Below are 57671 nucleotides of genomic sequence, written 5' to 3'. Positions count from 1 at the left end.
CTATTTATATCAGATACGGTCATTAATGTTTCTGAAGCAGTATATGTTTGTCCGTTATAAATAACTTCAAGACTATAAGTATCTCCTGCTATAGGAACAAAGGTTGTCGTAGTATAAGTTCCGTCGTTTTCATCAGTAAAATTAAATATTTCGCTTGTATTTTCATTAACTACAGTTACTGATGCTCCCGTAACTTCTGTACTGGATACATTGCCAAAGTATGGTGTTGATGTGCTTAATTTTATTTGCTGTTCGTTTCCTGCTGTTCCTTTTTCCCAATCTAAAGAAGCCTCGATAACGAGACGTGTTTGGCCTGTGGGAACTTCAATATCTACAACATCTTCACAGGATATTATTGTTATAGTAAAAAGAAATATTAATGATTTTATATATGTTTTCATGATGCTAAAATTTAAAGTTGTAAGTAACAGATGGTATAATTCCAAAAATAGAGAGTCTTGTCGCTTCGTTTAACCCTGTTTGGTTATTTTGATTGAACGTTATTGCTGCTGCATTTTTTCTGTTATATAAATTATAAATACCAAATACCCATTCGCCTTTCCAGCGTTTATCTGGCTTATTGTTTGGTTTATAAATTGCCGAAACATCTAATCTGTGGTATGCCGGTAATCTATCTTCATTTCTATTAGAATAGGTTGCAATAGAAAGTCCTTCGTAAGTATATTGCCCATTAGGATATGTTACAGGACGACCTGTTTGAAAAACAAGATTTGAACTAAAGCTCCATTTGTCATTTAGCTTATATGTTGCTGTAGCTGAAACATCATGGGATCTATCGTAAGGTGTTTTATACCAATCACCATTATTTATTCCTGGACCTCCAGCAAGACCTCCAAGAGTGCGCTGTTCTGATCTAGACAAGGTATAAGCTAGCCATCCTGTAAGACGCCCTTTGTTTTTTCTAAATAAAATTTCTAATCCGTAAGCTCTTGCTTCGCCGTTTAATATTTCTGTTTCTATGGTATTATTTCCTATTAAATCAGAGCCGTCTATGTAATCTATACGGTTATCTATTGTTTTATAGTAGGTTTCTAATTCTAATGAAAATAGGTTGTCTTTAAAACTACGGTAATACCCTAAAGCATATTGATTTGATTTTTGTGGTTTGATGTATTTTCCGCTTGGTGTCCAAACATCTATCGGAGTAACTGAAGACGTATTAGACAGTAAATGTAAATACTGTGTAGACTTTGTGTAGCTAGCCTTAATAGAAGATGCATCGTTTATTTGATAAGCCATACCTAAACGAGGCTCAAAATTATCAAATGTTTCAATGCTTTCGTTTTTTTCGTAATAGGTTTCAAAAGCTTCTTCTCCTCGCTCATAAATTCCTAATTCACTATTATAAACTACCGGCTGATTGTTTACATAACTAGTCATGCTTTGACCGCCAAGTCTGAAAAAATTACTGTATCGTAGTCCATATTGTGCTGTTAATTTATCTGTTATTTTATGCTCCGCACTTATGTAAGCACCTCCTTCAAAAGCTCTTTTTTCGTCTAACTTTAAATAATTTACTGGCGATGTTGGTGAAGAAGGTTTTACTTCTCCTGGATTTAAATTATAAGTTATTCCACTAACACCAAAGTCTAACTTTATTTTATCGTTTAAATAGTATTTAAAATCATATTTTAAGTTGTAGTTTTTTATATCTGCAACCCAATCTAACTCAATAAAATCTAATATAATTTGGTAATCATATTTACTGTATATAAGTGATAAATTAGAAAACAATTTATCATTAAAAATGTGGTTCCATCTTATATTTCCTGTAATGTTTCCATAATTATTTTCTATAACCTTATCAAAATTGAAAACGTCTCTACCATAGTATCCTGACAGGTAAATTTTATTGTTATGGTTTATTTCGTAGTTAGTTTTAAAGTTTAAGTCATAGAATGATATTTTATCATCTTTAAAATCTTCGGTCATTTTTAAAAAAAGATGCGCATAAGATGTTCTACCCGCTAGTAAAAAAGAGCCTTTTTCTTTAAAAACCGGACCTTCTACGGTTAGTCTACTAGAAATTAAACCTAAACCACCAGTAACATCATAGTTTTTACTGTTTCCATCTTTTTGTCTGACATCTAAAACAGAAGAAATACGACCTCCAAATTTTGCAGGAATATCTCCTTTATACAGTTTTATGTCTTTAATTGCATCTGCATTAAATACAGAGAAAAACCCAAAAAAGTGTGATGTATTGTATATAATGGCTTCGTCTAGCAGCACTAAATTTTGATCGGCTGCTCCACCTCTCACATTAAAACCTGAAGATCCTTCACCATTATTTGTAACACCAGGAAGCATTTGTATAGATTTAATAACATCTACTTCTCCTAACACAGCAGGCATTTTTTTTATGGTGCCTGATTTTAATTTTGAGACACCCATTTGAGGTGTTTTTATATTGAGTTGTTCAGACTCTTCAGCAACTATAACAACTTCTTCTAGCGATGTTGAAGCCTCTGTAAGCTCAAAATTAATTGACATATCTTTTTGAATATCAATATTTTGAGATAAATTTTCATATCCCATATAAGATACTATGAGCGTATATGATCCTTTTGGTGCTTGAAGCGAGAAAAAACCGTATTCGTTGGTAATAGCACCAATGTTAGTATCTTTTAAAAAAACCGTTGCTCCTAATAGTGTTTCACCATTATTAGCGTCTTTTATAGAGCCTCTAATGCTATATGTTTCTTGAGCAAAGGTTAAATAACTAAAAACTAGGCATAGGCCTAAAAAAAAGTGTTTCATTTTGGTTGTTCGTATTTATGATTGATTGTTATGATGACGATTAGCTTTTGCTAATGTTACAGAAGCTTGAACGCAAATTACTTTTAAATATTTAAAATAACTCGTCAAAACATCAGCTTTTGGAGTGAATTAACGGGATTATGGAGTGAATTGATTTATTTCATCTTTAATAGCTTTTAGGTATGATTTAGATATTGGTATTTTAATTTTTGGATCTGTTTCTAAAATCAAAAAATCTTTATTGTTTATTCGTGAAATGTGTTTCACGTTTAGCAAGTTTACAGCAAATGATCTATGGCTTTGCTTTATAGGCATAAACTCATTTTGATTTAAAAAATTCTTTAATCGGTTTCTTAAAATATGCTTTTTCACGCTGCCTGATTTCATATAATGCACTACGACATATTGATTGCTAGATTCTGCAAAGAGAAAATCATTTAATGCTATAGAAAGGTTTAAATTATTGTTTTCGTCTTTAAGGAGTAATTCTGTTTGTTTATCAGAAGTGTTAAAGGTATTGTGATACTTTTTTATTTGCTCTCCAAGCTCATTTACCTCAAGAGTTAAATCTTGTATTAAAGCATAAATAATAGTTCCAAAAAATGGAAATAATAAGATGATAAAGGCTCTAAAATAGTTTTTTACTTGGAAGGCTATATTTAGTTCTTTTTCAAAATCGTTTCCTAAATCGGGTATCAAAAATGAAAAACCAAAATTAACAAGTGTGAGAATTAAAGTTTCTATAAAAAACCAAGTAATATATTTTTTGTTTGTAACCTTTTCAAAACTAAACATTGGTCTAAAAACAAATTGAGATAATGATAAACCTACAAGCGTACTCACTGCAATTGTAAAAAAGAATAAAAACTTGCTAAAATTGGCATTAGCAGGATTATCCATTTCTTCTGAAATACCATAAGGCTGGAAAATAATTAAAAAAAAGTGGGCAAAAAGAGCAGCACTAATTATGTATATCCATTTTCGTTTTGTGCTATTGAAGTAATAAAACGGTTGGTCTAAAAGTTGTTTTACTTTCATTAATTGGTTGGGCGGTTAGTTACTTTGTATAACTTACATTTTGGTTTCTTATTATAAAAAAAGCCAGTTAATTTCTTAACTGGCTTTAAGTTTTTAAAAACTCTTTGCTTTAGCTACTCTTTTTTATAATCTGCATTAAGAGCATCTAGTATGGTTTGTGTTAAATCATTTGCTTCGTTACCGTATAAAACACTTCCACCTTCATTGCTACCTAAAATATAGTCATAACCATTTTTCTTGCCGTAATCTCCAACATAATCTTTTACTTTAGCTATTAAAGAATCTATCTCTGTTTGACTAGCTTGCTGAATTTGTTGTTCTTCAAATTGAACTTTTTGTTGTAGCATTTGTTGTTTTTGGCTTAAAGCTTGGTATTCTTCCTGTGCTTTAGCTTGTGATAATTTTTTAGCTTTTAATTGAAACTCTTGAGCTTCTAATTGAAATGCTTTACCAATACTATCCGTTCGTTTTTGAAAAGCGTCAATTTTAGATTGAAATTTTGCTTCAATGTCTTTTTTCTCTTGATAGTCGTTAATTAATGTTCCGTTGTCAACAAATCCAATTTTTTTTGGTTGTGTACAAGAAGTCACTGCTACTATAGCAAAAGCTATTAAAAATATGTTTTTCATTATTTATGTTATTTATTTAATCGAGACAAATGTAATAAAGTAAATAGTTTGATTTTACACAAAAATCACATCAACACCAAATAATAATAATTTTTTATCGCTAAAATAAAAACAATAATTTACAGTTATTAAAAACCGCCCTAAAAAAGATGATTTAAGGCAGATTCAAAATTAAGCCTTGTGATTTGTTGTTAGAACACAAAAGACGTCTTAAAAGGGCTTAAAATGGATTTTTAGGTGTTTTTTATGATATAAATGTGTGAAGAGTACTCTTTTGATTGTTTTGCTTTAAGATTTGAACGAAAACCAATATAAAATGCCTTTAACGGATTTTTAGAGCCAGACTTATAACCTTCAGAAAGTAAACTCACATAATAAGCATCAAACATCATTGGTAATGTTTTTACAACTTTCATATTGTTTTTTGAAACTAATTTTGAAATTGCAGTTCTAGAAAAATGCCATAAATGTCTTGGTACATCATAAGCAGCCCAAAACTCTTTATAATATGTAGCATCAAAACTTTTGAAGTTTGGAACCGCAATAATAAGTGTACCTTCTTTTTTTAATAAAGATTTGTAAAGCGCTAATTGTTCTTCAAGATTTGGCAAATGTTCTAGCACATGCCAAAGCGTAATTACATCAAAACTTTCTTTTTTAAATTCAGAAATCTTATCAGCATCATAAACGACATTGTTAGTTTTTTTATTCGCAATATCTCTTGCTTGAGGGTTTGGTTCAACACCAGTAACATTCCAATTATTCTTTAATGCTGTTTGTAAAAAATCTCCTGTACCACAACCAACATCTAAAAGTGTTTTTCCAGAAACCGACTGTTTATTTATTAATTTCAATTTTTGTTTTAACGAATAAGAGCGAACCAAATGGTAAACACTTTCAAACAAATTTCGTTTAGCATCGGTATGAGAAATATAATCTTCGCTTTCGTAATAGCTTGGTAAATTTTGTAATGAAGGCTGCGGATATGTCTCTAACATATCTAAAGATTCATTATAGCGTAATTCAAATTTCTCTCCAGAAACCGAATGATCTTTTACTACTAAATGAGGTGTTTTTTTGTGCATTTATTATCGTTAAAAAAATATGTTCCACGTGGAACGATTAAAAACTATCTCCCCATATAAACTAAAAGCACCGAAATATCACTTGGAGAAACACCACTGATTCTTGAAGCTTGTGATATAGTTACAGGTTGAATTTTACTCAACTTTTCTCGTGCTTCAAAACTCATAGATTTTAGTTTTGAGTAATCAAAGTTCTGTGGTATTTTAATATTCTCTAACCTGTTTAATTTATCTGCATTGTTCTTTTCTTTCTCTATATATCCAGAATATTTAACTTGAATTTCTGCTTGCTCTATAACCTCGTTATCTAAATTATGATCTTGAATATATGCTTCAACAGAAGAAACTTTACGCATATCATCAATAGTAATATTAGGTCTAGCAAATATCTTAAACATCTTATCAGATTGTTTCATTAACGAAGAATCTTTAGATTCTAAAACAGGATTAATCTCTTCTGGTTTGACACTTGTGTCTTTGAAAAATGACACAAAATTCTCTGCTTTAGATTGCTTTTCTTCCATGCGTTTTAATCGCTTTTCAGAAGCTAATCCTATATCAAAAGATTTAGGCGTTAATCTAAAATCGGCATTATCTTGTCTTAATAACGTTCTATATTCTGCTCTAGAAGTAAACATTCTATATGGCTCTTCAGTACCTTTGGTGATTAAATCATCAATCAAAACACCTATATAAGCTTCACTTCTACTTAAAATAAACGGGTCTTTTTCTTGAACTTTTAAACTGGCATTTATACCTGCCATTAAACCTTGTGAACCCGCTTCCTCATATCCTGTTGTTCCGTTAATTTGACCAGCAAAATACAAACCATCAACTAGTTTAGTTTCTAAAGTATGCTTAAGCTGTGTTGGCGGAAAATAATCATATTCTATAGCATAACCAGGACGGAAAAACTTAACGTTTTCAAATCCTGCTACTGAACGCAAAGCTTTAAACTGAACATCTTCTGGTAGCGACGTAGAGAAACCATTAATATAATATTCAACCGTATTCCATCCTTCTGGCTCAACAAATAATTGATGCCTATCTTTATCAGCAAAACGGTTAATTTTATCTTCTATAGAAGGACAATAACGCGGACCTAAACTTTTAATTCGACCATTAAACATAGGTGATCTATCAAAACCTTCTCTTAACAAATCATGTACTTCAGGACTTGTATAAGACATGTGACAAGAACGCTGATTTGTTAAAGGCTTCGTTATATCTAGATAAGAAAATTTTTCAGGGTTTTCATCTCCTGGTTGTTCAATCATTTTAGAAAAATCTAATGAACGACCATCTACTCTAGGTGGTGTTCCTGTTTTCATTCTACCAGAATCAAAACCTAATTCTACAAGCTGTTCTGTAATTCCTGTAGCAGCTCTTTCTCCTGCGCGACCACCTCCAAAATTTTTATCACCAATATGAATTAACCCATTAAGAAACGTGCCGTTTGTAAGCACAACGGTTTTTCCTTTTACTTCTACTCCAAGAGATGTTTTTACACCAACTACTTTATGATTTTCTACTAAAAGTCCAGAAACCATCTCTTGATAAAAATCTAAATTTGGTGTGTTTTCAAGCAACATTCTCCAGTCTTCAGCAAATCGCATACGGTCACTTTGAACACGCGGACTCCACATAGCTGGACCTTTTGACTTGTTCAGCATTTTAAATTGAATAGCAGACGTATCAGACACAATACCACTGTAACCACCTAACGCATCAATTTCGCGAACAATTTGACCTTTAGCAATACCTCCCATTGCTGGATTACATGACATTTGCGCAATGTTTTGCAAGTTCATAGTAATCAACAACGTTTTACTTCCCATGTTGGCTGCGGCTGCGGCGGCTTCACTACCTGCGTGTCCAGCTCCAACAACAATAACATCATATTCGGTATTAAACATAGCTTGATATTTGGTTTAAATAAATTGTTCCACGTGAAACAATTTGATGATTTGTAAAAATAAAAGTTTGCAAATATACGATGAATTACTCGATTTGAGCTAATTGCGACAAATAGTAATCTTCTTTAGACCTCATTATTTTGGCTTCATCATCGGTTTTATCTTTATAACCACAGTAATGAAGAATACCATGAACTAAAACTCGTTGAAGTTCATTATCAAAAGAAACCTTAAAATCATTAGCATTATCTTCTACTCTTTCAGTTGAAATATAAATATCGCCTTGTATGATTTTTCCCACAGTATAATCAAAACTAATAATGTCTGTTAACGTATCATGATTAAGAAACTCTACATTGATTTTATGTAAATAATCATCATCACAAAAAATATAGTTAACCTCACCTAGTTTAAATCCTTCAGAGGAAATTACAGTTTGAATCCACTTGCTTAATAGCGACTCATTGCTTAATGAAAATTTGTTTTCGTAATTGAAACTAATCATTTTCTTTTTTGAAATAATCTTGAACTTTCTTTTTGTAAACTGGTTGCAAAGGTAGGGTTTGTCTGTTTAATATTTCAGTGGTATTAAAATATTCTTTAGCTGTAGGAATCTTATTATTTGTGTTATTATTGAAACTGTTTTTATTCGTGTCAGATTTACGTTTAGTATCTTGTCCTTGTTGAAAAGTAGCATTTTCAAGTTTTAATAATTGATGTTGTAACTCCATCATTTTTTGTAAAGTTTGATCCGTAAAACCCTTATTCAAAAGGTCTAATTCAACATCTTCCATAGATTTTACTAAACCGTCACCAACACCTTTATTTCCTTCTTTAGATAACCTTTCTTGTAAAGCTTGTCTAATTTGTTGTTGCTGCTGATAGATTTTAAATAGTTCCCCATTTAAATCTTCTGAAGAACCTTCTCCTTCTCCTTGTTGATTACCGTTATTTCCTTGTTTTCCTTGTCCTTGTTCCTGACCTTCTTTATCACCTTCTTTACCTCCTTCACCATCATTTGGTTTACCGGAATCACTTTTTTTCATTCCTTCCTGCATTTGCTTATTCAACTGCTCTTGGCTCATAATAATATCCGGAAGTCCTTGCTCTGGTTGCCCTTGACCGCCTTGACCTTGACCAGAAGCATTCATTTGCATCTGCATATTATTCATAATATTACTCAAGAAATCTGCAAGATTATTAGCTGAAGTGATTGTGTATTTCTGATTTCCAATTCCTTGATATAATCTGTTTTCTGAAAAATGATCCAGAGATTTATCTATGTTATAAAATACATTAGAGATTTCTTTATTAACCATTTCAGAGAGTTTAGGCTGTCTTAAAGACAAAGCAAACAAGCTATCATCAATGTGAGAGAAATGTTCTTTTAAATCGTTTTGTTTCACTAAATAAGAAGCATACTTATTGTGATTAACTTCGATACTGTTAAATTGATACATTAAAGCTTCTTGATCTAAAGAAAACAAAATAAGATTGTCTAGAATTTGACGGAGCATATCAATATCTTCTTGCATTTGATCGCCACCACTCATTTGCATAGCTTGTTGCATTTGTTGACTCATTTGCATCATCTTTTCAGCAGCTTGCTTTTGTTTTTTTTGAGCGTTTTTTTGATTTTGTTCAGATTGTTGCTCGTTACCGTTTTCTTGATTTTGTTCTTGTTTTTCTAAATTGTCTGTTGCTTCGTGCTGATCTTGCTTAATAGATTCTTCTGCTTTTTTATCTTGAGGCACATCCATAGGATCAATTAAAGATTTATTCTCTTTTTGAAGTTCATCCATTTGCTTTTGAAAATCTTCAAACTTTTTATTGATATCTTCTTGATCTTTTTTGGTGTTGTTTTCTTTAGTTTCCTTTGAAAGCTTTTCTTGTTCTTTAGCTAAATTCTCTAAATCCTTTTGAAGTTTTTCGGCTTTTTTAGAAACATAATAACGTTTTGTTAGTTCTAAAAGCTGTTCTAAACTTCGTTTTTGATTTTTGTTTTGTTTTGAAAGCTTATCTAGTTTATCTGAAAACTCCTCTTTACTAATTTTGTCTTGAAGCTTTTCAAGTTCTTCTAATAATTGTTCATCTTCTTTAAGCTGTTGCTCGTTTTCTTTGAGACGCTCTTGTAAATCTTCCTTAAAAGGGTCTTCTACTTCGTTTTCTTTTTGAAATTCTTTTAAATTATCTTCAAGCTTTTTATTGAAATTTTGCATCATTTCTTTTTGCTGCTTTTGACGCTTTAAGAAGTTTTCAAATTTCTTTTTATCATTAAAATTAAGCTCTGATTTTTCCTTTTGAGTTTTTGAAAACTCTTCTAATTCCTTGTTTTGCTCATCAAACTTATCTAGTGATTTATTAAGATCTTGAATCGTTTCGTTTTGCTGTTGAAGTTGTTTATCTGCTTCTTCTTGTGTTGTTAATTTTCTGAAAGAAAAAACACGGCTTTTTGTGCTTTTAAATTTATTAACTAAATCATTATCAAATACTTGAAAATACAATTCATAACTTACACCTTCTTGTAAATTAAGATTATTGGGAAACACACTTATAAATTCATCTATGTTAGATTTGGATACTGGTAAAGACTGAATTTGAATATCTTGATTATTGTTTGTAGGATAATAAACAAGTTGTAATTTACTTAAACCATAATCATCGCTTACTTGTCCGTGAAAATACATCGTTTGTTGATCTAAACTATCTATTTTCATGTCTAGCTTTAGTTCAGGATATTCATCTCTAATTACATCAATATTAAACGATAATCTGTCGTAATCTTTTAATGCATCGTTGCTTGTGCTTAAACTATACTGAAAGTTATTGTAAAGCGTGTTAGATAGCTCAAAAGTATTGGCTTTTAAAGTCTTAAACTGCATCGTGTCTTTTGCATATAGTAAGACATTTTTTGTTGCTTTTGTATTAAGTCGCCAAGTAATTTGAGTTCCTTGAGGAACAATAGCATTTCCTGTACTTTTTAAAACCTCATCTTGCTTTTTTGTATAAGATGGATAATCTAAAATCATTTCAAAACTTAATAGGCTTGGTACTTGAGTGATTTGTAATGTATATGGTTTTGAGGTAACATCATTTGCTGTAAGCTGAAAAGTGATGTCTCTTTTAGGTTTTTCAAATACATACTCAAAGCTTCCGTTTCCTGTGTTTTGAAGGAAATATGATTCGTCTTCAAAAATGATTTTAGCATTTTCTGGAATTACTGAACCAGCTGTATTAACAACAAGTTTAAAATCTTTGTTTTCAATAGCTTGTAAGTTATCGTTTGTAACAAAAAACTGAAATGGCGCTGGTGGCTCATAAGCTGTTTTATAGTTTACTACACGCTCATAACTATCACTAAACCAATTGAAATGTCCGGTTAAAAATGTTAAAAACAGAATAACTACAGGAATAGCAGCATATTTTAAATACTTTAAGTTAGACTTAAAATTTACAGCCAACTTAAAAGGAATTGGATGTAGTTGCGCTGATTTTTGCTCAATACTAGCTAAAAGCAATTCAGATTCTGTTTGGTTAGCTTTTAGTTGTAAAATATTAAGAAGCTTATCGTTGACTTCAGGAAAATGGTTTCCTATAATTTTAGAAGCATCTTCATAGTTAATGCCTTTTTGTAGCTTAAATAATTTAGCCAAAGGCATGACAATAAACCTAGCAAACAAGCCAACCTCAACAACTACAAACACCCAAAATAAAATAGTACGTGCTGTAGTATTAAGCCATAATACATATTCAACAAAAAGGGTGAACAAAAAATACAACAACCCAATAGCAAAAAACAAAATAATACCCTTAAGCAATTCATTGGTGTAAAAACGCCTAATAAATTGCTCTAATTTGGATTGTATTTCTTGAAAATGACTTGCCATATAACTTAAATAACCCACTAATATAAAATTTATTTCTGTCTGTAATTACTTTAGCTTGGTAAGATTCTGTTAATTTCGAGAAGATGTCTTAAATTTAAGACCACGTTTTGTTCTTAATTATGAAAGATTTAAAATATTTAGCTGCTTTTTCAATTCCTATAGTTGCATGTATTAGCATCTATTTTAAAGGCTATTTTGCTTACCTCACGCCTATTTTTGCTTTTGTAATAATTCCTATTTTAGAACTAATTTTTCCCATTAACACATACAATTTATCTCCTAACGAAGTTTCTAGTAAGTTAAAGCTTAAACTCTTTGATTGGTTGTTATATCTTAACTTACCTATTGTTTATGGCGTCTTATTGTTTGGTGTTTATGAAGCTTCAAATTCAACAATTGAAACTTTTGAGTTTATTGGTTTAATCCTTTCTGTAGGTATTGTATTGGGTGTAAACGGCATAAATGTGGGTCATGAACTTGGTCATAGGCAATCTACAAACGAGCGCTTTTTAGGAAAAGCATTGCTTCTTCCCTCTTTATACATGCATTTTTATATTGAACATAATTTTGGGCATCATTTACATGCAGCAACACCACAAGATCCAGCAACAGCAAAATATAACCAAACGGTATATTCTTTTTGGATAACATCTGTTTTTAGACAATATGCTAATGCTTGGAAAATTCAATTAAAACTGCTTAAAAACAGTAAAAAAGGCTTTTTTTCACTAAAAAATGACATGTTTTGGTATGTTTTACTACAAACAGGATATTTAATTATTATGTTTTTCTTTTTCGGAATTTTAGGTTTAATCTTTATTCTTTCAGCAGCTATTATAGGTTTTATTCTTCTTGAAACAGTTAACTATATTGAACATTATGGTTTATTAAGATTAAAAACAAAATCTGGTAGATATGAGCGTGTAAAAGAAATTCATTCTTGGAACTCTAACCATGTTATTGGAAGAATTGTACTTTATGAACTCACAAGGCATAGTGATCATCATTTTAAGTCTTCAAAAAAGTATCAAGTTTTAGATTGCCATGATGAAAGCCCGCAAATGCCTTATGGTTATCCAACTTCAATGGTTTTAGCTATGTTTCCACCATTGTGGTTTAAAATTATGAATAAACGTGTTCCACGTGAAATGATTTTAACTTAACTATTTCTATTCCTAAATATCGTTTTATCTTTGCGGCATAAATAATAAGCCATGAAAAAAGATGTTCGCGTGCGATTTGCACCAAGCCCAACAGGACCGCTACATATTGGTGGTGTTCGTACTGCTTTATTTAATTACTTATTTGCAAAAAAACACAACGGTACTTTTGTATTGCGTATTGAAGATACAGACCAAAATCGTTATGTTGAAGGTGCTGAAAACTACATAATAGAATCGCTAAAATGGTGTGGAATTCCTTTTGATGAAGGCGTAGGAACCAATGAAAAATACGGCCCATACAGACAAAGTGAGCGCAAGCATTTATACAAACAATATGCCGATCAATTAATTGCTTCTGGCAATGCGTACTATGCGTTTGACACTGCTGAAGAACTAGATGCTCATAGAAAAAATCATGAAGCTAAAGGAAAAACATTTATATACAACTGGCATAATAGATTAAAATTAAATAACTCTTTGTCACTTTCTGAAGCTGATGTAAAAGCAAAGCTTGACGCAGGTGAAGATTATGTTATCAGATTTTTATCGCCTCAAGATGAAACTTTACATCTTACTGATATTATACGTGGTAATATCACGATAGATACTAACATTTTAGATGATAAAGTATTATTTAAAGCAGATGGCATGCCAACTTATCACTTGGCAAATATTGTTGATGACTACCTAATGAAAATTACTCATGTAATTCGTGGTGAAGAATGGTTACCTTCTTTAGCATTACATTATCAACTATATAAAGCCTTTGGTTGGGAAGCACCAAAATTTGCTCATTTACCTTTAATATTAAAACCTACTGGAAAAGGAAAATTAAGTAAGCGTGATGGAGATAAATTAGGTTTTCCTGTATTTCCATTAGCTTATAAAGATGAGAAAACAGGTGATATTTCTAGAGGATACAGAGAAGATGGTTATTTTCCTGAAGCTGTTGTTAACTTTTTAGCCTTTTTAGGATGGAACCCAGGAACAGAACAAGAAATTTTTAGTTTAGATGAACTTATTCAAGCTTTTGATTTAAGCCGCGTAAATAAATCTGGAGCGCGTTTTGATCCAGACAAAATAAAGTGGTTTAATCATCACTACATGCAAGAACAAAATAACGATATACTTGCAGAACAGTTTAAACTTTTATACCCTGAACTAAAAGATATTGATGTAAATTACATTGCGTTAGTTATTAATCTTATAAAAGAACGCGCAACATTTGTAGATGATTTCTGGAATTTAGGACACTTCTTTTTTGAAACGCCATCAGATTTAGATGAAAAATCTGTAAAAAAAGCATGGAAAGAAGGTTCTGCAGAGCTAATGACAGAACTTACAGGTATAATTTCAAACATTGAAGATTTTACAGTAGATACCATTCAAACAACTGTTAAAGGTTGGATTACTTCAAAAGAAATTGGTTTTGGAAAAGTTATGATGCCATTACGACTAGCTCTTGTAGGCGCTTTACAAGGTCCCGATGTTTTTGATATTATGTATCTTATTGGAAAAGATGAAAGTTTACGCCGAATAGAAAATACCATAAACACCTTATAAACAAAAAAGCACGTTAAAAAACGTGCTTTTTTATTCTTATAATATTTTCTATAATTAAAAAGAAACCATCGCTGTAAATACTAGCATAGATTGGTTTCCTTTAAACGAATTAGGGTTTCCTGTTCTATCAAGGTTTGCATCGTTTAGTTTATTAAAACTATTTAAAAAACCATAAATATATTGTGCTTTGAGTCTAAAATGGCTTATTCCGGCAGATATTCCAACAGCACCATCAACATTAAATTTAGATATTTCAGAAATATCTTTAGCCATTAAATTGGCGTATGAATTAATGATATAGTTTTCTTTATTATCATCTTTTAGTTCTAAATCGCCATTATATTGCAACATTGGTCCAACATCTAATGTCACATAAGGTCCAATTAATTTCACATGCATTAACAAAGCTATTTGAGCTGTAAAAAGTTTATAATCTAAAAATTCTTCAGAAAAAACAGTCGCGTTTTGCCTAGCAGCAATACCAATTTTATTTTCGGCTAACTGAATGCTATAACTCATATTATACCACTTATGAGGAATATCAACCGTAGCAGATGCACCAACCAACCAGCCTTGTTCGGCTTTTGTCGTAAAGTTTTTAGTAGAGAAATCAAATTGGGTAATACCACCATAAATACCTATACCATTTTGAATACGATATCGTTGGTGTTGTGAAAAACTTGTTGTAACAAAACCTATGGTTAATGCTACTAATAAAATAAGCCTATGTATTCTCATGCAATTTTTTATATGAATTGCAACAAATATAGCTTAAATTAGTGAACCTTATTTTTAATTTATAAAACAACTATTATGGGTCAATTTATTTTCGTTCCAATTATTTTCTTCGGATTAATCATCTTAATATCATCATTTTTTGTTGTAAAACAACAAACAGCGGTAATTATAGAACGTTTCGGAAAATTTCATAGTATAAGACAATCTGGTCTTCACTTAAAAATTCCTTTAATAGATAAAATTGCAGGTCGATTAAGCTTAAAAATTCAGCAATTAGATGTCATTGTTGAGACTAAAACATTAGACGATGTTTTTGTTAGGCTTAAAGTATCTGTACAATACCGTGTATTAAGTCAAAAAGTTTATGATGCCTTTTATAAGTTAGATTATCCGCACGAGCAAATTACAAGTTATGTATTTGATGTAGTACGTGCCGAAGTGCCAAAAATGAAATTAGACGACGTTTTTGTGAAAAAAGATGATATTGCTTTAGCTGTAAAAGCCGAACTTAATGACGCCATGCTAGAATACGGTTTCGATATCATTAAAACCTTGGTAACAGATATTGATCCTGATGCACAAGTAAAAGCTGCAATGAACCGTATTAACGCTGCCGAACGTGAAAAAACAGCCGCTCAATACGAAGGTGATGCTGCACGTATTTTAATTGTTGAAAAAGCAAAAGCTGAAGCTGAAAGTAAGCGTTTACAAGGTCAAGGTATTGCCGATCAAAGACGTGAGATTGCTCGTGGTTTAGAAGAATCAGTTGAAGTTCTAAATCGCGTTGGTATTAACTCACAAGAAGCCTCTGCATTAATAGTTGTAACACAACATTACGACACATTACAATCGTTAGGAGAAGAAACTAATAGTAACTTAATTTTATTACCAAACGCACCTCAAGCAGGAAGCAATATGCTTAATGAAATGGTGGCTAGCTTTACTGCAAGTAACCAAATTGGTGAAGCAATGAAAGAGGCTAAAAACAAGAAGAAAGAAGATAAATAGTGGTTTTAATTAAATATAAACGTAAGCGTTTAATTTTTAATTTATGCCTTGGTTTAGCTTGGTTAAGTCTTGGAATTGTTGGAATACTTTATGGTGAAGTAAAATGGAATGATTACTTCACCATCTTTTTAGGTCTTTTTTATCTCTTTATATATCTGTATGAACAGAAAAAACAATACATAACACTTACCAAAGATGCTATAAAAGAAAATGCATTGTTTGGAAAAAGTATTTTGATAAAAGACATTAATAAAATAATTACGCTTCCCGAAAGCATAAAAATTAAAACTAAAAACAATAAGGAACTAACTATTAATACACAGCTTATTGATATTAGTTCCAAAATTAAACTGGACTCTGAAATAGAAAGATTAAATCAATCTTTAAATTAGTATTTAGTGTTTTTCTTTATGATTTTTTACTAATTCTTTTAAGCTATTTAGATATGATTCTAGTTCTTTAGCATCTACTTTAGGAGATTCCATACTAGGAATAGTCATTGGGTTTTCATCCAAATGCTCATAGATTTCAGGATAATTGGTTTCAATTTCTCTTGTTAATGCTGTTATTTCTGAAAGTAACGTTTTAACTGTTTTCATATCATTAATATTTTCTTGTTTGACCTAAAAAGTATTACAGATAATTTACGAAAAAAATATGTGAGCCCATATTAATGTTTAGTTAAAAGGATGACGTTCTTCCCAATCTCTTGTTGGATTCATTAGGCTAAAAATCAAATTTAAAACAGCATTTAACAACACATTTGTATGCTTTAAGTATATGAACATGTTTTTAGGCTTTGCTCCTACTGAACTCTTTATTTCCATAGCTGTTCTAGCATAAACAGTCTGTTCAAATTTGTTGTTTATAGAAAATTCTGCCATATCGTACAGCATATTCAAATACAATTGATGGTTGTATTGATGTGCACTATCATACCCAAGAAAATAGGTTTCAAGCACCTTGTTATTCAGAATTAATGTATAAAAACCCACAATAGTATCATCAAGATAATACGCAAAGACTTTAAATTGGTCTTTAAGTTCTTTTTTAAGCGTATAGAAATGGTTTTTAGGAAGTATAAAGGTATTTATCCTTGCGTTATCAGAAACGTTCTTATAAAGCCTAAATAACAATTCAGAATGAGCTTCAATAGCATCAAGGTCTAATTCTTTCTTTTGAATAGCACTCGCCTTTTTACGAGCTGTTTTTAAACGTCTTCGGTATTTTTTATTTAAACTGGTTTGATAATCGTTAAAGGTATTCCAATTCTTATGCGTTGGCATAATCATATTGGGTTGAACCGAGACTTTTCTGAATGTATTCGTTTTAAACAATTCTGAATAAGAATGAATAGAATCATCTTCAAAATAGTCTTTAAAAATTATGGTCCTTATGGTTTTTCCTTTTGATGATTTTATGTCTTTTTTCAACTGATAAACAGCCTCAAAAACACAGAAAAGAAAATCACGTTCTGATATGGCTTCAGCATTAAAATACAAACCGTGTTGTCCTGTATGCATAAGGTTTCCAACAACCAAAACATTTCCTTTAAGCACTTTAGAAACATAATGTTTTACGCGTTCTTGAAAACAAGAATCTTTATGGTTTCTAAAAATATCTTCAACATACAATTGCACACGCTGAATGATAGCAATACCCACTAAATTTTCAGCATTAAAAACACCTACATAATACCATGACATATTATCTGGTGAGGCATTTTCAACAGCAGTTAAATAGGGCTTTTGGAGAAATACATCATGCGTGGTTAGTGCTTGCCACGAATCAGGTAAATCATTTTGAGAATTGTATATTTTAAAGTGTATCAATGTAAAAAGAAAAAGACTGAACGCTTATATCAGTCTTTTTATGTTATAATTCATTACAAAATTTATTGCCATCCGCAAACAATGCCTCCCATGATTGCCATAGTAACAATCCAATAGCCAGCATTAATAAAAATGTATTTGGCACCTTTTCTTTCAAAAAGTGCATTGGTTCCAAGAATTGGTAATGCGATAAAGATTCCTGCAATTGTGCCATGTAAAGCACCATGTTTAAAGGTTCTAAAAGCAGTACCATAATCTGCCATAAATGCTTCAAAAGATGGTTTTGCAAGACTAGGATCGCCACCAACCATACCTAAAGCACCAGTTTGATGAATGGTTAAAAACTGTAAAGCAAAGGCTAATAAGAACGCAAAAATAAATGCAAGGATAAAAATTTTAGCCATATTGGCGCCTTGCATTTTTTCTTCGGTCATGTCTGCAGCTTTCATCCAAGCTGTACCAAATACTTTTGGATTGTACCAAATTGCACCAATTATCAATGCAGAAACTGCAGCTGCTAAAAGTGATAAAAAATTGATTTCCATAATGTCATGTTTTAGTTAGTGTACTAAAGATAGTAATTATTGAAATACAATTTCTGTTTTATTATCTATTAAAGCGCTTTAGCTTCTTCTACCAACAATGCATTTTTATCTTCTAAAGCTTTTTCTATAAACTCATTAATAGCATCGTTTTTTTCTAAACCATTTGCTAATAATACTTTTAAAGTAAGCATAGCAGCAATGCGTGTTCCAACCTTTTTTACAGCAGTTCCAAATAAAGGCTCTAACTCGTCATAACTAACCTCATTGGCTAATTCAAGAATTTCAGCTTTTACTTTTGCTTGCTTATCTTCTGGGTAATTCGTGTACTTTTTTCCTAATTGCTGAATAACATTAATTGCTTTACGCTGTTGTTGCGGTTTAGGTTTGTTTTGTTGTTGCGGTTTTTCTTGTGGTTTTTGTTTTTCCCAAGTATCACGCAATCCAACTGTTTTATTAAATACTAAAGCATTAGATGTAGAATCGTTATCAACATTAAAATATCCTAAACGTTGAAATTGGAACCTATCTCCTACTTTGGCTTCTTTTAAACTAGGCTCAACAAATGCTTTGGTAATGTTTAACGAATTAGGATTTAAAAATTCCATAAAGTCTTTGTCTTGATGACTATCTGGAGCTTCATCCATAAACAAACGATCATATTCTCTAACTTCAGCTTCAACAGCATGCTTAATTGATACCCAATGTAGTGTTCCTTTTACTTTTTTAGACGTATCAGTATCGTAAGTACAATGTACTTCGGTAATGTGTCCGTTAGCATCTTTTACAACCTCATTTGCTTGAATGATGTAAGCGTTTTTTAAACGAACTTCACCACCAAGTTTTAACCTGAAAAACTTACTTCCTGCTTCTTCTTTAAAATCGGCTTTTTCAATATATATTTCTTTTGAAAAAGGAACTTCTCTAGAACCTGCTTGTTCGTCTTCAGGATTATTTTCAGCCTCTAACCATTCTACTTTATCGTCAGGATAATTTGTAATCACCACTTTTAATGGATCTAAAACTGCCATAACACGTGGTGCAGTTTTGTTTAAGTGATCACGAACACAAAATTCTAATAAAGACACATCAATAACATTTTCGCGTTTAGCAACACCAACACGTTCAATGAAATTTCGGATAGATTCTGGTGTATAACCACGACGTCTTAACCCAGAAATAGTAGGCATTCTAGGATCATCCCAACCGTTTACAATACCATCTTCAACCAACTTAAGTAGCTTACGCTTACTCATAATGGTATAACTTAAATTTAAACGTGCAAACTCACGCTGTTTAGGAAGCATTGGATAAGTGTTTTTTGAATACTCATACACTTGCTCCTTAAACCAGTCGTAAAGCTCTCTATGCGGCTTAAATTCAAGCGAACATAAACTATGCGAAATTTGCTCGATATAATCGCTTTCACCATGTGTCCAATCGTACATTGGGTAAATACACCAATCGTTTCCTGTTCTGTGATGTGCTTTTTTAAGAATACGATACATGATTGGGTCACGCATTAACATATTAGGATGTTGCATGTCTATTTTTGCACGTAAAATATGATCACCTTCGTTGAATTCGCCTGCTTTCATACGTTCAAACAATTCTAGGTTTTCTTTAACCGAACGATTGCGATAAGGACCATCAACTCCTGGTTGTGTTGGTGTTCCTTTTTGTTCTGCCATAGCTTCGCTAGATTGCGAATCGACATAAGCTTTACCTTGTTTTATTAATAAAACAGCCCAATCATATAATTGCTGAAAATAATCTGATGAGTATAATTCATTTTCCCATTGATACCCTAACCACGCTACATCTTTCTTAATAGCATCTACATATTCTTGCTCTTCTTTAGCTGGATTGGTATCATCAAAACGAAGATTTACAGGTGCGTTATACTTTTCACCCAAACCAAAACTAATACCTATGGCTTTAGTATGCCCAATGTGTAAATAACCGTTTGGTTCTGGTGGAAAACGAAAACGTAATTTAGAAGCTTCTAATCCGTTTGTTAAATCTTCTTCTATAATATGCTCAATAAAATTGAGTGATTTTGTTTCTTCTGACATAATCTATTTTACCTTCAAAATGAGAAGTACAAAATTAGATAAATTTATATGAATTTAATGTTGTAATAACTTATAAAATGTAACATATCAATTGTTTTTACTACCTATAAATAAAACCAAAAACCATGCAACATAGAAATTACGAATGCCCAAAATGTCACAACAGAACATATAAAGTAGGACAAATGCGTGCTACTGGAGGTACTTTATCAAAAATATTTGATATTCAAAATCAGAAATTTACAGCGGTAACATGTGAACGCTGTACGTATACAGAATTTTATAAAACCAAAACTAGCGCGATAAGCAACGTATTTGATTTCTTTACTAATTAACTTTATCGATACAAATTTCTTTCAGAAATTTACCCGAAGTGACTAAAGGTGTCTTATTTTTGTTTTATGGGAATTATAAAAGTTGAAAACATTAGGATTTATGCACACCATGGATGTCTTACAGAAGAAACAAAAATTGGTAGTGACTATAGAGTAGATTTAGAAGTTAAAGCTAATTTAAAAGAATCTGCTAAAACTGATGCTTTAAGTGATACTGTAGATTATGTGTTTTTAAACAGAATTGTAAGAGAGGAAATGGGACAACCATCTCACCTACTTGAAACTGTTGCTAAACGCATCATTAAGCGTATTTTAAAAGAAGATAAAAAAGTTAAAAAGGTTACTGTTTGTGTAAGTAAATTAAACCCTCCAATAGGTGGTGACGTAGAAATGGTAACGATAAAAATGACAGAAAAGAAGAAAAATCAAAAAGGATATGGTGTAAAACCGTAATTTTTTTTACATTTGCTGTCCCTTAAAGGCGTCGTGGCCGAGTGGCTAGGCAGAGGTCTGCAAAACCTTGTACAGCGGTTCGAATCCGCTCGACGCCTCAAAAAAAAACCTCCAAAGTATTTTTGGAGGTTTTTTTATATATTTTATTTAATAGGATTAATTTGCTCCAGTTTATCTTTAAGTAGTTCTTTTTCTTTTGGGAAAAAACCTTGTACCAAAAGTAAAATTCCGAAGCCCATAATAACGAGCGCTACAATTTTTTTAGTTTTAAAAATACGTTTTGGCGTAAGCTTATTTTTAAGGGTTTTAGCAACAGCCATTTTTATTAAATCAACTAAAAAATAGACGATTAAAATGGTAGCTAAAAAGATATAAAGTCCTTCATTGGTCTCTGTTAAGGAATTCCCTATTACAATAAAACCTAACCAACCTAATAAAACACCAATATTTATAAAGTTAAGTAGAAACCCTTTTAAAAATAGCTTTCCGAAGTTTTTCTTAATTTCAATTTTATGATATTCCCTTACAATTTCACGAAATGATTTTGAAGTTTTTATAAAAGAAATAAACCCATAAACTGCTAATAAAACACCGCCAAAAATTAAAAAATTTGGATCGTCTTTTATTTTATCAAGTAGTTTACTTGTACTGTAAAAAGCTACAACTATAAAGAAAATATCTGCTAGGATAACTCCTAAATCAAAAATAAGTGCGCTTTTAAAACCTTTGGTTGCACTAGTTTCTAATAAAACAAAAAAAACAGGACCAATGGTAAAAGAGAGAATGATACCAAAAGGTATTGCCGCTAAAATATCATCAAGCATATTAGGATTTGTGTTTCCACAAATTTAACAAAAGAAATTTACTATTCTTCTATGTAAGTAATATGACCTCCAAATACTTTGTTTTCATCTATGGTTTCTGGCTTACCATAAACAAAAATATTTCCGCCAGCACGTATTTTTGCTTCAAAAAGTTTTGTTGCTACTACATGAGCATCTCCTGCGGCTCTGATAATTATTTTAGTGTTTTCGGTTTGTAATTCTTTGTTTTTAACAACACCACCAGTAGATATAGCTATATCTTGATTTGTTGCTGTTCCAGAAGTTCTTACAATACCTCCTGTATTTGCATCTATATTAAGAAATCTTACTTCAGTGTTTACTTTTATTTCGCCACCTTCTTGAGCGTTTAAATCTAATTCAAATTGTTTTATAGTATCATTTGAAGCTACAAAAGCACCTTCGTTAACGTCTATAATATCAATGCTTGTGTAATAAACTTTTACAGTAGTTTCATCTCCTTTAAACACTTTATCTAATGTCATTCTAACTTTTAGTTTCCCGTTTCTGTTTATAAATACTACATCTTCGGCATAATTTCCTGAAACAACAACTTTATCAACATCTGATTTGATAAGCTCTACTTCTATTAAATCGTAAACTTTTAATTCTTTAAACTCTCCAACAGTTTTTTCTATTGGTGTTTGAGCCATTAAAATTGTTGTTAATAAACAGAAAAAAGCAGTTATTTTAATATTCATGGTGTATAATTTTATGTAAAAATAAAACAACGCTTTCATTTGAGAAAAAACTTAATATTTCATTAAGATTATTTCACATTTACTGCGGTTCCTGTTACTGAAACTATTATGGCTGTTGTGTTAGGAAATGTTTCTATGTCTAAATGTATTCCAACTACAGCATTTGCTTTTAAATTGATTGCATTTTGTTGTAATTTTTGAAAAACATCTTCTTTAACTTCGTTAATACTTTGCTCTAACGAGTTATAAAATTTATCCATACTGAAGGAGAATGATACTTTTTTACTATTTACGCCTACTCCAGTTACTAAACCTAAATAATCTATAATTTGATGTCCTTCAATGGTATTTGTGGTTGTTAAAATCATATTACTCGTGTTTTCCTATTAATGTAAAATCTAAATGTTTTTTAACCAAATCGGTTTCTTTTACTTTTACAATCACTTCATCACCTAATTGATACATGTTTTTGGTTTCGCGACCTACAATAGCGTATTGGCTTTCGTCAAACTCGTAATAATCGTCTTTTATATCACGAATACGAACCATACCTTCGCATTTGTTATCAATAATTTCTACATAAATTCCCCAATCTGTCACTCCAGAAATAACGCCTACAAATTCTTCGTCTTTATGATCTTGCATAAATTTAATTTGCATGTATTTGATACTATCTCGTTCAGCTTTTGTTGCTAAATATTCCATATTACTGGAATGTTTACATTTATCTTCATAAATAGCTTCATTAGCGCTTTTTCCGCCATCTAAATAATGTTGTAGTAAACGATGTGCCATAACATCAGGATAACGACGTATAGGCGATGTAAAATGACTGTAATAGTCAAATGCTAATCCGTAATGACCTATGTTGTGCGTGGTATACTCTGCTTTACTCATACTGCGTATCGCAAGCGTATCAACCAGGTTTTGTTCTTTTTTACCAGCAACGTCTTTTAATAAATTGTTTAATGAAGCTGTTGTACTTTTTCGGTCTTTAAAATTGAGTTTATAACCAAAACGTCCAACAATATTTTGTAAAGCTGCCAATTTACTATCGTCTGGTTCGTCGTGCACACGATATATAAAGGTTTTTTCTGGTTTTTGTTTTCCTATAAATTCGGCTACTTTTTTATTTGCTAACAGCATAAATTCTTCAATTAACTTGTTAGCATCTTTTGAAATTTTAAAGAACACACCAACCGGATTATTGGTTTCATCTAGGTTGAACTTCACTTCTACTTTATCAAAAGAAATGGCACCAGAACGCATACGTTTAGAACGCATTTTTTTAGCCAATTCATCAAGTTTTAATGTAGCATCGGCTATTTTTTGATCGGTTTTATAAGCTTTTCCTGTTAGAGATACTTCGGCAGGAATTTCGTTTGTTTTAGATTCTATAATGGCTTGCGCTTCTTCGTATGCAAAACGTGCATCACTATAAGTGACTGTTCTACCAAACCATTGATCTTTAACTTCAGCTTTGTCATTAATTTTAAAAACAGCTGAAAAGGTATATTTTTCTTCATGTGGTCGTAATGAACACGCGTTGTTAGATAGAATTTCAGGTAACATTGGTACCACGCGATCTACTAAATATACTGAAGTTGCACGCTCGTAAGCTTCGTCATCTAAAACTGTATCTGGTTTTACGTAATGTGATACATCGGCAATGTGAATACCAACTTCGTATAAACCATCATCTAATACTTGAAATGATAGGGCATCATCAAAATCTTTAGCATCTTTAGGATCGATAGTAAACGTCAACACATCTCGCATATCACGACGTTTAGCAATTTCTTCTTTCGTGATTGAAGTATCTATATTATTGGCATAATTTTCTACCTCATACGGGAATTCGTAAGGCAAACCATATTCAGCTAAAATGGCATGAATTTCGGTATTATGATCTCCTGGTTTTCCTAAAACTTTTATTACTTTTCCGTAAGGAGAATCGGCTTTTTCAGGCCAATCTTCAAGAGACACTAATACTTTGTCACCATCTTCAGCTTTAAAGGTTTTATTAATTGGTACAAAAATATCTTTGTACATTTTATTGCTATCTGGTACTACAAAAGCATAGTTGCTATGTAATTGAATGACACCAACATATTCGCTTTTTGCACGTTTTATAATTTCGGTAATTTCACCTTCAAACTTTCCGCGTTTACGACGTTTATAAACATAGAATTCTACTTCGTCTCCATCTAACGCTTTATTTATATTGTTTGAAGCAATGTAAACATCTTCATCAAAATCGTCACAAATAACGTAACCTGAACCTTTTGCATTTAAGTCTAGAATACCTGTGTGATATTCTGCAGTAACAATGGCTTTAAATTTACCACGATCTACTTCTTCTATTTCTTGTTTCGCTTTAAGTTGCTGAAGTTTTTTTATAATTTGATTTCTGCTACTGGCATCATTTACACCAAGTTTTGCAGCTATTTGTTTGTAGTTAAACGTTTTATTTTTCTCTTTTTTTAAAATACTTAAGATTGTATTAGTAAGGTTGGAAATCTTGTTATGTGAAGGTTTCCTTTTTTTCTTTCTTGCCATGTATTATGTAATCATTTTCATTTCCTAATTAAAGATAGGAATCTGTTATTTTATAACCTAATAAAAGTGAAGTACTGGTTATAAGTTTACTCGATAATCGAGATTTAAATCTTCCTAGGCTTGCTTCGACATTAAAACTCTTTTCTTATTCATGCCTTAAGTGCTTGCACCAAGTTATTTGATACAAAGCTACGATTTAAATATTAAATGAATTATCAGCCTAGATTAATTAATAGTTTTATAACACAATGAAATAATAAATAGAAGACTACTATTTGATAAAATGAACAGAAAGCAGTTATTCACATTTATATATATAATATCTTTTCTTTTTAAAAATTTAAAAAAAATATTAATGATTATTATTGTTTGTTAATAGCTGGAATAACTTTTTTAAATTTTATTTTGAAAACACGTAGTTTACATTCTATTGATATTTAGTTAACATTAGAAACGTATCTAATACATTCATTTTTAGAACTATTTTAAAAGCTATTAACAGCTGTTAATAACTCATGTTAATAACCAAATATTGATAATATTTTCAAATTTCTATGTTTATAAACGTAAAAAAGATGGCTTAAAAGTCAGCTAAAAAAAGCGAAGTTATTTTTTGGTTTATTGGTTTCAATTTTTGTTTGTAAATAAAATTGAGATTTAAAAATATTTCTTTCAGAAAGAAGTAAACATTTATTAACAAGTTATGAGCTACTATTTGATAAACTATTAACAATGCTAATTAATTGTTAACTATTACCTACATAACATAAGTGTTTATAAGGACATTTTGTACCTTTACTCAATAATTAAGATAGTAATGTTTTGAAGTTTATTTCAACATTATAATCTTATGTCTTTTACAACAACAACACAACAAAAACATGAAATTATCAATTGGTAACGACCACGCAGGTCCAGATTACAAAAAAGCTATTGTAAACCATTTAGAATCTAAAGGGTATTCTATTACAAACTATGGTACAGATACTGAAGATAGTGTAGATTATCCAGATTTTGTACATCCTGTAGCTAAAGATGTTAATAATAAAGAGGTAGATTTTGGTATTCTTATTTGTGGTAGCGCAAATGGTGTAGCTATGACAGCAAATAAATATCAAAATGTTAGAGCTGGCGTTTGCTGGACAAGCGAAATTACTGAACTCACACGATTACATAATAATGCTAATATTATCTGTATTCCTGCGCGTTTTACATCAATACCGCAAGCTATAAAAATGGTTGATGTATTTTTAAATACAGCTTTTGAAGGTGGTCGTCATCAAAACCGTATTGATAAGATTCCTTTATCTTGTTAATTACCAATTTTTAAGTTGGTAAACTATGAGTCATTCGCATGCACATAACCACGATCATAAAGATTTAAAAGGCCGAAAGCTTTTAATTACCATATTACTTAATACTGTAATTACAGTTGCTCAAGTAATAGGTGGTTTGGTTTCTGGTAGTTTATCGTTGTTAAGTGATGCGCTGCATAATTTTAGTGATGTACTGTCTTTAATTGTAAGTTATATAGCTTCAAAATTATCAAAGCAAAAAGCATCAATAAATAGAACTTTTGGTTATAAACGTGCCGAAATTTTAGCGGCTTTTGTAAATGCTGCAACCTTAATAATTGTTGCAGTAATACTTATAAAAGAAGCTATTGAGCGTTTTCAAGATCCGCAAAATATAGAATCAAACCTTGTTATTTGGTTGTCTCTTATTGCAATAGCTGGTAATGGTTATAGTGTGTTACTGCTAAAAAAAGATTCTGATAATAATATTAATATAAAATCGGCTTACTTACATTTATTAACAGATATGTTAGCAAGTGTTGCAGTATTGATAGGTGGCTTATTAATGAAGTATTTTCAGTTGTTTTGGGTAGATAGTTTGCTTACCTTTTTAATAGCAGTGTATTTAATTTTTGTTGGTTATCATTTATTAAAAACATCTACTAAAATGCTGATGCTTTTTACACCAGAACATATAGATATAAAAGCTGTGGTTCGTGTTGTTAATAAGCTTCCAAAAGTGAATAAACTACACCATGTGCATATATGGAATTTAAGTGATGACGAATTGCATTTAGAAGCGCATTTAGATTTAAAGGAAGATATTTCAACATCAGAATTTAATGACTTATTGTTAGAAATAGAAAGCCTATTACATGACGAGTTTAATATAAATCATGTAACCATACAACCAGAGTTTAATAAAGAAGATCCTAAAGAAGTTATCGTACAAGACTAATGCTAGATATTACAACCAAAACATTTCAAGAATTAACTACTCAAGAATTATATGATATACTACAATTACGAAGTGAAGTTTTTGTTGTAGAACAAGATTGTGTATACCAAGATATTGATGGAAAAGACCAAAAAGCACTTCATGTTTTAGGTTATAAAAACAATGTTGTAGTAGCTTACACACGTATTTTTAAACCAGGAGATTATTTTGAAAAAGCCAGTATTGGTAGAGTTGTAGTTGCTAAAAAAGAACGCCAGCATAAATATGGTTATGATATTATGGAGGCTTCTATACAAGCTATAAAAGAACACTACAACGAAACCGACATAAAAATATCAGCTCAATGTTACTTAAATAAGTTTTATAATAATTTAGGGTTTAAAGCAATAGGAGAAGACTATCTTGAAGATGGCATTCCGCATATAGCAATGGTTTACAAAGTGTAAACTAGTTATCTTGACCACCAACGTAGGTTACCAAAATTTCCACACGTCTATCATATTTTGGTTCGCCACCAAGCGGAAATTTACGACGCATACCAACATATTTCATGCGGTGTTTATCTACTCCTTTTTTAGCTAAATAGTCATAAATATATTTTGCTCTAGTAACAGATAAATTACGTTTTTTTGTTTTTCTATCTATGGCATCTCTACTGTATTTTGTGCAGCATACATGACCTTGAATGGTAAAATAAATATCGTTACGTTCTACAAGTACTTTAGCTATTTCTTCAAGTGTTTTTTTAGATTCTGGAAGCAATACGCTATAACCAGTTTTAAATAAAATATTTTCTAAAGTAAACTTATCACCAGCCTTAATATCGCCTTTTAAAATTTCTTTTAATTCGGGTTTCTTTTCAACAACTTTTTCTTTTCTAGGTGGTGAATAAGGTTGTACAATTATTTCAACTTTTCTATTTAAACCACGAATTTTATTTACGTTACTTTCTTTTATTAATTTCAATAAAATTTTTCCTTTACCATCTACATTGGTAATTATAGATTCATCAAATTCGTTATTTGAGAAAATGGTTTTTATGGCATTAGCTCTATTTTGAGATAATTCTAAATTATAGGAATCGCTACCACGATCATCAGTAAATCCGTAAATAGATATTTTTTCAATATCTAAACTTTCTATTTCTGATAAAAATAATAAAAGTCTGTTGTGCTCTGTTGGAGGAACTTCGTATTTATCTGTTTCAAAATATACTTCATGAATGCGCTCAGTATCATTTTGAGCCCAAAATACATGTGATGTTAATAGTATAAATAAAAACAGATTTTTCATTGAGTAAGCTTATAAAATTAGCTAATTTTCAAAATAGTAAAATTATTTTAAATAGCTATTATATTTACTTGTATTTGATAAAATATCAGCAGCTTTTTTTATTTCAATATTATGAAGCTTGTAGTAATCATATAATCCTTCTCTGTAGGCGTAACGTTTTACAATTTCATCAGTAAGAAGCGATAAAATTTCATCCTTATTTTCATCTATAGCTAATGCTTTAGAGTTATTTAAATTAGATATTAAGGTGTTATAATCTTTTTGAATATTATCATCTAAATCTTCTTTTACGGCATTTTCTAATACTTTAGAAAGCGATTTTTCGGTTTCAGTAACAAATGTGAAATTGTTACTTTTAAGATAGTTTTTAAAGTCGGTAAAATCTGAAGCTGATAACTCAAAATTATTAATATCTTTTACTGAATGATTGTAGTAATAGTCTGTAGCATAATCAAAGATTAAAAAGTCGTTTGAAATAGCTTTTGTAATAGGTGAGTTTTCTGTAATTTCTAATGCTTCATCAGGAAAAACGCCACCACCATCAAATACTTTTCTACCATTTTTGGTTTTAAATTCGTTATAATTTTCTTGAGCTACTCTTACTGCATTACCATTTTCATCTCTATGCCAATAATCTAATGCTTGTATACAACGGCCAGAAGGTGTGTAATATCTAGAAATAGTAATTTTTAATTGCGTACCATAAGTAAGTGGTTTAGGGCGTTGTACCAATCCTTTACCAAAACTTCTGGAACCAACAATAACTGCACGATCTAGATCTTGTAATGATCCTGAAACAATTTCACTTGCAGAGGCACTTTTACCATTGATAAGTACAACTAGTGGTATTTGGGTATCTAAAGGCTCGTTTTGTGTGTAATATGACCTGTTAAACTTTTTTACTTTAGATTTTGTGGTTACTACAATTTGCCCTTTAGGAACAAATAGATTAACAATTTTTACAGCTTCAAGGAGTAATCCACCAGGATTTCCGCGTAAATCTAAAATAATACTTTTTGCACCTTGTGCTTTTAAGTCTCTTACAGCATAAGCTGTTTGAGAAGCTGCTTTGTTATTAAACTTACTTAAAACAATATATCCAGTTTTATCATTTATCATAGAAAAATAAGGTACAGCATTTATTTCTATTTCAGAGCGCTTTATTGTAGTAGTATATTCTTTTCCCTGACGCAAATAGGTCACGTTTACAGACGAGTTTGGAGTTCCTTTAAGTAAATCTCCAGCATCTTCTTTATATGTTGAAATAAGCGTGTTATTTACTTTTATAATTTCATCACCAGCTTTTAAGCCTGCTTCATCGGCAGGATATCCTTTATAAGGTTCTATAATTACTAGTTTATCTTGAAGTGTTCTTACATTGGCACCAATACCTGTGTAATCTCCTGTACGTCTTATTTTTTCAGCTTCAACATCTTGCTCATTGTAAAATTGGGTATACGGATCTAGTTCTTGGAGCATGCTTTTTATAGCCGTATCCATTAAATCTGCAGGGTTTGTCTCATCAACATAGTTCATATTTACTTCTTTGTAAAGTGTTGTAAATATTTCTATTTGTTTAGCTATTTCAAAAAAGTCATTTTGAAATGCAGACCCTGTAATAAATATAATTCCTGCTGATATTGGTATTAAAATTCTTTTTTTAAGTAATTTTTTCATCTGTTTATAATTTCAAACTCTGACTATTTGTTTCTTTTTTTAAGCCATCTTCTAAACATAAAGATACTAAAGCCTATTATAATAATTGCTGGCCAAATGGTTAACAGTCCTAATACAAAATAGGATAAGCCATTAAATCCAGATTTTAAGGCGTTCCACATTTTTTGAGCATAAGAAACGGTTACGCCGCTTTCTGTTGCTATTGTTTTATAAAATTCAATATGAATTGTGCTTAATGACACTTTGTTTTGAAGGTATTGTAAACGTCCTTGTTTAGCTTCAATATCTTCTCTTATTTGAGATAACTCTTTTTCTACTTCTAGAATTTCTTTTACATTTTTTGCTTTAGCAAGTAATTCTAAATATCGATTTTCTAGTTCTCTTTTGGCTTTTAATCTGGCTTCTAAATCAATAAATTCTTCGGTAACATCTTTTGAACTGATGTTTTTTCTATCAAAATGTTTTACAGATTGACTTATAGAATCTATGGTTGGTTGAAAATTTTGAGTAGGAATACGTACAGTAATTTGACGACTAACTCTGTTGTAAGATTTACTAGAATTATCATTTTGAATATAACCTTTATTATTGTTTATGAAGGTTACTACTTGACCAAAGGTTTTATCTAAATCTTGGGTTTCAAAAACTAAAAAAGCTTCTTTTATGAGTTTCTGTTCAAGGTTATTTTGTGTGTCTGACTGAATGTTTTGTGACTCTAAAGTTTTTGATAAAACAACAGGAGTATCAGCCTCTGGAGAATTATAAGTGTTTTTAGAGTTTTCAGCATTATTTGAACATGCTAATGGTATAAAAAGTAATAAAAATGCTGTTAAAATCGTTTTCATACACATGTAGTTTAATTGGGTTATTTCTCTAATAACTTTTTAAAAAGTTTGTTTACAGAAACTTCTAGTTGAGATAAGCTGGGTTTATCTTTTCCAATGTACAAAAACATAAACGCATATTGTGTTGAAATGTTGTTAAAAAGCGATGTTTTATTAAGGCGATATGCTTCTCGCATTAAACGTTTAATACGGTTTCTATCAACGGCGTTTTTAAAGTTACGTTTTGAAACAGATACACTTGCTTTTGCATTTACAGCATCATCAAAAGTGGTTTCTAAAAAAACAAGACGCAAAGGGTATGCCGAAACAGATTGTCCTTCAGAAAATAATTGATCTATAAGCTTGTTGCTTTTTAGTTTTTCGGTGTTTTTAAAGCTATTTTTCATTGAAAATCAAAGGTAACAATGTCTTTATAATAAAAAAACCACTTAATCAAATTAAGTGGTTTTTTTATAGATATTTAATAATTGTTTATATAGGTTTTATGGCATATTTTTTCAAATCCATTAGCTCTTGATTTATACGGCTTTGCCACTCTTCAACTTTTTTAGGGGATCCCCAACCACTGTTTGTATCATTATTAAATTCTTGTTGATATTTCAGACAGGCTTTCCATAGTTGTCTATATTCATTATTGTACATTGCAAATCGTTTTTCTTCCTTTTGTTTTAGCTCTTCAAAACGTTTTCTAATTTTTCTTGCAAATAGTTCTGCAATGTCAAAGGTAATTTGCTCGTGTTTTAAAAGATCTTTTTCATAGCCTGCCTCAAAATGAGATTTATCCATATGAAATTCTGCAACAACGGTTAATGATTCGTACCCCTGGATATAATCGTTCATATCTACAATGACTTCAGACGGATAGAATTCAATTTTATACGCCGTAAAGGCATAGCTATCATTAGGTAGGCGTTTCTTTTTAAAATCAGAAACTTCAATTCTATAAGCTTCTTGCCATTGAATTACGTTTTCACTATCAACATTTCTATCTTGTGCAGAAACAGAATGAATAATAACTAAAAAACAAATCAAAAAAAGTTTTTGCATTACTTTTCCAAGGTATTATTTTCTCTGTTTACATCAGCCATAAAACCGCTAGGATCAATTTCTACAGATTTTACTGTTTTTGATGTTTCTAAAGTATAGGTTGGATATGCCCAAGCCCAATCAGGTTTTGTTGTAGCTGTAGTTGGTTTTCCGCCAAGCATCATACGTAAAGGAATATAGAAATTTTCGGTAGTTCCATCAGTATAAGTAACAGATAAGTCTATAGGCATTGGCATAAGTCCGATACGCTCTAAAGTAATGGTTTTATCTTCTACACTTTTTACGCCATAATCTATAGTATTAGTTGTTTGAGCAAAGTCTATTAAATACCAATCAAGTTCTAAATCTGTTAACTTTTCAGCAGTTCTGATTATATCTAAAGGACGTGGATGCTTAAAAGAGAAGTCATCATAATACTTTTTGATTGTTTTTTTAAGGTTTTCTTCTCCAATTACATAGCCTAATTGCGCTAAAAACACTTCACCTTTGCTATAAGCAGCAATACTATAAGCCATATTTATGGCATAACGATCAGAATGTGTAGTTAGTGGTTGTTCTTTACCTGAATTAGCTAAATAGATATAATTTCTGTAGGCTCCTTGAGTTGGGTTTTTCTTGTTTTGGTTCATAATAGCATCCATAGCATAGTCGCTAATGTAGCTTGTAAAACCTTCATCCATCCACTCGTGTTTAGACTCGTTTGAAGCTAGTAAAAATTGAAACCACGTATGTGCTAATTCATGAGCAGTAACACCTACAAGACTTCCAAATTTACGTTTACCAGTAATAAGCGTACACATAGCATATTCCATGCCGCCATCACCACCTTGAATTACAGAGTATTGATCGTAAGGATATTTACCAATATGCTCACTAAAATACTGCATAAGTTCAACTGTTTTTGGTTGTAGTTTTTTCCAGTTTTCTTTTGCTTCATCACTTAATGTGCTTTTGTAATAAAAGTTTAAAAGTGGTCCGTTTGGAACTTGCATAGTATCATGAATGTAATCAGGATCTGCTGCCCAAGTAAAGTCATGCACATTTGGAGCTAAAAAATGTAATGTTTTTTTGTTACCAGTAATTTTAGGTTCTCCTTGTAGATAACCTGTTCCGCCAACAACATAATTTTTATCTATAGTAAGAGCCACGTCAAAATTACCCCAAACACCATGAAATTCACGGCCTATGTATGGATCTGCATGCCAACCTTCAAAATCATACTCGGCTAGTTTTGGGTACCATTGTGTCATTGAAAGCGCTACGCCTTCTGCATTATTACGACCAGAACGACGTATTTGTACAGGAACTTGCGCATTAAACTGCATATCAAAGGTTACTTTTTCTCCTGGTTGAATAGGTTTTGCTAAATTAACACGCAGTATAGTTCCTACTGTTTTGTAATTGATAGCTTGACCATTTTGTTTTAGCGATGTTACGTTAATATATCCTATTTCGTTAGGCTTAAGTTTACTTATTCTATCTCCTACACGACCATCAGGATCTGCAATAGTTCTAGAGCGTACATCCATTTCGCTACCAGGTTGAAAGGCATTAAAAAACAAATGATAATACACGTGATTTAATACATCAGGAGAGTTGTTTGTATAAACTAGGTTTTGTGTTCCTTGATATTGGTAGTTGTTTACATCCATATCAATAGTCATTTTATAATCAACATGTTGTTGCCAATAGGTTGAGGATACTGATTTTGATGAGGTTGTTTGAGTTTTTACAGTTTCTGAAGAACTACCACAAGATGCTAGAATAACTAAACTAAAAACAGAAAAAAATAATCGTTTCATTACTAAAGGTTTTAAAATAAAAAAGCCTCTTCAATCTTTGAAGAGGCTTTGTAAAAATTCACTTATTTAGAAAGTTGAGAAGCCATAATTAAAGCATTATAAGCATTTACCATTTTACTTGATTTTGTTAAATCAGCAAAAGGTCTTACATCGCTTGCATTACCGCCAACAACAACTTGTTGATTTACAGCTAAACCAGAGTCTAAAATAACTTGCTTTACTTGTGCAGCAGTTAATTTAGGGTAGTAAGAGCGTACTAAAGCTGCAACACCAGCTACAGCAGGAGCTGCCATAGAAGTACCTCCTTTTGTTTGGTAATCATTTTCTGGAGTTGTAGAGTATACTTTTGCTCCAGGAGCAAAAACATCTACATTTATTTTTCCGTAGTTAGAAAAACTAGCAATCATATTTGATCCATATTTAGGTGCTAAAGCTCCAACAGTAATAAACGTTTCTGATACTTCAGGGCCATTGTTTACAGCATCATTAGGATATACAGCTTTGCTATCAATATCTATACCTTCGTTACCAGCAGCATTGATGAATAATACATCATTATCACTAGCATAAGCAATAGCATCTCTTACCCAATCACTATGAGGAGAATAATATTTTCCAAAACTTCCGTTGATAATTTTTGCACCATTATCTACAGCATAACGAATGGCTAATGCTATGTCTTTATCGTATTCATCACCATTAGGAACAGCACGTAAGCTCATAATTTCTACATTGTTTGCTACACCGTTTGCACCAAGACCATTATTACGCTCTGCTGCAATAATTCCAGCAACGTGCGTACCATGACTTTCTCCTATTTCTGTAGGTAATACATTACCGTTACCGTAACCAACATCGTTTAAATCGTCTGGGTTATCTCCAGTTGTTCTTCCGTTAAAATCTTTGTTTAAGTTATAGTTTAATTTATCAGTAAAGTAATCTACACCTTCTTTAATAGCTGTTAAAGCTTCTTGAGTTGTTCCTAAACCATTAGCATAAATAAAGTTTAAAACACCAACTGCTTCAGTTACTTTTTCATCTTCAGTGCTTATTGCTTTTACTTCTTCAGTAGTATATGTGTCCTTTTTTAGGTATGCAGAGATAACTTCATCAGCATTTTTAAGACGTTGGTATATTTGATCGTATTGTTGTTTTCTTGCAGCTGTTTCTTGGTATTCTTTATCGTATTCAGCTTTAGCTCTAGCGTATTCAGGGTTGCTAGTATCTCCTTTTGCAAGGATACGCACATATTCTAATTGCTCATCATAGGCATCTCCTAAAAAGTTCCAGCCATGTACATCGTCTATATATCCGTTTTTATCATCGTCTATTCCGTTTCCTGCAATTTCTTTTTTGTTAGTCCAAACAACACCATCTAAATCTTCATGTTCTATATCTATTCCTGAATCAATAACTGCAACAATTACAGTTTTTCCTTTTTTGTCTTTAATAATTTCAGAGTAAGCCTTGTCAACACTCATTCCTGGAATGGTATCTTTAACAATATCCAGATGTCCCCAAGTGTGCTTTTCGTTTTCTGTTAATTCTGATACTTTAAGAGCTACTGTATCAATATTTTCAACAGGAGTTGATAAAATTTCAGCTCCACTTCCACAACTTGATAATATAGTTGCTGCTACAGCTGAAAACAAAACAGGTTTAATTAATTTCATTTTTTCTTTTTTATATTTAGTTAAAAATTTCATTACAGGTAAAAACTTGGTTTAATCGCACGCCTTTTTCTGTGTGTTTTACTGTAATAATTTCATTGTGTGCATCGTGTTCCAAAAATAGATAATAATTATTATCTGCTGCTAGATTTAAGAACTTTTCTTTTTCGTTTAATGTTAGTAAAGGTCTCGTGTCATAGCCCATTACAAAAGGTAATGGTAAGTGACCAACAGTTGGTAATAAATCTGCCATGAAACAAATGGTTTTTCCTTTGTAATGTATCATAGGGATCATTTGTTTATCGGTATGCCCATCTGCAAAGAAAATATCAAAACCTAATTCAGAATTTTTTAAGATTTCAGAATTTGGAATTGAGGTGAATTTTAATTGACCACTTTCTTCCATTGGGAGAATGTTTTCTTTCAAAAATGATGCTTTTTCTCTGTTGTTAGGGTTTGTTGCCCATTGCCAGTGATCTTTGTTACTCCAAAAGTGCGCATTTTTAAAAGCAGGTTCATAACCGGTTTTATTTTTGTTCCATTGTATACTGCCGCCACAGTGGTCAAAGTGTAAATGCGTCATAAACACATCAGTAATATCATCGCGATGAAACCCTATTTTTTTTAGCGAAGCATCTATAGAGTCATTGCCCCATAAATAGTAGTATCCAAAAAACTTATCACTTTGTTTGTTTCCCATACCTGTATCTATGAGTGTAAGCTTATTACCGTCTTCTATAAGTAAACAGCGAGCAGCAATATCAATCATATTGTTGGCATCGGCAGGATTGGTTTTTTGCCACAAGGATTTTGGTACAACGCCAAACATAGCGCCGCCATCTAATTTAAAATTTCCAGATTCAATAGGATGTAGTTTCATAAGTCTTGCAAATTAAGAAATGTGCAGAACATTTTATATTTTAAATGATGTTATTGAGATTTTTTTAACAAATAAGAGGTTTTATTTTGAAATACTTAAAAGTTTGTATGTATAAAAATTTGATTTATTTTTATATAAAAAGCAATATTTATGAAACCTATCGTGAAACCTCAATTAAAGATTAAGAAAATGAAACTTTTAAGGTTTGGACGCGATTTTAAACCTGATGAAGAAATTATATTGCGAGATTATCTTGCTATTGAAAGAACGCGTTTGGCAAATGAACGCACTTTATTATCTTATATTAGGTCTTCATTATATTTACTTTTAGGAGGCATTGCTTTTTTTCAGCTTAAAAATTTTCCGGATTTTAAGTATTTAGCTTTTTTATCATTAGTGTTTAGTGCCATTTTTTTTGTGATAGGTATTTATAGGTTTATGCTACTTAAAAAAAGCTTAAAAAAATTGTATTATTTATCAGGAGAAAAAGAAGAAGAAACAACGGAGTAGTGCTAACATTATAATCTATAATCTCGTGGTATATGAGCGCAGAATTAATTATCACATTTTCTATAATAGCTTTTGGAATACTGCTATTTGTTAGAGATTATTTTACAATAGATACAACGTCTATTATCATCATGGCTTTGTTTATTGTAACAGGTGTTTTATCTCCAGAAGATGGATTTTCGGGATTTAATCATCCGGCTACAATTACTTTGGGCTGCATATTTGTAATTAGTGGAGGTATTTTTAATTCAGGAATTTTAGATGGCTTAAGTTATAAAATAATAAAACTAGCCAAAATACATTATTTAATTGCGTTAGTAATGTTTTGTGCTATTTCTAGCTTGTTTTCTGCTTTTATTAATGATACCGCTGTTGTTGCATTATTATTACCAATAGCATTAACCGTTTGTAGAGAAACCAACATTAAACCTAGCATGTTGTTAATGCCTATTTCATTTGCGGCTCTGTTTGGAGGAACTTGTACGCTTATAGGAACATCAACAAATATTTTGATAAGTAGTTATGCTAAAAAATATGGTGTTGAAGAGTTTGGTATGTTTGAGTTTAGTGGAGCAGCGGTATGTTTACTAGCTGTTGGCTTTATTTATATTTTTTTAATAGCTCCTTTTTTATTACCAAAACAAAAAGAGACATCAAATGAACTTATTAATACGGCAGAAAAATATATTACTGAAATAGAAGTTGAAGCAACGTGTAAAGATTTAGATAAAGCATTACACAGCACAAAACTAGTAAGCGATCATAATATTAATGTGCTTTCTGTACTTCGTGATGGTGTTTTGAAACATAATTTTTCACCTGAAATTCAACTTAAAGAAGGAGACATTTTAAAAGTACTTACTCCACCAGAAACCTTACAAAGACTTTTAGATTTAAAAGGCTATAAAATAAGCGGAAGTAAACGCATGAAGGCTGCAGAGTCTAAAGAAACCGATTATCAAATACATGAAGTTATAGTTCCTTTTGGTTCTGCATTAGCAAGCATTTCTTTAAAGCAACTCAATTTTAGAAGACAATATAAAAGTTCGGTTATAGCCATCAGGCAACGCGAAGAGGTTAAATATGACAAGCTTTCTTCTATTAAATTAAAAGAAGGCGATATGCTTTTAATTTTAGGTCAAAAAGAAGAACTTGAGACTTTAGAAATTCAAAATCTTGTAGTAAAACTTTCAGAATACAAAAAGAAAAAAACAAACTATAAAAAAGCGATTCCGTCAGTATTAATAGGAATAGGAGTGGTTTTATCTGCAACATTCAATGTAACATCAATATTAATAAGCGCTATGATTGGTGCTTTATTAATGATTATTACAGGCGCATTAAAACCTGTTGAAGCTTATAAAGCCGTTGAGTGGAAAGTTATTTTTATGATGGCAGGCGTATTATCAATGGGAACAGCGCTAGAAAAAACAGGAGGCGCAACGCTTATAGCAAATTTTATACAAAGCAGTCTAGGACAGTATGAAGCTAATATAACGTTAAGTATCTTATTTTTAGCCACCTTTATTTCTACAAACCTTATTTCTAGCAAAGCAACAGCAGCATTAATGACGCCTATTGTTATTAATTTAGCACATATGATGGATGTAAGCTCTAGACCTTTTTTGGTAGCAGTAATGTTTGCTTGCTCACTCACATTTATGACACCTATGAGCTATCCTACCAACACAATGGTTTATGCTCCTGGAAATTATAAATTTGGAGACTTTCTTAAAGTAGGAACACCTTTAAATGTTTTAATATGGATTGCAGCAACCTTTATCATACCTTACTTTTTCCCTTTTTAATTGTAAAATAACATCAAAAGATATAATCATAAATAGCACTTAAATAAGTGTCTTTTTAAAATTATTATTCCTATTTTTCCCTAAAACTTAAAAATATGATTGAATTAGCAGGTATTGTTATATTAGGAATACTGGCTCAATGGGTTGCTTGGAAGTTAAAAATCCCTGCAATTTTACCATTAATACTTATAGGTTTATTGGTTGGTCCTATTGCCCAAGAGTTTCTAACAGATGATGGCTCTAAATGGATTTCTCCTAGATGGAATGGCACAGAAGGTCTTTTTCCTGGGGAAAGTTTGTTTTACTTTGTTTCTTTAGCAATAAGTATTATTCTTTTTGAAGGAGGATTAACCTTACGAATGGGCGAAATAAAAAACGTTGGTCCAGCAATAACAAAACTAATAACCGTTGGCTCTGTTGTTACGTTTTTTGGTGCAGCAGTTGCTGCCCATTATATCTTTTATTTAAGCTGGGAAATATCGTTTTTATTTTCAGCTTTAATAATTGTTACAGGACCAACAGTGATTACACCCATATTAAGAAATATTCCTTTAAAGAAAGATATTTCTACAGTATTAAAATGGGAAGGTATTTTAATAGATCCTATAGGAGCTTTAGTTGCTGTATTGGTGTTTGAGTTTATTAGTGTTGATGCAGGTGGAGAATACACTATTACAGCTTTTATTGAGTTTGGAAAAATTGTTCTTTTTGGTTCTACGTTTGGATTTACTTTTGCACATGCGCTTAATTTCATTATAAACAAAAAACTTGTTCCTCATTATTTAATGAATGTGTTTGCATTAGCAGCTGTTTTGGGTGTTTTTGTTCTCTCTGATGTTTTTGCTCATGAGTCAGGTTTATTATCTGTAGTAGTTATGGGAATGGTTTTAGGTAACTCAAAATCTCCTTATCTAAAAGAGCTTTTATATTTTAAAGAGTCATTAAGTGTATTGCTTATTTCTATTTTATTTATTCTTCTTGCAGCAAACATAAACTTTGAAGATTTATTACTTATTTATAATTGGAATACAGCCATATTATTTGCAGTTGTAGTTTTTATTTTAAGACCGCTTGGAGTATTTTTAAGTACACAAGGATCTAACTTAAAGCTTAATGAAAAACTATTTATTAGTTGGGTAGGACCTAGAGGTATTGTTGCAGCTGGTATTGCATCACTATTTGGGTTGAAACTAGCAAAAGATGGCGTTGCAGGCGCAGAATATATAACACCTTTAGTTTTTATGATTGTGCTTGGTACTGTTCTACTAAATGCTACAACAGCCAGAATTTTTGCAAAAACGGTAGGTGTATTTTTAACAAAATCTGATGGAATTTTAATTATTGGTGCTTCAAAAATATCACGTTTATTAGGGCATTATTTAGAGTCTAATAATAGACACGTTGTGTTAATAGATAGTAATCAAAATAATATTAATAAAGCTAGAGAATTAGGTCTAGAAGCTATAGTTGCAAATATTTATTCTGATAATTTATTAGACAATATAGAGCTTAATGATGTAGGATACTTAATGGCACTTACTCCAAGCTCTGATATAAACAAGTATGCTATAAATAAGTTTAGCAAACAGTTTGGAGAAAATGGGGCGTTTAGGCTTATGACATCTCAAGAAATAGAAAATGGGTCTAGTAATATTAAAGAAGGTTTATTTTCTTTTACTGATGATTATAACTCTTTAAACGCCGCTATAAGAAAGCATCCATCTATTCAAGAAATAGAACTAGATAACAAGGAACACTATGAGTCTTTAATTGAAATAACAGATAACGACAAAGATTCTATTCCGTTGTTTATTAAAGATGATAAAGGAGAGCTAAATATTATACCTTCAAATAATAAAGAAGGAATAACTATAAAAGAAGGCTCTAAACTTGTCTATTTAGGAAAACCAATAGATGTAGAAAAAGTATAAAACAGGTAATTTTATAAACAAAAAAAGCTCACTTTTAAGTGAGCTTTTTTTGTTATTTGAAGGTTTTAATCATTTAGTTTTAAAACAGCCATAAATGCTTGTTGAGGTATTTCAACATTACCTACTTGACGCATTTTCTTTTTACCTTTTTTCTGTTTTTCTAAAAGTTTACGTTTTCTAGAAATATCACCACCATAACATTTTGCAGTAACATCTTTACGAAGCGCTTTAATGGTTTCACGTGCAATGATTTTTGCACCAATAGCAGCTTGAATAGGAATGTCAAATTGTTGTCTTGGTATTAACTCTCGTAATTTTTCAGTAATTTTTTTACCAATAGTATATGCATTATCAGCGTGAATTAGAGCAGAAAGCGCATCAACAGGCTGCGCGTTTAGTAATATATCAACACGAACTAATTTTGAAGCTCGCATACCTATTGGAGAATAGTCAAACGAGGCATATCCTTTAGAAACTGTTTTAAGTCTGTCGTAAAAATCAAAAACAATCTCTGCAAGAGGCATATCAAAAGATAATTCTACACGTTCGGTTGTTAAATATGTTTGGTTTGTAATAATACCACGCTTATCAATACAAAGCGACATAACATTACCTACAAAGTCGGCTTTGGTAATAATAGTAGCTTTAATATAAGGTTCTTCAACACGATTTAATGTTGAAGGTTCTGGTAAATCTGATGGGTTATTTACTATAATAATTTCATCAGGATGTTTGTTTGTAAATGCGTGATAAGATACGTTTGGAACAGTTGTAATTACGGTCATATCAAATTCGCGCTCCAAGCGTTCTTGAATAATTTCCATGTGTAGCATTCCTAAAAACCCACAACGGAAACCAAAACCAAGAGCAGCAGAACTTTCAGGTGTAAAAACAAGAGAAGCATCATTAAGTTGAAGTTTTTCCATAGAAGCTCTTAAATCTTCATAATCTTCAGTATCTACTGGATAAATACCAGCAAATACCATAGGCTTTACGTCTTCAAAACCTGCAATAGCATTTTGTGTTGGTTTTGCTGCATCAGTTATTGTATCTCCTACTTTTACTTCTTTTGCTTCTTTAATTCCAGTAATTAAATATCCAACATCACCTGCTTTTATTTCGTTTTTTATTACTTGTTTAAGTTTTAAAGTACCAACTTCATCTGCACCATAAGTTTTACCTGTAGCTATAAATTTTATTTGTTGGTTTTTTTTAATAGAACCGTTAATAACCCTAAAGTATGTTTCTACACCACGAAAAGGGTTGTAAACAGAATCAAAAATCAACGCTTGTAAAGGTTCGTCAACATTTCCTGTTGGTGCAGGAATGCGGTTTATAATGGCTTCAAGAATATTTTCTACTCCAAAACCTGTTTTACCACTAGCATGTATTACATCTTCAGGATCACAACCTAAAAGATCAACAATATCATCAGTAACTTCTTCTGGGTTGGCACTTGGTAAGTCTACTTTATTTAATACAGGAATAATTTCTAAATCATTCTCTAAAGCCAAATATAGATTTGATATAGTTTGAGCTTGAATACTTTGAGCAGCGTCAACGATAAGTAAAGCACCTTCACATGCAGCAATAGATCGTGAAACTTCATATGAAAAATCAACGTGACCAGGCGTATCAATTAGGTTTAATACATATTGTTCTCCGTTATAAATATAATCCATTTGAATGGCGTGCGACTTAATGGTTATACCACGTTCTCGCTCTAAATCCATATTGTCTAATAACTGGTTTTGTTTTTCGCGTTCAGTTACAGAGCCTGTAAAATCTAACAGTCTATCTGCTAATGTGCTCTTGCCGTGATCAATATGTGCAATAATGCAAAAATTTCTAATGTGCTTCATAAGGTGTATGCTATACTAATTTGCAAATATAATTCTTTTCTTGTGCTTTAAATTATTTAGAGGAACAATAATGAATTTATTTTAATTATGGTAAAACCGTAAAAAAATATTAAAAACAATCTTTATATTGCAGGAATTAATTGTTTTATGAAATTTAATATCAGTATTTTTTGTTTTCTTTTTATGGCAATACCTATGGTTGGTATTTGTCAGGAAATATCAATATCAGGTACTGTAAAAACGGAAAAAAACAACCCGATTTCTTTTGCAAATGCTGTGCTATTATCTGATTCTACAGTTGTAAGTGGCGCTTCAACAAATGAACAAGGTTACTTTATTATTGATAATATAGAAGAAGGAGATTATGAACTACAAATTACTTTTATAGGTTATAATGACTATACAAAATCACTAACAAATATTAACAAGCATATTGATTTAGGGACTATTGTTTTACAAGAAAACCCTGAAGCTTTAAATGAAGTTAGTATTATAACCAAAAAGCCAACAGTAAAAAAAGAAGCAGATCGCTTAATATTTAATGTTGCAGAAACAGCATTATCTGAGGGTAGTTTATTAGATGTTGTAAAGAGTACGCCAGGAGTTTTAGTTTTTGACGGAAAAATTTTGATAAAAAACACAGCTCCTACAGTATATATAAACGATAGAAAAGCGCAATTAACCTCTAGCGAGCTTCTTCAGCTTTTAGAAAGTTCTTCAGCCAGCACAATTCAGTCAATTGAAGTTATTACCAATCCACCAGCAAACTATGATGCAGAAAGCGGAGTTGTTTTAAATATTAAAATGACTAAAAACCTAGCTACTGGTTATAGAGGTAGTGTTTATGGTAATTATTCTCAAGGTGTATTTCCTAGATATAATGGAGGCATAAATCAGTTTTACAAAACAGATAAAGTAAATGTTTTTGCTAATTATAGCTATACACACAGTAAGATTAATAGAGAAAATGATGATGCAGTATTTTACTTAGACCAGAATAATAAAGTAGACGAGGTATGGCAATCAAATGTTAAGAGAAACTCATGGACAAAAACGCATAATGTAAATTTTAATATAGATGTACTTTTTGATGAAAAAAATAAAATGAATGTTTCATCAAATATATTGTTAACGCCTTATTTTAAATATAACGTTAACAACAACACAAATATTTATGATGAAAACAATCTCTTTTTATCTCGATTTGATACACAATCAACATTTAAGGATAAAAAGCATAATCTAGATTTTGATTTAGGATATACTCATACCTTTAATGAAGGTTCAGGAAGCTTATATTACAATGGTCATTTTACAACGTACAAGTATGATAGAACACAAGAAGCTTTAAGTCAGTATTACGACCAAAATAATGTTTTTATCAACCCAACAGCCTTTAATACGAATGCCAATCAAAGAACAAATATTTTCACCTCTCAAATAGATTATAACTTACCGCTTAAAAACTCGGGATCACTTGATTTAGGAGCTAAATTTTCAAATGTTAAAACCGAGAGTGATATAGAAAAAAATGATTTTGATTTTAATACAAATCAATCAGTCTTCAACTACACATATTCTAACGCATTTAACTATGACGAATCTGTTTTTGCTGCTTATGCTAATTTTAATAAAGATTGGACAAAGTGGAGCCTAAATGCAGGCTTAAGAGTTGAACAAACTGACATTGAAGGCAAATCTCTTACTACAAACCAAACAAACACCCAAAGTTACTTTGAGTGGTTTCCAACGGTTAGCCTTAAATTTCAAGCATCAGATAATTTTAGTGTTTATACAAACTACAAACGAAGCATAACAAGACCTGATTTTAAAGACTTAAATCCTTTTACGTTTTTCCTAAATGATAATACATTTGTAGTAGGGAATCCAAGCTTAAAACCTGTTTTTACTGACCATTATACGTTTGGAACAAACATTACAGAGTATTTTACTTTTGAAGCTTATTACAAACGAAGTCAAGGTAATATTTATCAATTAGCAAGGCAGAATAACGCCACAAATCAGATTACCTATTCGCCAATTAATATTAACGAAACCAGAGAATACGGTTTTGATTTTGTAACATATTTTAACGTAACACCTTCTTGGTTTTTATACGCAGTAACCTCATTTTATAACATTCAAGACCAAACCCAATTCGGACAAGAGTTAGTAACTTTAGACGAGTGGTCAAATTATAGTGTTTTAAACAATACCTTTTCTTTTTTAAAGGATAAAAGTCTATCTGTAAACGCTGCAATAACATATCTGTCATCTTATTTATATGGCTTTTCTGTGGTAGAAGACCGTTTTCTTTCAGACTTATCAGTTACCAAATCAGTATTTAATAGTAGAGGTGTTTTATCTTTAAGTATTAGCGATGCTCTAAACAAAGCCGATTTTAAAACATCTACACAATATGATAATCAGTATAGCCACTACAATACAGACCAAGATACACGCTATATAAAATTAGGCTTTAGGTATAAATTTGGAAATATTAAACTTCAAACCAATGAGCGCCATAAATCTATACAAGAAGTAGATAGAATAAAAGATTTAGATTAGCATAAATAATCACATAAAAAGATTATTGATTAATTTTGCCTCAAATAAAAATTATTGTGATTAAAATAGGCAACATAGAACTTCCAGACTTTCCATTACTTTTAGCACCAATGGAAGACGTTAGTGACCCTCCATTTAGAGCGCTTTGTAAAGAACAAGGAGCTGATGTGGTTTATACCGAATTTATTTCAAGTGAAGGCTTAATTCGTGATGCAGCAAAAAGCACCATGAAACTCGATATTTACGAAAAAGAGCGTCCTGTTGGTATTCAAATATTCGGAGCCAATTTAGACAGCATGCTAAAAACAATAGATATTGTTGAAAAATCAAACCCTGATATCATAGATATTAATTTTGGATGCCCTGTAAAAAAGGTAGTAAGTAAAGGTGCTGGAGCAGGAATACTAAAAGATGTTTGCCTAATGGAAAGCTTAACAGCCGAAATGGTTAAGCGAACCAATATTCCTATTACGGTAAAAACACGTTTAGGATGGGATCATGATTCTATAAGAATAGTAGAAGTAGCAGAACGCCTACAAGACGTAGGTATAAAAGCTATATCTATTCATGGCCGTACACGTGCTCAAATGTACAAAGGCAATGCAGATTGGAAACCTATTGCGCAAGTAAAAAACAACCCTAGAATGCATATTCCGGTATTTGGTAATGGTGATGTAGACTCACCAGAACGAGCTATGGAAATGCGAGATGATTACGGTCTAGATGGATGCATGATAGGGCGTGCTACTATAGGAAATCCTTGGTTTTTTAAACAAGTAAAGCACTTTTTTAACACCGGAGAACATTTACCTCCTATTTCTCTTCAAGAGCGTGTAGAAGCTGCGAGAAGGCATTTGCAAATGTCTATAGACTGGAAAGGTGAGAAGCTAGGTGTTTTTGAAACCAGACGCCATTATACAAATTACTTTAAGGGAATTCCAAATTTTAAAGAGTATAGAATGAAAATGGTAACTAGTGACGAGTCAAAAGATGTCTTTGCTGCTTTTGATGAGGTTTTAGATGTTTTTTCAGACTATCAGTTTGCTTAAACAGATACTAGTGGTTTTGTAATTCTTACCGATGCAATTTTTGCAGCAATAACACCCAAAACAGAAATTGTTACAAAAACAATAATAGCATTATCAAACCTTAAAGTTACTGGATAAGGTAGTGATGCTGTAAGCATAATTAATGAAAATTGTTGTTGAAGAAATATAATAATATACCCAATAATTAATCCAACAATACCACCTAAAATAGCCATTAAACTTCCTTGAAAAAAGAAAATTCTACGAATATCTTTTATAGTTGCTCCTAGATTATATAAGGTGTTTAAGGTTTTTTTCTTATCTAAAATCATCATAATTATAGACCCAATAACGTTAAAAAGCGCTATAATTAAAACTAAGGTAAAAATAAGATAAACCGCAAGGTTTTCTGTATTAAGCATCTTATAAAGCGCGTCGTTTAATTGTGCTTTGTTTTTTAAAACTATAGTATCTCCAAATATAGTATGTAGCTCTTGTCTTGCTGTATCCTCGGTAACACCATCTTTTAGTTTAAATTCTATGCTAGATAATTGATTGTCTTCATAACTTAAAAGCGCTTTAGCCATTGCTATAGGTGCATAAATGTATTTGTCATTAATTGTTTCGTTAACATCAAAAACACCAATATTAGCAGCATTAAAAGAATTATAAATTTGATCTAATGAAGTAATTTGACCTTTTCCAGGTTTTATAACATATAGGTTTACAGTTTTACCATAATCTAAAACGCTAAACGACAGATTGTTTGATATGCCCCAACCAGAAACAATTTGATTAGTGCCTTGAGAAAGCCAGCTACCTAATGATATAACATCGTCTATTTTATTTACAACATTATAATTTTCATCAACACCCTTTATATATGCATTAGGGTAATTTTTTCCTTCAAAAGAAACAAAAACACGCTCTTCAATAACTTTTGAGTATGACGCAATACTTTGTAAACTATCTAACTGTGATAATGTTTCGTTTGTTACTATAAATGTTTTTCCTGTTGCGGGCTCAGCCTTTAAGTCAGGATCAATAATAGATGTAAATTGAAGGGTAAAATCTTTAAGCCCAGAGAACCCAGAAAGTACTATAAACAAAGACATAGCACCTAAAACAACTCCAATAGCAGCAATAACAGTAATAAAATTAATAGCGTTATTTGTGCTTTTAGAGCGCAGGTATCTTTTTGCTATATAAAAAGAAAAGTTCAATTAGGACTTTTTACGTTTGTCTAATAGGTTAGGATCATTAAGCGGGTTATCTTTCCCTTTTAAGGACTGCTCAATTTTATCAATATATTCCAAAGAGTCATCAATAAAAAACTCCAGCTGCGGCATACGTCTTAATTGATGTCTTGTACGTTGTGCTAGTTCATGTCTAATTAATGGCGCATTAGAGCGAATACCTTTAATTAACTCTTGACCTTTGTCATTAGGAAAAATACTTAAATATACTTTTGCTACAGATAAATCTACAGTAACCTTAACTTTAGAAACTGATATTAAAATACCTTGCATACCACCTTGTGTCGCTGCATTTTGAAGCACTTCAACTAAATCTCGTTGTAGTACAGATCCTATCTTTTTTTGTCTTTGACTTTCTTCCACGCGGTTGTTTTTTTAAGTTTTTGTAAAAACAATAAAGTGTTTTTCAATATGCAAAAATAACGGATATTTAAAGATTATCTTACTTTTGATATTAAAATTAGTACCTTAATTTACAAATAAAGATTGATGAAAAAAATTGAACACATAGGAATTGCAGTAAAAAGCCTAGAAACATCAAATACATTGTTTTCTAAATTATTTGGAAAACCACATTATAAAATAGAAGACGTTGTTAGTGAAGGCGTAAAAACATCTTTTTTTCAAGTAGGAGAAAATAAAATAGAACTCCTTGAGGCAACAAATCCCAATAGTCCAATAGCAAAGTTTATAGAAAAAAAAGGAGAAGGTATTCATCATATAGCTTTTGATGTTGCTGATATTCAGTTAGAAATAGCGCGTCTTAAAGAAGAAGGTTTTGTTGTTTTAAATACCGAACCTAAAAAAGGAGCAGATAATAAATTGGTTGCATTTTTGCATCCAAAATCAACAAACGGTGTACTTATTGAACTTTGTCAAGAGATAATTGAATAAATTACTTGTAAGGTTTTAAAATAAGTAGTAATATTGCACTCCAATTTCGGGTCCTATAACTCAGTTGGTTAGAGTATCTGACTCATAATCAGAAAGTCCCTGGTTCGAGCCCAGGTGGGACCACTACTAGAAATTGCAAAGCCTCACAGTATTGTGAGGCTTTTTTTGTTACATAATGTATGTGATTTTTTTAATGAGGCAGCTTATTTTTTAATAAACCGTATAGAAAAGTTCCTAAAACAGCTGCAATTATAACAATAAGTATTGATAAATAACCAGCGCCAGCCAATGTAAACATTGGTCCAGGGCAAGCACCCGCCAAAGCCCAGCCTAATCCAAAAATAATACCTCCAAAAAAGTAGCGACTAAAGCTTTTGTCTTTAGGGTTAAAAGTGATTTTTTCTCCGTAAAACGATTTTATTTTAAAACGCTTTATGATTTGCACCACAAGTATTCCTGAAACTAGAGCAGAACCAATAATGCCATACATATGAAAGGATTGAAACTGAAACATCTCATAAATACGAAACCATGAAGCTGCTTCAGATTTAAACATTGTTATTCCAAAAAGAATACCTATAAATAAAAAAAATAGTGTTCTCATAGTTTTAAAAGATTAAAGGGAAAATAAAATGGACCATTAGTAATCCGCCAATAAAAAAACCAATTACAGCTATTAAAGAAGGTATTTGTAGGTTACTTAAACCCGAAATTGCATGCCCAGATGTACAGCCACCAGCATACCTCGTTCCAAAACCAACTAATAAGCCACCAATAAATAGTAATATAATATTCTTCACGCTTAATAGATGAAGACTAAACAACTCTTCAGGTAAGTATGATTTTCCTGCGCTATTAAAACCCAAGTTATTTAGGTCAGAAATTGTTTCAGCGCTAATAGCAACGCTGGTAGTATTACTTAAAAATTGAGAAGCTATAAATCCACCAATTACAGCGCCAACAACAACGGTTAAGTTCCATTTTTGAGTTTTCCAATCAAATTTGAAAAATTCAGACTTGTTTCCTGCTCCACAAATAGTACATAATGTTCTTAAGTTTGAAGACATACCAAAGTTTTTTCCAAACATTATTAAAAGAAACATAATAAAAGCAATCATTAGTCCAGAAATATACCATGGCCAAGGTTCGTAAATCCAATTCATGTATTTAGTTTTTTTACAAAAATACATATTCATGATTTCACGCTAAGTGACATAAGTTACAAAGGCACCTTTCTTGTAATCCTAATAATCTATTTTACTTTTTAATTAAGTGCGGATAATCAGTTAATTTTTTAAAAAAACAACACGGTAATTAATATAAAAACGGTAAAATATTCAGTAAATCACTTGTTTTTTTCTAAAGTTAACAAAACACTAACATATTGATTTACTTTTCTGTAAATCAGTGTTTTAATTATCTTTTTTGCCTTTCAAATTTCGGTAAATGCTAAACATACACGCTATTATATATGGTATATGTGTTAATATATTTATCACAAGCAAACACAACGTTAATTTTTGAAAACCAAGATGTTTTAGTGGTTGAAATGAATATGATTGACTTCTTAAACAGGTAATCAAGAAATTAATAAATACTAACTAAATTTTAATTCGAAATGAGAAAAATTACACTTTTATTATTAACACTTTTTAGTGTTGCTGCATTCTCTCAAGTAGAGATTGTAGAAAATTTTGATAGTGCTTCAAACAACGGCCAGGTTAGTGGCTGGACCGATGTTGGATTTAGCACAAGCACATCTGCTCCTTGTGGTGGGTCAGGATTAAGCGAACTTGCCAATGTAGCTTCAGGAGGAACAGCTTCACTTACAACGCCTCTTTATTCTGCAATTACAAATAATACAGATTTAATTGTAAGCTTTGAATATAATATTTTTCAAATAGTTTTTGGTTTTCCACCATCGTTCAATGCGCCACCAGCTGACTGGGGATCTATAGTGTTAGAATACACTGTTGATAATGGAGCAAACTGGACAACAATCACAACAATAAATGATGCTTCTTTTACATTCGTAGATATAGAGACATGTGTTTCAAGTGGAGTTATAAATGTAGGCACACTTGCTGCTGGCAATGATTTTCAAGCACGTTTTTCTATAAACAATGATTCAGATGTAAACCTTTCTTTTTCAATAGATAATGTGTCTTTATTACAATCGCCTACAACGGTTCCTAATTGTGATGCTGTAATGACTTCTGCAACAACAGATGTTGAACCAGATACACTATTAGAATGGAGTTCAGCAACTGGTATAGCAACAGGGTATAAAGTGTATGTTGGAACAGAAACAGGATTAACAGATGTAGTTAATGGAGACATAACTACCGAAACAAGCTATAGTTTAACTGGTTTAACTTACGAAGAGGATTATTTTGTAACAATCGTACCTTTCAATGGGTTTGGAGACGCTGCATCATGTACTGAAGAAAGTTTTGTAGTACGAAGCGCACCTCTAGTTGGTGCAACATGTAGTAACCCTAAAGAAATTACTTTTACAGGAGGTTTTTATGTAGATGTTGCTGATACAGCAAATTATGAAAACAATATAGATGTAAGCCCTTGTAGTAACTCGTATATGAGAGGAAGTGATGTATATTATTCTATTACACCAACATCAGATGTGTCAATAAACATTGATGTAACAGGGTTAAGCAATAATGGAGCAGGAATACACGTATTAGACGGATGTCCAGATACAGCAACTACTTGTGTTGCATACTCTGGAACTTATGCAAATACAGACAGAAACCTATCAGAAATTGTACTTAACGCAGGAACAACTTACTTTTTAGTAATGAGTAACTCTTCTGCAACTAGAACATACAGTTACAATCTTATTATTACTGAAAACCCTTGTATAAACCCAGCGTTCACTTTAACACCAACACCAGACTGTGGTAGTGGTGAATTTAATGTAGATGTAGACGTTACTTATATGGGAGATGCAACAACGCTAACATTACAAGATAGTAACGGAGGTGTTGTAAACAATATTTCTTCTACGGGAGTTGTGCCAATGGGGCCTTACACAAGTGGTCAAACAATTACTTTTGATTTAATAAACGATGATGAAACAAGCTGTTCATACAACGATAGTACATTTTTTTATTGTCCACCAGCAAATGATGATTGTTTAGGAAGTATTGCTTTAGATGTAAATACTGATGATACTTGTACATTATATACAAGCGCAACAAATGCAGGAGCAATACACTCTAACGAAGCAAATTCAGCTTGTGATACAGATAATAGTAATGACGTATGGTTTAGTTTTGTGGCAGATGGAAATACAATTGTAGTAGAGTACTTAAACATAACAGAAGCTATTGGTGCTGGAGGTACTATTCAATCAACAGAACTTTTTGAAGGATCAGCTTGTGGCTCTTTAACAAGCGTAGGCTGTAAAGAAGGAAATTACGCTATATTTAGTGGGTTAACAGATGGAAATACGTACTATATTCGTAATTACACAAGATTAGGTATAAACTATGCTCAAAACTATGACATATGTTTAAAAACACCACCAGTGGCGCCTGTTAATGATGAGTGTGCTAATGCAACAACACTAACTGTTTCTACTGATGAAACGTGTAATAATGGGTTGGTAGGAGAAACAACTGTTGGAGCAACGCGTTCTACAGAGTCAACATGTGCTGATTCAACAACAACAACTTATAGTGATGTATGGTATGTGTTTAACCCTGCTGTATCTGGTGTTTATGAGTTTAGTTTTGATAAAACATCTGGAGCATCTTCTAGATATTTTATTTACAAAGGTACTTGTGGAGCTTTAACTGAAGTTTCAACATCTTGTGGTACTACTTCAAATCAAATTGTGACTATGGATAGCTCTGAAACATTCTACATCATGGTTCAAAGTAATCAAAGTGAACCTGGAGCTATTTTTGACTTATGTGTATGGCAGTTACCTGATCCAGTTTCAAATGATAGTTGCGAAACTCCAGGAACGTTAACAGAATCTCCAGATTCAAATGGAGCAAACGCAATTTCTGGAACTTTGGCAGACTCTTATCCTTCAATAGAGCATTGTTCTAGTAATAATGTAGTTTGGTACAGTTTTACACCTAGCTTAACAGGCGTATATCATTTTGACTATACACGTGTATCGGGAATATCATATTTTTCAGTATTCAGCGGAGATTGTAGTGACTTACAGCAAGATGTAACTGGACTTACTAGTTGCTATTTATCAGGAGAAAGAACAGGAGAGCTTGTTGCAAATCAAACATATTTAGTAGCTATTCATGCTTCTAGCAGTACTGCAGAATTTTCTTTAATGGCTTATCCAGATCCTTCATTAAGTGTAGAAACTTCAAACGATTTTAATTCATTTAAGTATTATCCTAACCCTGTTGTGAATACTTTAATGATTGAATCTGCAAATACAATGTCTAAAATTAGCATTCGCAATCTTGTTGGTCAAGAAGTTGTAAGAGTAACTCCAAACAGCTTAAAAACACAAGTTAATATGAATGATCTAAATAACGGAGTTTACTTTGTTACGGTAAACATTGGTAACTCACAAAAAACATTTAAGATTATAAAAAAATAGTGTTTTTATAAAAACACTTGCTTGATTAATTGTTATGAAGCTTGAGAAATTTATTTCTCAAGCTTTTTTTGTTTTAAAAAAGTATCGTTTTAAGTGCTATATAAGTTGCGTTGCATTAAAAGTATAGTAATCTTTGTATCTTTATTTTTTTCTATGTCTTTTTTGAATACTTTTTAAGCAAAAAGCAGAGAGAAATAACTATTCGAAACCTATATTTGTAAATTTAACAAGACCTAAAAATATTTTGACCGTTATAAGGATAACATGTGCTAAAAACCTATTTAAAATTTCAAAATGGGTTTTAATTCTTTGTGTTTGCTTCTTTTTTTCAAACACAAGTGGTTATGCACGTCAAAATCATCTTGTTCAAAAAGCCAAAGAGCTTGTTTATTCAAATCCTGATGAAGCTATAAAAATCGGGGAGCATATATTAAAAACCAATGAAAAGAAAGAAACAAAAGCAGACATTAGTGTTATACTTGCTAGGTCATATTTTGTTAAAGGAAACTTTAATAGTGCAATAACAAATGCTTTTAATGCTGATGCTTACGTTGATAAACTAAACCATAAAACACAAATAGACATTTCTCTTTTAAAAGCTGAACTTTTTAGACTTTTATATTTAGATAATCAATACCAAAAAGAGCTGTCAAATGCTGATAGTTTAATAAAAAAAATAGCCAATCCTAAAATTCATGATTCGCTTGCGTCTCATTTACTCTTGGAGCGCGTTTCTATGAATTTGGAACGAAGAGAAACGGATAAAGCCTTGTCTTTGCTTAATGAAACCAATGAGCGCTATCAAAATTTTATAAACTCTCATCCTGTATTAAGAGGGAAATTTTTTATTGCAAAAGAGAAAGCTTTAAGTAATCTTACCCAATATGATTCTGCTTTTGTTTACTTAAACAAAGCATTAACATTAATAAGCTCCAATGAGTATAATAACCTATATGAAAAGGCACAAGTTTATAACCAATTAGGTTACTTGCATTTGCAAAAAAAAGCCTTTAGTAACAGTGAAGAAACATTGTTTATAGCGCTTAAATATGCCGAAATATTAGACAACCCAATTCTTTTAGAGCAGATAAATAGAAACCTAGCTATAAACTATTTAGCCTCTAATCAAAAAATAAAACACAAAGTTTATAATGACGAGTTTTTAGTGCTAAATAACCGTGTAGATCTTGCAGAACAAGAGACTATAAACACAGTTTACAATATTATAAGCAATCAAAATGAGCAGAGTTTAAATCAAGAACAAAAGAAGTATTCTAATTTTACGTATATCGCTTTAGGAATGGCTTTTTTGCTTGTTCTTTTAGGGGTGTTTTTTGTAGTAAAAAGTCAATGGAAGAAAAAGCGACTAAAAGAAATCATTAAGTATTTAGAAATAAGCCGAAACAATTTTATAAAAACAAAACCATCAAAAAAAATAGCTAAAAGGCGAGTATCAATTCCAGAGGAAACCGAGAAAAACCTATTAGCAAAACTTAAGCGCTTTGAGGCTTCAACTAAATTCTTAAACAAAGACATGTCTCTTGCTGTGTTATCTGGGCAGTTTGAAACAAACACAAAATATCTGTCTGAAATTATACACAGGCATTATAATGACAACTTTAATACATTTATAAATAAATTACGCATCAATTATATCATTGAAAAACTAAAAAATGATTCTAATTACATGAATTATAAAATAAGTTTTTTAGCAGAAGAAAGTGGTTTTTCTTCACACAGTAGTTTTGCAACTGTATTTAAATCTATAATAGGAATGTCGCCAGCAACCTTTATAAATCTTTTAAAAACAGAGCGAGAAAATAATAAAAATAAAAACCAGTAAATGACAGTAAAACAAACATATTACGTTTTAGTTTGCGTACTCTTTTTTAGTGTACACAGTGTTTTTGCTGGAGATTTTCAAAAAAAACAAGTAGATAGTCTGCTTAAAGCCAATACAAATACCGTTTATGATAACCCAAATGCGTCAATAGAAATAGGGTTGTCTGTTTATAACGATGACGCTAACTCTATAAAAACTAAAGCCAAAGCGCTTATGCTGGTTTCTCTTGCTTACACATCAAAAAGAGACTATCAAAAAGCATTAGAGTATACCATAAAAGCAGAAGAATTATCAGGACAAATAAAAGACCCTATTTTAAATATAGAAATACTTTTCAGAACAGGTATCCTTTATCAGCAGTTGAAGATTTTTGATAAATCAATAAAGTTTCTAGACCAAGCAGAAGAACTGTGTTTGGCGTATCCTGAAAAAGACTCAATCGGTTTTTTTTTAGGAAACACCTATATTGTAAAAGGCTTTATTTATAAAGATAACCTAAACTGTGACATTGCATTAGGCTTTTTTGCCAAAGGAATTTCAGAGTATGAAATGCTAAAAGGCACAAGACAAAGAACCAACATGAGTATTGCTTATTACAATAAAGGTAATTGTTATAGCATGTTGTCTCAATATGGCAAAGCAAAAGCAAGCTTTCACAAGTCAATAGAGCTAGCAAAAATAGAAAATGCAAACAGTTTAATTTCATTTGCACAAAAAGGACTGGCAGAAGTTTATACACTAGAAGGAAACTATGTTGAAGCAATAGAGCTGCTTCACATAGCTTTAATACAGTCTAAAAATGTTGGAGATATCATTCTTAATTTAGGAATTTATAAAGGGCTTTTTGAAAACTACTTGGCGTTAAATCAATGGGACGAATATCAAAAATATTACAACCTTTATTTAAAAACACAATTAGACATTAAAGAATCTGAAAGAAGCTCTATAAGCGATTCTATTGATGAAAATTATAAGACTTATAGTGAAAAACACACCGAAACTAAAAACCACTATTACAACAATATAAAGCTGATTTTTATAGCTGGTTTTATAGTTATTTTAAGCATTATTTTCATTGAAATTAAAAATCAAAAACAAATAAAATCGCTTAAAAACGACATAGAAACCATTCAAAACCTCAAGAATACTTCCAAGTAGTTTTTTATTGTGAAAACAAATATAACAAACTGTTTTTCAGTATTTTAAATTTAATTTTAGCTTTCAAAATTCGGTAAATAGCAAAGACATACTGTATATATAAGGTTAATTTATCCTTAAATTTAGCTTAACAATACTAATATGTTAAATGTATCGAAATGAGAAAAAAACTACTCTTCTCTGTATTAAAAAGTGGCATTAATTTTTTTAAAAATAATTCTAATGTCAAGTCTCAAAAAAGTAATACAATTTTAATTCTTGTCTTAGCTATAAGCTTGTTAGTAGCAAATAAAGCGCAAGCACAGTTTAGTGAAACTTTTGAAAGTGGTATTCCTAATACGTGGTCGTTAATAAATAATGGAGTAGGAACATCAGATTGGATGGCTACTACAGATGGTTATTTAGGAACAAATGCCGTATCTATAAACCCAAGTGCAGACAATATTGGAGACGGAAACATGGCACAATACTTTTTAGTGACGCCACAAATTACTATTCCTCAAAACGGAGAGATTCATTTCTATACAAAACAAATTAGTGAAGTAAATAATGGAGCACAATATCAAGTGCGTTTATCTACAGCAGCACAACCTGACATTAACGGGTTTAATGTAACACTTCAAACATATACCGAGGCAACGCTTAATGTTGGTTCTCAAACCAGTTACGAAAAAAAGGTTATTACCATACCGGAATCAATTCCAGCAGGATTTAATATTTATCTTGCTTTTGTTGCTGTTAATACCCAAAACGGTGTATCACCAACCGGTGACGAATGGTTTATAGATAACCTATCTGTTTTAGAAGGTTGTACAGAAATAGATGATAGTACAGTTTCTATTGATGATATTACAGTTGATAGTGCTGAAGTTACTTGGACACATCCTTCAGCTACAAACTTTGAAATACAAATTCTGCCAGAAGGCGGAACACCTGCAAGTAGCGGAATCCCTGTTACAGGAACTAGTTATACATTAATGAATCTTGATCCTGATACATCGTTTGACATTTATCTTTCTGCCATTTGCGATAATGACACACAAAGTGAATTTACAGGACCATACAATTTTAATACTTTAAAATATGGGTTAAGCTGTGAGTTTCCAATAGAGATCCCAGACATTTCATCAACGCCATATGTATTAGCAGAAAATTTAGCTGATTGGGTTAATGAAGAAGTTAGTTATTCAACGCAAGGATCAAACTGTATTTCAGGAACATCAACAGCAAATTATTTAAGAGGAGATAAAATATTTTTATCATACACACCAACCGAAGACGGTTTATTATCATTATCTCAAACAACATTTACAGGAGGAGATTCAACTAACAACTGTTACAACGGAAGAAGTTCCCTTTTTGTTTATGATAGCTGTGCCGAAGTTGGAGTAAATTGTCTTGCAGGAACAACAACGCGAAATGGGTTTGTGCCAAGCGAGATAAACAACTTCTTAGTTCAAGCAGGACAAACGTATATTGTTGTTGTATCTTCTGAATTATCTTCAGGTGCAGGTATATGTTTAGAGTTAGAAATTTCTAGCCCAACATGTGCGCCACCATCAGAAATGACTTTTAATAGCTTAACAGAAAACAGTGTTACTTTTT

49 protein-coding genes and 2 tRNA genes (2 of these 51 running past the window's edge) are annotated in these 57671 nt (G+C 31.4%); 21 read left to right on the top strand and 30 right to left on the bottom strand.

The features are described from left to right. From ABD690_RS03240 to ABD690_RS03205, 8 genes are all read right to left on the bottom strand, one after another. Positions 1 to 401, bottom strand: the start of a protein-coding gene (locus tag ABD690_RS03240) for a DUF4249 domain-containing protein (protein WP_344726993.1). It extends 445 nt beyond the left edge of the window; 401 of the gene's 846 nt are visible here — the first part of the coding sequence; the start codon lies at positions 399 to 401; the stop codon falls past the left edge of the window. 4 nt (positions 402 to 405) lie between these two features. Beyond that, on the bottom strand, positions 406 to 2781 hold the full coding sequence (locus ABD690_RS03235) for a TonB-dependent receptor (protein WP_344726991.1): 2376 nt from the start codon (positions 2779 to 2781) through the stop codon (positions 406 to 408). A 138-nt stretch (positions 2782 to 2919) separates the two neighbouring features. Next, positions 2920 to 3819 (bottom strand): LytTR family transcriptional regulator DNA-binding domain-containing protein, encoded by a 900-nt coding sequence (locus tag ABD690_RS03230; protein ID WP_344726989.1) that lies wholly within the window; start codon positions 3817 to 3819, stop codon positions 2920 to 2922. A 113-nt stretch (positions 3820 to 3932) separates the two neighbouring features. Further along, positions 3933 to 4448 (bottom strand): OmpH/Skp family outer membrane protein, encoded by a 516-nt coding sequence (locus tag ABD690_RS03225; RefSeq protein ID WP_344726986.1) that lies wholly within the window; start codon positions 4446 to 4448, stop codon positions 3933 to 3935. A 233-nt stretch (positions 4449 to 4681) separates the two neighbouring features. Then, a complete protein-coding gene (locus ABD690_RS03220; RefSeq protein ID WP_344726984.1) occupies positions 4682 to 5533 on the bottom strand; it encodes a class I SAM-dependent methyltransferase in 852 nt (283 codons plus the stop codon). A 44-nt stretch (positions 5534 to 5577) separates the two neighbouring features. Further along, entirely contained in the window at positions 5578 to 7449 is a 1872-nt protein-coding gene (gene mnmG, locus ABD690_RS03215) for a tRNA uridine-5-carboxymethylaminomethyl(34) synthesis enzyme MnmG (RefSeq protein ID WP_344726982.1), read from the bottom strand. Between the two features lie 85 nt (positions 7450 to 7534). Beyond that, entirely contained in the window at positions 7535 to 7954 is a 420-nt protein-coding gene (gene ybeY / locus ABD690_RS03210) for an rRNA maturation RNase YbeY (RefSeq protein ID WP_344726980.1), read from the bottom strand. Beyond that, the gene (locus ABD690_RS03205; protein WP_344726978.1) at positions 7947 to 11336 is read right to left on the bottom strand and encodes a DUF4175 family protein; all 3390 of its coding nucleotides are present in this window, start codon (positions 11334 to 11336) and stop codon (positions 7947 to 7949) included. The genes ybeY and ABD690_RS03205 overlap by 8 nt, the downstream gene beginning before the upstream one ends. A 119-nt stretch (positions 11337 to 11455) precedes the next feature. On the opposite strand from ABD690_RS03205, the gene ABD690_RS03200 reads away from it, so the two are divergent. Beyond that, positions 11456 to 12499, top strand: a complete 1044-nt coding sequence (locus ABD690_RS03200; RefSeq protein ID WP_344726976.1) for an alkane 1-monooxygenase — start codon at positions 11456 to 11458, stop codon at positions 12497 to 12499. Between the two features lie 51 nt (positions 12500 to 12550). Then, positions 12551 to 14062, top strand: coding sequence for a glutamate--tRNA ligase (gltX, locus tag ABD690_RS03195; protein ID WP_344726974.1), 1512 nt, complete (start codon positions 12551 to 12553; stop codon positions 14060 to 14062). Positions 14063 to 14116: 54 nt separating this feature from the next. Here the strand turns inward: gltX and ABD690_RS03190 are convergent, their stop codons facing one another. Further along, entirely contained in the window at positions 14117 to 14800 is a 684-nt protein-coding gene (locus tag ABD690_RS03190) for a hypothetical protein (RefSeq protein WP_344726972.1), read from the bottom strand. 75 nt (positions 14801 to 14875) lie between these two features. On the opposite strand from ABD690_RS03190, the gene ABD690_RS03185 reads away from it, so the two are divergent. After that, on the top strand, positions 14876 to 15808 hold the full coding sequence (locus ABD690_RS03185; protein WP_344726970.1) for an SPFH domain-containing protein: 933 nt from the start codon (positions 14876 to 14878) through the stop codon (positions 15806 to 15808). Continuing rightward, a complete protein-coding gene (locus ABD690_RS03180) occupies positions 15808 to 16200 on the top strand; it encodes a hypothetical protein (protein ID WP_344726968.1) in 393 nt (130 codons plus the stop codon). The genes ABD690_RS03185 and ABD690_RS03180 overlap by 1 nt, the downstream gene beginning before the upstream one ends. A gap of 3 nt (positions 16201 to 16203) precedes the next feature. On the opposite strand, the gene ABD690_RS03175 is transcribed toward ABD690_RS03180, so the two are convergent. The 4 genes from ABD690_RS03175 to ABD690_RS03160 form a co-directional block, all read right to left on the bottom strand. Beyond that, on the bottom strand, positions 16204 to 16407 hold the full coding sequence (locus ABD690_RS03175; protein ID WP_344726966.1) for a hypothetical protein: 204 nt from the start codon (positions 16405 to 16407) through the stop codon (positions 16204 to 16206). A 78-nt stretch (positions 16408 to 16485) separates the two neighbouring features. Further along, on the bottom strand, positions 16486 to 17640 hold the full coding sequence (locus tag ABD690_RS03170) for a GNAT family N-acetyltransferase (protein WP_344726964.1): 1155 nt from the start codon (positions 17638 to 17640) through the stop codon (positions 16486 to 16488). 62 nt (positions 17641 to 17702) lie between these two features. Further along, positions 17703 to 18185 carry a DUF1761 domain-containing protein gene (locus tag ABD690_RS03165; protein ID WP_344726962.1) on the bottom strand — a complete coding sequence of 161 codons (483 nt, stop codon included), beginning with the start codon at positions 18183 to 18185 and terminating at the stop codon, positions 17703 to 17705. A 68-nt stretch (positions 18186 to 18253) separates the two neighbouring features. Continuing rightward, positions 18254 to 20257, bottom strand: a complete 2004-nt coding sequence (locus tag ABD690_RS03160; protein ID WP_344726960.1) for a glutamine--tRNA ligase/YqeY domain fusion protein — start codon at positions 20255 to 20257, stop codon at positions 18254 to 18256. A 125-nt stretch (positions 20258 to 20382) separates the two neighbouring features. On the opposite strand from ABD690_RS03160, the gene ABD690_RS03155 reads away from it, so the two are divergent. From ABD690_RS03155 to ABD690_RS03145, 3 genes are all read left to right on the top strand, one after another. Then, on the top strand, positions 20383 to 20592 hold the full coding sequence (locus tag ABD690_RS03155) for a zinc ribbon domain-containing protein (RefSeq protein WP_344726958.1): 210 nt from the start codon (positions 20383 to 20385) through the stop codon (positions 20590 to 20592). Positions 20593 to 20658: 66 nt separating this feature from the next. Next, a complete protein-coding gene (gene folB, locus ABD690_RS03150; protein WP_344726956.1) occupies positions 20659 to 21045 on the top strand; it encodes a dihydroneopterin aldolase in 387 nt (128 codons plus the stop codon). 27 nt (positions 21046 to 21072) lie between these two features. Further along, a tRNA-Cys gene (locus ABD690_RS03145) sits at positions 21073 to 21143 on the top strand. 45 nt (positions 21144 to 21188) lie between these two features. Here the strand turns inward: ABD690_RS03145 and ABD690_RS03140 are convergent. The 4 genes from ABD690_RS03140 to rnr all read right to left on the bottom strand — a co-directional run bounded on the left by ABD690_RS03140 (position 21189) and on the right by rnr (position 25147). Then, positions 21189 to 21869, bottom strand: a complete 681-nt coding sequence (locus tag ABD690_RS03140) for a LysE family translocator (RefSeq protein WP_344726953.1) — start codon at positions 21867 to 21869, stop codon at positions 21189 to 21191. A gap of 41 nt (positions 21870 to 21910) precedes the next feature. Next, positions 21911 to 22588 (bottom strand): head GIN domain-containing protein, encoded by a 678-nt coding sequence (locus ABD690_RS03135; protein ID WP_344726950.1) that lies wholly within the window; start codon positions 22586 to 22588, stop codon positions 21911 to 21913. Between the two features lie 68 nt (positions 22589 to 22656). Further along, entirely contained in the window at positions 22657 to 22956 is a 300-nt protein-coding gene (locus ABD690_RS03130) for a heavy metal-binding domain-containing protein (RefSeq protein WP_344726948.1), read from the bottom strand. A gap of 1 nt (position 22957) precedes the next feature. Continuing rightward, on the bottom strand, positions 22958 to 25147 hold the full coding sequence (gene rnr, locus ABD690_RS03125) for a ribonuclease R (RefSeq protein ID WP_344726946.1): 2190 nt from the start codon (positions 25145 to 25147) through the stop codon (positions 22958 to 22960). 881 nt (positions 25148 to 26028) lie between these two features. On the opposite strand from rnr, the gene rpiB reads away from it, so the two are divergent. Genes rpiB through ABD690_RS03110 form a run of 3 tightly spaced genes read left to right on the top strand, consistent with a single transcriptional unit; the run spans position 26029 to position 27846 of the window. Beyond that, positions 26029 to 26463, top strand: a complete 435-nt coding sequence (rpiB, locus tag ABD690_RS03120; RefSeq protein WP_129759810.1) for a ribose 5-phosphate isomerase B — start codon at positions 26029 to 26031, stop codon at positions 26461 to 26463. A 25-nt stretch (positions 26464 to 26488) separates the two neighbouring features. Continuing rightward, the gene (locus ABD690_RS03115; RefSeq protein WP_344726943.1) at positions 26489 to 27400 is read left to right on the top strand and encodes a cation diffusion facilitator family transporter; all 912 of its coding nucleotides are present in this window, start codon (positions 26489 to 26491) and stop codon (positions 27398 to 27400) included. Next, positions 27400 to 27846, top strand: coding sequence for a GNAT family N-acetyltransferase (locus ABD690_RS03110; RefSeq protein ID WP_343795268.1), 447 nt, complete (start codon positions 27400 to 27402; stop codon positions 27844 to 27846). Before ABD690_RS03115 ends, ABD690_RS03110 begins: the two co-directional genes overlap by 1 nt. A 1-nt stretch (position 27847) precedes the next feature. Here ABD690_RS03110 and ABD690_RS03105 read toward each other — a convergent pair whose 3' ends face one another. The 8 genes from ABD690_RS03105 to ABD690_RS03070 all read right to left on the bottom strand — a co-directional run bounded on the left by ABD690_RS03105 (position 27848) and on the right by ABD690_RS03070 (position 36614). After that, on the bottom strand, positions 27848 to 28693 hold the full coding sequence (locus tag ABD690_RS03105; protein WP_344726940.1) for an OmpA family protein: 846 nt from the start codon (positions 28691 to 28693) through the stop codon (positions 27848 to 27850). Positions 28694 to 28735: 42 nt separating this feature from the next. After that, the gene (locus tag ABD690_RS03100; protein WP_344726938.1) at positions 28736 to 30370 is read right to left on the bottom strand and encodes a S41 family peptidase; all 1635 of its coding nucleotides are present in this window, start codon (positions 30368 to 30370) and stop codon (positions 28736 to 28738) included. 23 nt (positions 30371 to 30393) lie between these two features. Then, positions 30394 to 31215: a DUF4349 domain-containing protein gene (locus ABD690_RS03095; protein WP_344726936.1), complete on the bottom strand. Its 822-nt coding sequence runs from the start codon at positions 31213 to 31215 to the stop codon at positions 30394 to 30396. A 20-nt stretch (positions 31216 to 31235) separates the two neighbouring features. Further along, on the bottom strand, positions 31236 to 31601 hold the full coding sequence (gene rnpA, locus ABD690_RS03090) for a ribonuclease P protein component (RefSeq protein WP_344726934.1): 366 nt from the start codon (positions 31599 to 31601) through the stop codon (positions 31236 to 31238). 85 nt (positions 31602 to 31686) lie between these two features. Continuing rightward, positions 31687 to 32262 carry a hypothetical protein gene (locus tag ABD690_RS03085; RefSeq protein WP_344726932.1) on the bottom strand — a complete coding sequence of 192 codons (576 nt, stop codon included), beginning with the start codon at positions 32260 to 32262 and terminating at the stop codon, positions 31687 to 31689. Then, a complete protein-coding gene (locus tag ABD690_RS03080) occupies positions 32262 to 34064 on the bottom strand; it encodes a M1 family metallopeptidase (RefSeq protein WP_344726930.1) in 1803 nt (600 codons plus the stop codon). The genes ABD690_RS03085 and ABD690_RS03080 overlap by 1 nt, the downstream gene beginning before the upstream one ends. A gap of 62 nt (positions 34065 to 34126) precedes the next feature. Then, entirely contained in the window at positions 34127 to 35737 is a 1611-nt protein-coding gene (locus ABD690_RS03075; protein ID WP_344726928.1) for a S8 family peptidase, read from the bottom strand. 16 nt (positions 35738 to 35753) lie between these two features. Then, complete coding sequence (locus ABD690_RS03070) at positions 35754 to 36614, bottom strand: MBL fold metallo-hydrolase (protein ID WP_344726926.1); 861 nt, start codon at positions 36612 to 36614, stop codon at positions 35754 to 35756. A 150-nt stretch (positions 36615 to 36764) separates the two neighbouring features. Between ABD690_RS03070 and ABD690_RS03065 the strand changes: the two genes are divergently transcribed. The 3 genes from ABD690_RS03065 to ABD690_RS03055 all read left to right on the top strand — a co-directional run bounded on the left by ABD690_RS03065 (position 36765) and on the right by ABD690_RS03055 (position 40863). Beyond that, positions 36765 to 37124: a DUF202 domain-containing protein gene (locus ABD690_RS03065; protein WP_344726924.1), complete on the top strand. Its 360-nt coding sequence runs from the start codon at positions 36765 to 36767 to the stop codon at positions 37122 to 37124. 32 nt (positions 37125 to 37156) lie between these two features. Beyond that, on the top strand, positions 37157 to 38932 hold the full coding sequence (locus tag ABD690_RS03060; protein WP_344726922.1) for an SLC13 family permease: 1776 nt from the start codon (positions 37157 to 37159) through the stop codon (positions 38930 to 38932). Positions 38933 to 39027: 95 nt separating this feature from the next. Continuing rightward, the gene (locus ABD690_RS03055) at positions 39028 to 40863 is read left to right on the top strand and encodes a cation:proton antiporter (protein ID WP_344726920.1); all 1836 of its coding nucleotides are present in this window, start codon (positions 39028 to 39030) and stop codon (positions 40861 to 40863) included. A 65-nt stretch (positions 40864 to 40928) separates the two neighbouring features. On the opposite strand, the gene lepA is transcribed toward ABD690_RS03055, so the two are convergent. After that, complete coding sequence (gene lepA / locus ABD690_RS03050; RefSeq protein WP_344726918.1) at positions 40929 to 42725, bottom strand: translation elongation factor 4; 1797 nt, start codon at positions 42723 to 42725, stop codon at positions 40929 to 40931. 147 nt (positions 42726 to 42872) lie between these two features. On the opposite strand from lepA, the gene ABD690_RS03045 reads away from it, so the two are divergent. Together ABD690_RS03045 and dusB are read left to right on the top strand one after the other, a co-directional pair. Continuing rightward, positions 42873 to 45293 carry a TonB-dependent receptor domain-containing protein gene (locus ABD690_RS03045; protein WP_344726916.1) on the top strand — a complete coding sequence of 807 codons (2421 nt, stop codon included), beginning with the start codon at positions 42873 to 42875 and terminating at the stop codon, positions 45291 to 45293. Between the two features lie 56 nt (positions 45294 to 45349). Further along, positions 45350 to 46342: a tRNA dihydrouridine synthase DusB gene (gene dusB, locus ABD690_RS03040; protein ID WP_344726914.1), complete on the top strand. Its 993-nt coding sequence runs from the start codon at positions 45350 to 45352 to the stop codon at positions 46340 to 46342. Here dusB and ABD690_RS03035 read toward each other — a convergent pair. Both ABD690_RS03035 and rbfA read right to left on the bottom strand, forming a co-directional pair. Next, positions 46339 to 47544: an ABC transporter permease gene (locus tag ABD690_RS03035; protein ID WP_344726912.1), complete on the bottom strand. Its 1206-nt coding sequence runs from the start codon at positions 47542 to 47544 to the stop codon at positions 46339 to 46341. The two genes, dusB and ABD690_RS03035, sit on opposite strands and share 4 nt — an antisense overlap. Continuing rightward, the gene (gene rbfA, locus ABD690_RS03030) at positions 47545 to 47940 is read right to left on the bottom strand and encodes a 30S ribosome-binding factor RbfA (RefSeq protein ID WP_344726910.1); all 396 of its coding nucleotides are present in this window, start codon (positions 47938 to 47940) and stop codon (positions 47545 to 47547) included. A gap of 126 nt (positions 47941 to 48066) precedes the next feature. On the opposite strand from rbfA, the gene mce reads away from it, so the two are divergent. Further along, on the top strand, positions 48067 to 48471 hold the full coding sequence (gene mce, locus ABD690_RS03025; RefSeq protein WP_344726908.1) for a methylmalonyl-CoA epimerase: 405 nt from the start codon (positions 48067 to 48069) through the stop codon (positions 48469 to 48471). Between the two features lie 49 nt (positions 48472 to 48520). Then, positions 48521 to 48594, top strand: a tRNA-Ile gene (locus ABD690_RS03020). A 67-nt stretch (positions 48595 to 48661) separates the two neighbouring features. Here the strand turns inward: ABD690_RS03020 and ABD690_RS03015 are convergent. Together ABD690_RS03015 and ABD690_RS03010 are read right to left on the bottom strand one after the other, a co-directional pair. Next, a complete protein-coding gene (locus tag ABD690_RS03015) occupies positions 48662 to 49075 on the bottom strand; it encodes a DUF6691 family protein (protein ID WP_344726906.1) in 414 nt (137 codons plus the stop codon). Positions 49076 to 49079: 4 nt separating this feature from the next. Continuing rightward, positions 49080 to 49634 (bottom strand): YeeE/YedE family protein, encoded by a 555-nt coding sequence (locus ABD690_RS03010; protein WP_344726904.1) that lies wholly within the window; start codon positions 49632 to 49634, stop codon positions 49080 to 49082. Between the two features lie 455 nt (positions 49635 to 50089). Between ABD690_RS03010 and ABD690_RS03005 the strand changes: the two genes are divergently transcribed. The 4 genes from ABD690_RS03005 to ABD690_RS02990 all read left to right on the top strand — a co-directional run. Beyond that, positions 50090 to 53065, top strand: a complete 2976-nt coding sequence (locus ABD690_RS03005; protein WP_344726902.1) for a T9SS type A sorting domain-containing protein — start codon at positions 50090 to 50092, stop codon at positions 53063 to 53065. Between the two features lie 244 nt (positions 53066 to 53309). Then, positions 53310 to 54908: a helix-turn-helix domain-containing protein gene (locus tag ABD690_RS03000; protein WP_344726901.1), complete on the top strand. Its 1599-nt coding sequence runs from the start codon at positions 53310 to 53312 to the stop codon at positions 54906 to 54908. Beyond that, positions 54909 to 56066 (top strand): tetratricopeptide repeat protein, encoded by a 1158-nt coding sequence (locus tag ABD690_RS02995; protein WP_344726899.1) that lies wholly within the window; start codon positions 54909 to 54911, stop codon positions 56064 to 56066. A 158-nt stretch (positions 56067 to 56224) separates the two neighbouring features. Continuing rightward, positions 56225 to 57671: the start of a choice-of-anchor J domain-containing protein gene (locus ABD690_RS02990; protein WP_344726897.1), read on the top strand. 6362 nt of this gene lie beyond the right edge of the window; 1447 of the gene's 7809 nt are visible here — the first part of the coding sequence; it begins with the start codon at positions 56225 to 56227; its stop codon lies beyond the right edge, outside the window.

It is taken from the genome of Corallibacter vietnamensis, from assembly GCF_039537875.1.
Taxonomy (GTDB): Bacteria; Bacteroidota; Bacteroidia; order Flavobacteriales; family Flavobacteriaceae; genus Corallibacter; species Corallibacter vietnamensis.
The sequence above is the reverse complement of the archived record's forward strand: the minus strand, read 5'-3'. Positions and strand labels throughout refer to the sequence as shown.

Excerpts from the sequence above, each read along its gene's own strand:
- ABD690_RS03235 (WP_344726991.1), bottom strand. The coding sequence starts at position 2,781 with ATGAAACACTTTTTTTTAGGCCTATGCCTAGTTTTTAGTTATTTAACC.
- ABD690_RS03230 (WP_344726989.1), bottom strand. The coding sequence starts at position 3,819 with ATGAAAGTAAAACAACTTTTAGACCAACCGTTTTATTACTTCAATAGC.
- ABD690_RS03225 (WP_344726986.1), bottom strand. The coding sequence starts at position 4,448 with ATGAAAAACATATTTTTAATAGCTTTTGCTATAGTAGCAGTGACTTCT.
- ABD690_RS03220 (WP_344726984.1), bottom strand. The coding sequence starts at position 5,533 with ATGCACAAAAAAACACCTCATTTAGTAGTAAAAGATCATTCGGTTTCT.
- mnmG (WP_344726982.1), bottom strand. The coding sequence starts at position 7,449 with ATGTTTAATACCGAATATGATGTTATTGTTGTTGGAGCTGGACACGCA.
- ybeY (WP_344726980.1), bottom strand. The coding sequence starts at position 7,954 with ATGATTAGTTTCAATTACGAAAACAAATTTTCATTAAGCAATGAGTCG.
- ABD690_RS03205 (WP_344726978.1), bottom strand. The coding sequence starts at position 11,336 with ATGGCAAGTCATTTTCAAGAAATACAATCCAAATTAGAGCAATTTATT.
- ABD690_RS03200 (WP_344726976.1), top strand. The coding sequence starts at position 11,456 with ATGAAAGATTTAAAATATTTAGCTGCTTTTTCAATTCCTATAGTTGCA.
- gltX (WP_344726974.1), top strand. The coding sequence starts at position 12,551 with ATGAAAAAAGATGTTCGCGTGCGATTTGCACCAAGCCCAACAGGACCG.
- ABD690_RS03190 (WP_344726972.1), bottom strand. The coding sequence starts at position 14,800 with ATGAGAATACATAGGCTTATTTTATTAGTAGCATTAACCATAGGTTTT.
- ABD690_RS03185 (WP_344726970.1), top strand. The coding sequence starts at position 14,876 with ATGGGTCAATTTATTTTCGTTCCAATTATTTTCTTCGGATTAATCATC.
- ABD690_RS03175 (WP_344726966.1), bottom strand. The coding sequence starts at position 16,407 with ATGAAAACAGTTAAAACGTTACTTTCAGAAATAACAGCATTAACAAGA.
- ABD690_RS03165 (WP_344726962.1), bottom strand. The coding sequence starts at position 18,185 with ATGGAAATCAATTTTTTATCACTTTTAGCAGCTGCAGTTTCTGCATTG.
- ABD690_RS03160 (WP_344726960.1), bottom strand. The coding sequence starts at position 20,257 with ATGTCAGAAGAAACAAAATCACTCAATTTTATTGAGCATATTATAGAA.
- ABD690_RS03155 (WP_344726958.1), top strand. The coding sequence starts at position 20,383 with ATGCAACATAGAAATTACGAATGCCCAAAATGTCACAACAGAACATAT.
- folB (WP_344726956.1), top strand. The coding sequence starts at position 20,659 with ATGGGAATTATAAAAGTTGAAAACATTAGGATTTATGCACACCATGGA.
- ABD690_RS03140 (WP_344726953.1), bottom strand. The coding sequence starts at position 21,869 with ATGCTTGATGATATTTTAGCGGCAATACCTTTTGGTATCATTCTCTCT.
- ABD690_RS03135 (WP_344726950.1), bottom strand. The coding sequence starts at position 22,588 with ATGAATATTAAAATAACTGCTTTTTTCTGTTTATTAACAACAATTTTA.
- ABD690_RS03130 (WP_344726948.1), bottom strand. The coding sequence starts at position 22,956 with ATGATTTTAACAACCACAAATACCATTGAAGGACATCAAATTATAGAT.
- rnr (WP_344726946.1), bottom strand. The coding sequence starts at position 25,147 with ATGGCAAGAAAGAAAAAAAGGAAACCTTCACATAACAAGATTTCCAAC.
- rpiB (WP_129759810.1), top strand. The coding sequence starts at position 26,029 with ATGAAATTATCAATTGGTAACGACCACGCAGGTCCAGATTACAAAAAA.
- ABD690_RS03115 (WP_344726943.1), top strand. The coding sequence starts at position 26,489 with ATGAGTCATTCGCATGCACATAACCACGATCATAAAGATTTAAAAGGC.
- ABD690_RS03110 (WP_343795268.1), top strand. The coding sequence starts at position 27,400 with ATGCTAGATATTACAACCAAAACATTTCAAGAATTAACTACTCAAGAA.
- ABD690_RS03105 (WP_344726940.1), bottom strand. The coding sequence starts at position 28,693 with ATGAAAAATCTGTTTTTATTTATACTATTAACATCACATGTATTTTGG.
- ABD690_RS03100 (WP_344726938.1), bottom strand. The coding sequence starts at position 30,370 with ATGAAAAAATTACTTAAAAAAAGAATTTTAATACCAATATCAGCAGGA.
- ABD690_RS03095 (WP_344726936.1), bottom strand. The coding sequence starts at position 31,215 with ATGAAAACGATTTTAACAGCATTTTTATTACTTTTTATACCATTAGCA.
- rnpA (WP_344726934.1), bottom strand. The coding sequence starts at position 31,601 with ATGAAAAATAGCTTTAAAAACACCGAAAAACTAAAAAGCAACAAGCTT.
- ABD690_RS03085 (WP_344726932.1), bottom strand. The coding sequence starts at position 32,262 with ATGCAAAAACTTTTTTTGATTTGTTTTTTAGTTATTATTCATTCTGTT.
- ABD690_RS03080 (WP_344726930.1), bottom strand. The coding sequence starts at position 34,064 with ATGAAACGATTATTTTTTTCTGTTTTTAGTTTAGTTATTCTAGCATCT.
- ABD690_RS03075 (WP_344726928.1), bottom strand. The coding sequence starts at position 35,737 with ATGAAATTAATTAAACCTGTTTTGTTTTCAGCTGTAGCAGCAACTATA.
- ABD690_RS03070 (WP_344726926.1), bottom strand. The coding sequence starts at position 36,614 with ATGAAACTACATCCTATTGAATCTGGAAATTTTAAATTAGATGGCGGC.
- ABD690_RS03065 (WP_344726924.1), top strand. The coding sequence starts at position 36,765 with ATGAAACCTATCGTGAAACCTCAATTAAAGATTAAGAAAATGAAACTT.
- ABD690_RS03060 (WP_344726922.1), top strand. The coding sequence starts at position 37,157 with ATGAGCGCAGAATTAATTATCACATTTTCTATAATAGCTTTTGGAATA.
- ABD690_RS03055 (WP_344726920.1), top strand. The coding sequence starts at position 39,028 with ATGATTGAATTAGCAGGTATTGTTATATTAGGAATACTGGCTCAATGG.
- lepA (WP_344726918.1), bottom strand. The coding sequence starts at position 42,725 with ATGAAGCACATTAGAAATTTTTGCATTATTGCACATATTGATCACGGC.
- ABD690_RS03045 (WP_344726916.1), top strand. The coding sequence starts at position 42,873 with ATGAAATTTAATATCAGTATTTTTTGTTTTCTTTTTATGGCAATACCT.
- mce (WP_344726908.1), top strand. The coding sequence starts at position 48,067 with ATGAAAAAAATTGAACACATAGGAATTGCAGTAAAAAGCCTAGAAACA.
- ABD690_RS03015 (WP_344726906.1), bottom strand. The coding sequence starts at position 49,075 with ATGAGAACACTATTTTTTTTATTTATAGGTATTCTTTTTGGAATAACA.
- ABD690_RS03010 (WP_344726904.1), bottom strand. The coding sequence starts at position 49,634 with ATGAATTGGATTTACGAACCTTGGCCATGGTATATTTCTGGACTAATG.
- ABD690_RS03005 (WP_344726902.1), top strand. The coding sequence starts at position 50,090 with ATGAGAAAAATTACACTTTTATTATTAACACTTTTTAGTGTTGCTGCA.
- ABD690_RS02995 (WP_344726899.1), top strand. The coding sequence starts at position 54,909 with ATGACAGTAAAACAAACATATTACGTTTTAGTTTGCGTACTCTTTTTT.